At 41.3% G+C, this 57671-nt stretch carries 50 protein-coding genes and 2 pseudogenes (2 of these 52 running past the window's edge); 50 read left to right on the top strand and 2 right to left on the bottom strand.

The annotated features are described in order from the left end of the window. From JFU24_RS08020 to pyrE, 9 genes are all read left to right on the top strand, one after another. Positions 1-208, top strand: the 3' portion of a protein-coding gene (locus JFU24_RS08020; RefSeq protein WP_201181507.1) for a solute carrier family 23 protein. 1082 nt of this gene lie to the left of the window's left edge; 208 of the gene's 1290 nt are visible here — the last part of the coding sequence; the start codon falls outside the window, past its left edge; the stop codon is at positions 206-208. Between the two features lie 196 nt (positions 209-404). Then, positions 405-1340 carry an aspartate carbamoyltransferase catalytic subunit gene (locus tag JFU24_RS08015; protein WP_098175396.1) on the top strand — a complete coding sequence of 312 codons (936 nt, stop codon included), beginning with the start codon at positions 405-407 and terminating at the stop codon, positions 1338-1340. Next, complete coding sequence (locus JFU24_RS08010) at positions 1303-2589, top strand: dihydroorotase (RefSeq protein ID WP_201249830.1); 1287 nt, start codon at positions 1303-1305, stop codon at positions 2587-2589. The genes JFU24_RS08015 and JFU24_RS08010 overlap by 38 nt, the downstream gene beginning before the upstream one ends. Continuing rightward, complete coding sequence (locus JFU24_RS08005; RefSeq protein WP_098175394.1) at positions 2586-3692, top strand: carbamoyl phosphate synthase small subunit; 1107 nt, start codon at positions 2586-2588, stop codon at positions 3690-3692. The genes JFU24_RS08010 and JFU24_RS08005 overlap by 4 nt, the downstream gene beginning before the upstream one ends. Further along, on the top strand, positions 3671-6877 hold the full coding sequence (carB, locus tag JFU24_RS08000; RefSeq protein WP_201181504.1) for a carbamoyl-phosphate synthase large subunit: 3207 nt from the start codon (positions 3671-3673) through the stop codon (positions 6875-6877). The genes JFU24_RS08005 and carB overlap by 22 nt, the downstream gene beginning before the upstream one ends. Further along, a complete protein-coding gene (locus tag JFU24_RS07995; protein ID WP_053345264.1) occupies positions 6874-7653 on the top strand; it encodes a dihydroorotate dehydrogenase electron transfer subunit in 780 nt (259 codons plus the stop codon). The genes carB and JFU24_RS07995 overlap by 4 nt, the downstream gene beginning before the upstream one ends. After that, positions 7650-8591: a dihydroorotate dehydrogenase gene (locus JFU24_RS07990; RefSeq protein WP_053345265.1), complete on the top strand. Its 942-nt coding sequence runs from the start codon at positions 7650-7652 to the stop codon at positions 8589-8591. Before JFU24_RS07995 ends, JFU24_RS07990 begins: the two co-directional genes overlap by 4 nt. Next, a complete protein-coding gene (gene pyrF / locus JFU24_RS07985) occupies positions 8563-9279 on the top strand; it encodes an orotidine-5'-phosphate decarboxylase (RefSeq protein ID WP_201249829.1) in 717 nt (238 codons plus the stop codon). The genes JFU24_RS07990 and pyrF overlap by 29 nt, the downstream gene beginning before the upstream one ends. Beyond that, positions 9273-9908, top strand: a complete 636-nt coding sequence (gene pyrE / locus JFU24_RS07980) for an orotate phosphoribosyltransferase (RefSeq protein ID WP_056526619.1) — start codon at positions 9273-9275, stop codon at positions 9906-9908. The genes pyrF and pyrE overlap by 7 nt, the downstream gene beginning before the upstream one ends. 54 nt (positions 9909-9962) lie before the next feature. Here pyrE and JFU24_RS07975 read toward each other — a convergent pair whose 3' ends face one another. Then, on the bottom strand, positions 9963-11690 hold the full coding sequence (locus tag JFU24_RS07975; RefSeq protein ID WP_201249828.1) for an Rqc2 family fibronectin-binding protein: 1728 nt from the start codon (positions 11688-11690) through the stop codon (positions 9963-9965). A 450-nt stretch (positions 11691-12140) separates the two neighbouring features. Here JFU24_RS07975 and JFU24_RS07970 point away from each other — a divergent pair, with 450 nt between their 5' ends. The 17 genes and pseudogenes from JFU24_RS07970 (at position 12141) to spoVM (ending at position 30192) form a co-directional block, all read left to right on the top strand. Beyond that, a complete protein-coding gene (locus JFU24_RS07970) occupies positions 12141-14819 on the top strand; it encodes a calcium-translocating P-type ATPase, SERCA-type (RefSeq protein WP_201250894.1) in 2679 nt (892 codons plus the stop codon). Positions 14820-14973: 154 nt separating this feature from the next. After that, complete coding sequence (locus JFU24_RS07965; protein WP_053345269.1) at positions 14974-15849, top strand: YicC/YloC family endoribonuclease; 876 nt, start codon at positions 14974-14976, stop codon at positions 15847-15849. A gap of 54 nt (positions 15850-15903) precedes the next feature. Then, entirely contained in the window at positions 15904-16167 is a 264-nt protein-coding gene (gene remA, locus JFU24_RS07960) for an extracellular matrix/biofilm regulator RemA (RefSeq protein WP_034313813.1), read from the top strand. Between the two features lie 10 nt (positions 16168-16177). Further along, the gene (gene gmk / locus JFU24_RS07955) at positions 16178-16792 is read left to right on the top strand and encodes a guanylate kinase (protein WP_034313809.1); all 615 of its coding nucleotides are present in this window, start codon (positions 16178-16180) and stop codon (positions 16790-16792) included. Between the two features lie 3 nt (positions 16793-16795). Continuing rightward, the gene (gene rpoZ / locus JFU24_RS07950) at positions 16796-17002 is read left to right on the top strand and encodes a DNA-directed RNA polymerase subunit omega (protein WP_056526628.1); all 207 of its coding nucleotides are present in this window, start codon (positions 16796-16798) and stop codon (positions 17000-17002) included. Between the two features lie 273 nt (positions 17003-17275). Then, positions 17276-18480: pseudogene (coaBC, locus tag JFU24_RS07945) on the top strand (bifunctional phosphopantothenoylcysteine decarboxylase/phosphopantothenate--cysteine ligase CoaBC). A gap of 6 nt (positions 18481-18486) precedes the next feature. Beyond that, on the top strand, positions 18487-20898 hold the full coding sequence (priA, locus tag JFU24_RS07940; protein WP_201181489.1) for a primosomal protein N': 2412 nt from the start codon (positions 18487-18489) through the stop codon (positions 20896-20898). A gap of 96 nt (positions 20899-20994) precedes the next feature. Further along, the gene (gene def / locus JFU24_RS07935; protein WP_201221455.1) at positions 20995-21480 is read left to right on the top strand and encodes a peptide deformylase; all 486 of its coding nucleotides are present in this window, start codon (positions 20995-20997) and stop codon (positions 21478-21480) included. Next, positions 21477-22436, top strand: a complete 960-nt coding sequence (fmt, locus tag JFU24_RS07930; RefSeq protein WP_201221452.1) for a methionyl-tRNA formyltransferase — start codon at positions 21477-21479, stop codon at positions 22434-22436. Before def ends, fmt begins: the two co-directional genes overlap by 4 nt. Next, positions 22423-23775, top strand: coding sequence for a 16S rRNA (cytosine(967)-C(5))-methyltransferase RsmB (rsmB, locus tag JFU24_RS07925; RefSeq protein ID WP_201221450.1), 1353 nt, complete (start codon positions 22423-22425; stop codon positions 23773-23775). The genes fmt and rsmB overlap by 14 nt, the downstream gene beginning before the upstream one ends. Then, a complete protein-coding gene (rlmN, locus tag JFU24_RS07920; protein ID WP_201181486.1) occupies positions 23776-24870 on the top strand; it encodes a 23S rRNA (adenine(2503)-C(2))-methyltransferase RlmN in 1095 nt (364 codons plus the stop codon). It begins immediately after the preceding gene. Between the two features lie 4 nt (positions 24871-24874). Continuing rightward, complete coding sequence (locus JFU24_RS07915; protein WP_201181485.1) at positions 24875-25624, top strand: Stp1/IreP family PP2C-type Ser/Thr phosphatase; 750 nt, start codon at positions 24875-24877, stop codon at positions 25622-25624. 5 nt (positions 25625-25629) lie between these two features. Beyond that, on the top strand, positions 25630-27645 hold the full coding sequence (gene pknB / locus JFU24_RS07910; protein ID WP_201249827.1) for a Stk1 family PASTA domain-containing Ser/Thr kinase: 2016 nt from the start codon (positions 25630-25632) through the stop codon (positions 27643-27645). A gap of 24 nt (positions 27646-27669) precedes the next feature. After that, entirely contained in the window at positions 27670-28551 is an 882-nt protein-coding gene (rsgA, locus tag JFU24_RS07905; RefSeq protein WP_201221448.1) for a ribosome small subunit-dependent GTPase A, read from the top strand. Between the two features lies 1 nt (position 28552). Further along, a complete protein-coding gene (gene rpe / locus JFU24_RS07900) occupies positions 28553-29200 on the top strand; it encodes a ribulose-phosphate 3-epimerase (RefSeq protein WP_201181483.1) in 648 nt (215 codons plus the stop codon). A 137-nt stretch (positions 29201-29337) separates the two neighbouring features. Further along, entirely contained in the window at positions 29338-29991 is a 654-nt protein-coding gene (locus JFU24_RS07895; protein ID WP_201181481.1) for a thiamine diphosphokinase, read from the top strand. Positions 29992-30111: 120 nt separating this feature from the next. Beyond that, a complete protein-coding gene (spoVM, locus tag JFU24_RS07890; RefSeq protein ID WP_034313769.1) occupies positions 30112-30192 on the top strand; it encodes a stage V sporulation protein SpoVM in 81 nt (26 codons plus the stop codon). 196 nt (positions 30193-30388) lie between these two features. Here the strand turns inward: spoVM and rpmB are convergent, their stop codons facing one another. Beyond that, the gene (rpmB, locus tag JFU24_RS07885) at positions 30389-30577 is read right to left on the bottom strand and encodes a 50S ribosomal protein L28 (RefSeq protein WP_034313767.1); all 189 of its coding nucleotides are present in this window, start codon (positions 30575-30577) and stop codon (positions 30389-30391) included. A 252-nt stretch (positions 30578-30829) separates the two neighbouring features. Between rpmB and JFU24_RS07880 the strand changes: the two genes are divergently transcribed. The 24 genes and pseudogenes from JFU24_RS07880 to ffh all read left to right on the top strand — a co-directional run. Then, positions 30830-31192 carry an Asp23/Gls24 family envelope stress response protein gene (locus JFU24_RS07880; protein WP_053345282.1) on the top strand — a complete coding sequence of 121 codons (363 nt, stop codon included), beginning with the start codon at positions 30830-30832 and terminating at the stop codon, positions 31190-31192. 19 nt (positions 31193-31211) lie between these two features. Next, positions 31212-32882: a DAK2 domain-containing protein gene (locus JFU24_RS07875; protein ID WP_201249826.1), complete on the top strand. Its 1671-nt coding sequence runs from the start codon at positions 31212-31214 to the stop codon at positions 32880-32882. A gap of 216 nt (positions 32883-33098) precedes the next feature. Beyond that, on the top strand, positions 33099-33761 hold the full coding sequence (sdaAB, locus tag JFU24_RS07870) for an L-serine ammonia-lyase, iron-sulfur-dependent subunit beta (RefSeq protein WP_201181477.1): 663 nt from the start codon (positions 33099-33101) through the stop codon (positions 33759-33761). Between the two features lie 37 nt (positions 33762-33798). Beyond that, positions 33799-34683, top strand: coding sequence for an L-serine ammonia-lyase, iron-sulfur-dependent, subunit alpha (sdaAA, locus tag JFU24_RS07865; protein ID WP_053345285.1), 885 nt, complete (start codon positions 33799-33801; stop codon positions 34681-34683). Further along, positions 34680-36731 carry an ATP-dependent DNA helicase RecG gene (recG, locus tag JFU24_RS07860; protein WP_201181475.1) on the top strand — a complete coding sequence of 684 codons (2052 nt, stop codon included), beginning with the start codon at positions 34680-34682 and terminating at the stop codon, positions 36729-36731. The genes sdaAA and recG overlap by 4 nt, the downstream gene beginning before the upstream one ends. 121 nt (positions 36732-36852) lie before the next feature. Continuing rightward, positions 36853-37410, top strand: a complete 558-nt coding sequence (fapR, locus tag JFU24_RS07855; RefSeq protein ID WP_056526665.1) for a transcription factor FapR — start codon at positions 36853-36855, stop codon at positions 37408-37410. 24 nt (positions 37411-37434) lie between these two features. After that, entirely contained in the window at positions 37435-38424 is a 990-nt protein-coding gene (gene plsX / locus JFU24_RS07850; protein ID WP_056526668.1) for a phosphate acyltransferase PlsX, read from the top strand. 24 nt (positions 38425-38448) lie between these two features. Continuing rightward, positions 38449-39390 carry an ACP S-malonyltransferase gene (gene fabD / locus JFU24_RS07845; protein WP_201181473.1) on the top strand — a complete coding sequence of 314 codons (942 nt, stop codon included), beginning with the start codon at positions 38449-38451 and terminating at the stop codon, positions 39388-39390. Positions 39391-39392: 2 nt separating this feature from the next. Then, on the top strand, positions 39393-40136 hold the full coding sequence (gene fabG, locus JFU24_RS07840) for a 3-oxoacyl-[acyl-carrier-protein] reductase (protein ID WP_098175375.1): 744 nt from the start codon (positions 39393-39395) through the stop codon (positions 40134-40136). A gap of 56 nt (positions 40137-40192) precedes the next feature. Further along, positions 40193-40426, top strand: coding sequence for an acyl carrier protein (locus JFU24_RS07835; RefSeq protein WP_053345291.1), 234 nt, complete (start codon positions 40193-40195; stop codon positions 40424-40426). Between the two features lie 269 nt (positions 40427-40695). Further along, positions 40696-41436: a ribonuclease III gene (rnc, locus tag JFU24_RS07830; protein WP_053348012.1), complete on the top strand. Its 741-nt coding sequence runs from the start codon at positions 40696-40698 to the stop codon at positions 41434-41436. 24 nt (positions 41437-41460) lie between these two features. After that, positions 41461-45024 carry a chromosome segregation protein SMC gene (smc, locus tag JFU24_RS07825; protein ID WP_201249825.1) on the top strand — a complete coding sequence of 1188 codons (3564 nt, stop codon included), beginning with the start codon at positions 41461-41463 and terminating at the stop codon, positions 45022-45024. A gap of 26 nt (positions 45025-45050) precedes the next feature. Then, positions 45051-46055, top strand: coding sequence for a signal recognition particle-docking protein FtsY (ftsY, locus tag JFU24_RS07820; RefSeq protein ID WP_056526680.1), 1005 nt, complete (start codon positions 45051-45053; stop codon positions 46053-46055). Between the two features lie 163 nt (positions 46056-46218). Further along, entirely contained in the window at positions 46219-48597 is a 2379-nt protein-coding gene (locus JFU24_RS07815; protein ID WP_201249824.1) for a hypothetical protein, read from the top strand. Continuing rightward, positions 48594-49529: an ABC transporter ATP-binding protein gene (locus JFU24_RS07810; protein WP_056526687.1), complete on the top strand. Its 936-nt coding sequence runs from the start codon at positions 48594-48596 to the stop codon at positions 49527-49529. The genes JFU24_RS07815 and JFU24_RS07810 overlap by 4 nt, the downstream gene beginning before the upstream one ends. Beyond that, entirely contained in the window at positions 49526-50377 is an 852-nt protein-coding gene (locus JFU24_RS07805) for an ABC transporter permease (protein ID WP_201181466.1), read from the top strand. Before JFU24_RS07810 ends, JFU24_RS07805 begins: the two co-directional genes overlap by 4 nt. Continuing rightward, a complete protein-coding gene (locus tag JFU24_RS07800; RefSeq protein WP_201249823.1) occupies positions 50374-51153 on the top strand; it encodes a hypothetical protein in 780 nt (259 codons plus the stop codon). The genes JFU24_RS07805 and JFU24_RS07800 overlap by 4 nt, the downstream gene beginning before the upstream one ends. Next, a pseudogene (locus tag JFU24_RS07795) lies at positions 51099-51743 on the top strand (AAA family ATPase); the annotation flags it as partial. The gene JFU24_RS07800 and the pseudogene JFU24_RS07795, both read left to right, overlap by 55 nt. A 68-nt stretch (positions 51744-51811) precedes the next feature. Further along, complete coding sequence (locus JFU24_RS07790; RefSeq protein WP_242485303.1) at positions 51812-52606, top strand: DUF58 domain-containing protein; 795 nt, start codon at positions 51812-51814, stop codon at positions 52604-52606. A gap of 12 nt (positions 52607-52618) precedes the next feature. Beyond that, positions 52619-52999, top strand: coding sequence for a vWA domain-containing protein (locus JFU24_RS30205; RefSeq protein ID WP_242485302.1), 381 nt, complete (start codon positions 52619-52621; stop codon positions 52997-52999). Between the two features lie 3 nt (positions 53000-53002). Continuing rightward, complete coding sequence (locus tag JFU24_RS07785) at positions 53003-54382, top strand: hypothetical protein (RefSeq protein ID WP_242485301.1); 1380 nt, start codon at positions 53003-53005, stop codon at positions 54380-54382. Then, entirely contained in the window at positions 54372-57158 is a 2787-nt protein-coding gene (locus JFU24_RS07780) for a VWA domain-containing protein (protein ID WP_201249821.1), read from the top strand. The genes JFU24_RS07785 and JFU24_RS07780 overlap by 11 nt, the downstream gene beginning before the upstream one ends. 107 nt (positions 57159-57265) lie before the next feature. Then, positions 57266-57598 (top strand): putative DNA-binding protein, encoded by a 333-nt coding sequence (locus JFU24_RS07775; RefSeq protein ID WP_056526708.1) that lies wholly within the window; start codon positions 57266-57268, stop codon positions 57596-57598. Between the two features lie 11 nt (positions 57599-57609). Beyond that, positions 57610-57671: the start of a signal recognition particle protein gene (gene ffh / locus JFU24_RS07770; RefSeq protein WP_053345298.1), read on the top strand. Its footprint extends 1279 nt past the window's final position; only the first 62 of its 1341 coding nucleotides appear in the window; the start codon lies at positions 57610-57612; its stop codon lies off the right edge, out of view.

Here is a 57671-nt window from a genome sequence, read left to right as displayed (position 1 = left end):
GCTGATTGATAATAAAGTTGATTTTGATAAAAAACGCAACATGATGATAGCTTCAGTCATCCTGGTACTTGGAATCGGCGGAGCGTTTGTACAATTATCGGATAAGGTATCGCTATCTGGAATGGCCCTTTCAGCGATTGTTGGAATCTTGCTTAATTTGATATTACCGGACAGAGAAAAAATTTCCGGAGACATCTTTGAAAAATAAGTCAAACTGTATCACACAATATATCACCTTTTAAAAGAAGTCCAGAGAGGCTTGAAAGGGTGTTGCTGTAAAGACAAATGAGAACGGGAAATAAACAGCCCTAGTTCTTGCAAGTCTTTATTACCTACACCCTGTCCTTAATGGCGGGGTGTTTTTTTACCCCGCATCACAACAAATTGTGAAAGGAGCAGGATCAATGAAAAAATTATTGACGATGAATGAATTGACCATAACTGAAATTGAAAAAATTCTACAAGAAGCAGAGGGGTTTGCTAATGGAACGAGCTGGAACCCTAAACAGCAGACCATGGTTGCCAATCTATTCTTTGAACCAAGTACACGTACGAAATCAAGCTTTGAAATGGCTGAAAGAAAATTAGGTCTTGAGGTCATTCCTTTTGATGCCGGGACATCATCCGTTTTAAAAGGAGAAACCTTATATGACACAGCAAAAACGTTTGAATCAATCGGTGTCAATGCCTTAATTATCCGCCATGAACAGGATAATTACTTTGATGAACTAAAAGAAAAACTCAACATTCCAATAATCAATGCAGGTGATGGTTGCGGAAATCATCCAACGCAGTCATTGCTGGACTTATTGACGATAAAACAAGAGTTTAATAGTTTTACCGGTCTGAAGATTGCAATAATTGGGGACGTAATGCATAGCCGGGTGGCAAAATCGAATGCAGAAGCCTTAACTCGTCTAGGAGCGAATGTCGTATTTTCAGGTCCGCCTGAATGGTTTGATAGAAATAACAGCTTAGGGAGATATGAAGACATCGATCAAGCGATAGCGACATCAGATGTGGTTATGCTACTTCGGATTCAGCACGAAAGACATAATGAAAAATACAATCAGGCAAATGGGGATTATTTGGAAAGATTCGGTTTAACCAAACAACGTGAAAAAAATATGAAACCGGGTGCGATCATCATGCATCCTGCACCAATAAATCGCGGCGTTGAAATTGACAGTGATTTAGTCGAATGTAGCCGTTCAAGAATTTTTAAACAAATGCAAAATGGTGTGTTTATTAGAATGGCCGTATTAAAAAATGTGCTAGAACAATTTGAGGGAGGAATTATCCATGAAAACTGTCATCAAAAATGGAGTATTGCTAGATAATCAAAATTCATTCAAGAAAGCAGATATTGAAATAGAAGGAAAAATCATCACGAAAATCGGAGAGAACCTGGCAACAGAAAATTGTGAGGTAATAGATGCCAAAGGGTTACTTATTACACCAGGATTTATTGACCTGCATATCCATTTACGTGAGCCAGGCGGCGAGCATAAAGAAACAATAGCAACTGGAACGCTTGCAGCAGCAAGAGGCGGTTTTACCACTGTAGCGGCGATGCCTAATACAAGACCTGTTCCTGATACAATTGAAAATCTTGAAGCACTTAACCGGAAAATTGAAGAAACAGCACATGTTCGTGTACTGCCTTATGCATCCATCACGATTAGAGAGGCTGGCAAAGAATTGACTGACTTTTCTTCTTTAAAACAAACTGGGGCTTTCGCCTTTACAGACGACGGCGTTGGTATCCAAGAAGCCGGAATGATGCTGGCTGCGATGAAACAGGCTGCCGCTCAAGATATGGCTATTGTTGCTCATTGTGAAGATAATAGCTTAATCAATAAAGGCTCTGTACATGAAGGAAGATACTCCAAAGAACAAGGAATCAATGGAATCCCATCTGTATGCGAAGCTGTACATATAGCCAGGGATATCCTGCTTGCGGAAGCAGCGGACTGCCATTATCATGTTTGCCACATTTCTACGAAAGAATCGGTGAGAACTGTAAGAGATGCCAAACGCGCCGGTATCCGGGTCACCGCGGAAGTTACACCTCATCACTTATTGCTGTGTGAAGATGATATCCCAGGACTTGATCCGAATTATAAAATGAACCCGCCTTTAAGAGGACGAGAAGATCGTGACGCATTGATCGAAGGCCTGCTGGACGGAACAATCGACTTTATTGCTACAGATCATGCTCCGCATACAGCTGAGGAAAAAGCTCAAGGGATGAAGCTAGCTCCTTTTGGAATTGTGGGACTAGAAACGGCCTTCCCGCTGCTTTACACAGAATTAGTCAAAAAGGATGTAATCACATTAAAGCAATTGGTCGACTTCATGACAATCAAACCATCTGAGAGTTTCTCACTTCCTTATGGACAGCTAAAGGAAGGTGCTACGGCTGATATCGTATTAATCGATTTGGATACGGAAAAAGAAATTAATAAAGAAGAGTTTGCTTCAAAAGGTAAGAATACACCTTTTAATGAAAAGAAATGCTATGGCTGGCCAGTTATGACGATTGCAGAAGGAAAAACAGCTTGGGAAAAAGGACGTGTTCAAGGATGAAAAGACAGCTTATTTTAGAAGATGGAACGGTATTCCTCGGCGAAGCATTCGGAGGGGACGTAGAAAAAATAGGTGAAGTTGTTTTTAACACAGGGATGACAGGGTATCAGGAGATTTTATCTGATCCATCTTATTGCGGCCAAATAGTTACGCTAACTTACCCGCTAATCGGAAACTACGGAATAAACCGAGATGACTTTGAATCTATCAATCCAGCGATATCAGGGTTCGTCGTTAAGGAAACAGCTGATCTTCCTTCCAACTGGCGCAACCAATTATCTCTTGATGAATATTTGAAAATGAAGAACATACCTGGCATAAGTGGAATTGATACGAGAAAGCTGACAAGAATCATCAGGAAATCAGGTGCACTTAAAGGAGCGCTCTGCAATATCAATAAAGATGCTGAAGAGATTGTTTCCCAGCTAAAAGCAACGGTGATTCCTTCTAATCAAGTGAAGCAGGTTTCAACAAAAGCTGCCTACTCAAGTCCTGGAAGAGGCCCACGAGTCGTTCTTGTTGATTATGGCATGAAGCATGGTATTTTACGCGAATTGACGAAGCGTGGTTGTGATGTTGTGGTTGTACCTTATAACGTTACGGCAGAGGAAGTGCTGCAATATCATCCAGATGGAGTGATGCTTTCAAACGGTCCTGGAGATCCGAAAAGTGTTCAGGAAACGCTTGAAATGATTCGTATAGTGCAGAAAGAAGTACCGCTATTTGGAATTTGCCTGGGTCATCAGTTATTCGCGCTGGCTAACGGTGCAGATACAGCAAAATTGAAATTTGGTCATCGAGGATCAAACCATCCGGTTAAAGACCTTCGTACTGGAAAAGTATCCATCACTTCTCAAAATCATGGATATACAGTCGAGGAGCTTTCTATTGAAAACACTGACCTTGTTGTGACACATACAGCATTAAATGACGATACAATTGAAGGCTTACGCCATAAAAAATATCCGGCTTTCACAGTTCAATATCACCCGGAGGCTTCACCTGGTCCGGAAGACGCCAACTACTTATTCAATGAATTTTTACAAATGATTGAAGCTGCACCTACGAAGGGGGAAAAAACATGCCAAAACGCACAGATATAAAAAGCATCCTAGTAATTGGTTCTGGTCCAATCGTAATCGGCCAGGCTGCTGAGTTCGATTATGCAGGAACTCAAGCATGTATTGCCTTAAAGGAAGAGGGGTACCGAGTAATCCTAATTAACTCAAACCCTGCCACAATCATGACAGATAGCGAAATGGCGGATGCGGTATATATCGAGCCGATCACTCTGGAATTTGTTAGCAAAATCATCCGTAAAGAGCGCCCTGATGCTCTGCTTCCGACTCTAGGAGGACAAACGGGTTTGAATATGGCTGTTGAACTAGCCGATGCAGGGATTTTGGAAGAATGCAATGTGCAGATTCTTGGTACGAAGCTTTCCGCTATCCAACAAGCAGAAGACCGTGATTTGTTCCGAACCCTGATGAACGACCTTGGGGAACCTGTTCCTGACAGCGATATTATTCATAATTTGGATGAGGCTTATACGTTCGTGGAACGAGTCGGCTATCCAGTTATCGTACGCCCAGCCTTTACACTAGGTGGAACAGGCGGCGGGATTTGTGATAACGAAGAGCAGTTAATCGAGATTGTTGAAGGTGGCCTAAAAAGCAGCCCGGTTCATCAATGTCTGCTTGAGAAGAGTATTGCCGGTTTTAAAGAAGTGGAATATGAAGTAATGCGTGACTCCAATGACAATGCGATTGTCGTTTGTAATATGGAAAACTTTGATCCTGTAGGAGTTCATACAGGAGACTCTATTGTTGCGGCACCAAGCCAAACGTTAAGTGACAGAGAGTATCAAATGCTTCGAAATACGTCATTGAAGATTATCCGCGCCTTGAAAATTGAAGGCGGATGTAATGTTCAGCTTGCGTTAGATCCAAACAGCTATCAGTATTATGTCATCGAAGTTAACCCAAGGGTTAGCCGTTCGTCAGCACTTGCTTCAAAAGCGACGGGATATCCGATTGCAAAGCTTGCGGCCAAGATAGCGGTTGGTTTGACACTTGATGAAATGATGAACCCGGTTACAGGTAAAACATATGCCAGCTTTGAACCTGCGCTTGACTATGTAGTCACGAAAATTCCACGCTGGCCTTTTGATAAGTTCGAAAGCGCCAACCGTAGACTCGGTACACAAATGAAAGCCACTGGAGAAGTCATGGCAATCGGTCGTACATTTGAAGAATCAATTTTAAAAGCTGTGCGCTCCCTTGAAGCAGGACTTTATCATCTCGAGTTGAACGACGAGTTCGAGGATGAAAAAATAGAAAAAAGGATTCGGAAAGCAGGAGATGAGCGGTTATTTTATATCGGTGAGGCACTAAGAAGAGGCAAAACAATCGAAACCATTCACGAATGGAGCCAGATCGATTTATTCTTCCTGCATAAGCTGAAAAAGATTATCGACTTTGAAAAAGAGCTTCGTGAACATTCATTCGATTGTGAAGTCCTGAAGAAGGCTAAGGAACTTGGCTTTTCTGATAAAACGATTGCAGATATATGGGAAGTTACTGAAAAGAAAATTTATGAGTATCGGAAACAACAAGGAATCGTGCCGGTTTATAAAATGGTCGATACATGCGCAGCGGAATTTGAATCGGAAACACCATATTTTTACGGAACATACGAAGATGAAAATGAATCAATTGTTACAGATAAGAAAAGTGTCATTGTGCTAGGATCGGGTCCAATACGGATTGGACAGGGGGTAGAGTTTGACTACGCGACCGTCCATTCAGTCTGGGCCATCAAAGAGGCAGGCTATGAAGCGATCATCATCAACAACAATCCGGAAACGGTTTCGACGGATTTCAGTATATCTGACAAGCTTTATTTCGAACCATTAACACTTGAAGATGTGATGCATGTTATCGATTTGGAAAAACCAGAAGGTGTTATCGTCCAATTTGGTGGTCAGACTGCCATTAATCTTGCAGATGGTCTTGTTGAAAGAGGAGTGAAGATCCTAGGTACTTCTCTAGAAGACTTGGATCGTGCGGAGAATCGTAATAAATTCGAAAGTGCTCTTAAGGATTTAGGAATTCCGCAACCAAAAGGTAAAACGGCCACATCTGTAAATGAAGCTATCGTCATAGCTGAAGATATCGGCTATCCAGTTTTAGTAAGACCTTCGTATGTTCTCGGAGGAAGAGCAATGGAAATCGTCTATAAACAAGAAGAATTGCTGCATTACATGAAAAATGCGGTGAAAATCAATCCGGATCATCCTGTCCTGATTGACCGTTACTTAACGGGGAAAGAGGTCGAAGTCGACGGGATTTCTGATGGCGAAACGGTCGTTATTCCTGGAATCATGGAGCACATCGAGCGCGCAGGCGTCCACTCCGGTGATTCGATTGCCGTCTACCCTCCGCAAAGCCTAACGGAAAAACAAAAAGAAGTGATCATCGATTACACGACTAGATTGGCAAAAGGCTTGAATATTATCGGTCTCTTGAACATTCAATATGTCATCAGTGATGACGAAGTGTATGTCATTGAAGTAAATCCGCGTTCTAGCCGCACGGTTCCATTCTTAAGTAAGATCACGAATGTGCCGATGGCGAACTTGGCTACGAAGGTCATTTTAGGACACTCTCTTGAAAGCCAGGGCTACCAATCCGGTATAGTTCCGGAACAAAGCGGAGTCTTTGTAAAAGTGCCGGTCTTCTCCTTTGCAAAATTAAGAGGTGTGGACATTTCACTCGGACCTGAAATGAAATCGACTGGTGAAGTAATGGGGAAAGACAGTACACTTGAAAAGGCTTTATACAAAGGGCTTGTTGCTTCCGGCTTCAAAATTCAAGGTCACGGTTCAGTCTTGTTAACGATATCGGATAAAGATAAGCAAGAAGCACTATTGCTGGCAAGACGTTTTCATAATATTGGCTTCAAGTTGATTGCCACAAGCGGAACCGCCGCCCTGTTGGAGCAATCTGGTATCCCAACTGCGGTTGTTGGTAAGATTGGTGAAGAGGGAAGAAACCTTTTGGATGTTATCCGAAATGGGGACGCACAATTCGTGATCAACACTTTGACGAAAGGGAAACAGCCGGAACGAGATGGTTTTAGAATACGTCGCGAATCTGTTGAAAATGGAGTGACATGTCTGACATCCCTGGATACAGCAGAAGCTATTTTAAGAGTGATTGAATCAATGACCTTTTCGGCAGAAGCCATGGGGAAAACGGAAAAAAGTCGTGAGGTGAGCTATACATGATCAAGAAGGAAACGATGAAGGTGTTGACTCATAAAGAACTGGCTCCATCCATATTTGAACTTACCCTACAAGGTGAATTAGTTTCAGAAATGAAGCAACCGGGCCAGTTTGTACACGTAAAGACAACTGAAGGCAACGAGCCTTTGTTAAGACGCCCGATTTCGATTTCTTCTTATAACAGTAGTGAAAAACAGTTCACGATGATATACCGGGCTGAAGGGAAAGGAACGACACTGCTGTCACAGTGTAAGCAGGCAGAAGGTGTAGATATCCTCGGTCCGCTTGGCAACGGCTTTCCGGTTCATGAAGCAAATAAGGGAGAAACAGCTCTATTGGTTGGTGGTGGGATTGGTGTCCCACCTCTGTATCAGTTATCGCAGATGTTGGTTGCTAAAGGAGTTAGAGTAATACATGTACTAGGCTTCCAAACGAAGTCTGCCATTTTTTACGAAAAAGAGTTTAGTAAATTAGGTGATACCTATATTGCCACAGTAGATGGATCGTATGGAACAAAAGGATTTGTTACGACAGTAATTGACAAGTTGGATACGGAGTTTGAAACAATCTTTTCCTGCGGGCCGACACCAATGCTAAAAGCATTGGAAGCGGGATATCGTGAAAAAAAGCTTTACCTGTCTCTTGAAGAAAGGATGGGCTGCGGAATTGGTGCGTGTTTTGCCTGCGTGTGTCATACAGGAGATGATCCGAATGGTTTCAGTTACAAAAAAGTATGCAGTGACGGACCCGTATTCCGGGCAGGAGAGGTGGTATTATGAGCAGACTTTCAGTTGAGTTACCAGGATTACACCTGAAAAATCCGGTCATGCCAGCATCTGGTTGCTTTGGATTTGGTCGTGAATACAGCCAGTTTTTCAACTTGGATGTACTGGGAGCAATTATGATTAAAGCGACAACTCCTGAGCCGCGGTTCGGTAATCCAACCCCGCGTGTTGCGGAAACTTCTTCGGGAATGCTGAACGCGATTGGTTTACAAAATCCAGGTTTGGCTAAAGTCATCAATGAAGAACTGGACTGGCTAAGTGGGTATGATGTTCCTATTATCGCTAACGTTGCGGGATCTCAAATAGCTGATTATGTAAAGGTAGCTAGTAACATCAGTAAGGTGGGAAATGTGAAGGCTCTTGAGTTGAATATTTCTTGTCCAAATGTAAAAGAAGGTGGCATCGCTTTTGGTACGGTCCCGGAAGTTGCCAAAGAGGTAACCAAGGCAGTCAAGGAAGTCTCCTCTGTGCCTGTTTATGTGAAGCTTTCTCCAAATGTCAGCAATATTGTGGAAATGGCCAAAGCGGTTGAAGATGGCGGTGCCGACGGGCTGACAATGATTAATACATTAGTCGGTATGCGTTTGGATTTAAAAACAGGTCGACCGATTCTATCGAACAAAACTGGTGGGTTATCGGGTCCTGCGATTAAACCAGTCGCTCTCCGGATGATTTATGAGGTAAGCCAGCAAGTTTCGATTCCAATCATTGGAATGGGAGGAATCGCTTCAGCGGAAGATGTCATTGAGTTTTTCTACGCAGGTGCGAGCGCTGTTGCAGTGGGAACCGCTAACTTCGTGGATCCGTTTGTATGCCCAACAATCATTGAAGAATTACCCAATCTGCTGGATGAGCTAGGATTTGATCATATTTCACAATGTACCGGAAGGAGCTGGAAGCAGAATGAAGCAGTCGCTAATTATCGCGCTTGATTTTCCCAACCTTATACAAACAGAACAATTTTTAAAACAGTTTTCATCTGAAAAACTAGCTGTAAAAGTGGGGATGGAATTATTTTATCAGAATGGACCGTCAATCATTTCTTACGTAAAAGAACAAGGCCACGATGTGTTTTTAGACTTAAAGCTTCATGATATTCCGAACACAGTCAAAAAGGCAATGACAGGTCTGGCAGCTTTAGGCGCTGACATGGTAAATGTCCATGCGGCAGGTGGCCGAAATATGATGGAAGCAGCTCTGGAAGGTCTAGATAGTGGAACAGCTGCAGGAAAAAAACGTCCGTTATGTATAGGGGTTACACAGCTGACAAGCACGTCACAGGAACAAATGAATCTTGACCAAAACATTGCCGGCTCTCTAGAGGATTCGGTGCTTCATTATGCAAAGCTTACTCAGCAGGCCGGATTAGACGGCGTTGTTTGTTCGTCGCATGAAGTAAAGACAATTCATGAACGTATTAGCCCGGAATTTTTAACGGTCACACCTGGTATCCGTAATGCAGGTGGCCAAACACACGATCAAGAAAGAATTGCCACGCCTGAACAGGCAAGAAATTTTGGAGCTGATGCCATCGTTGTAGGTAGAGCGATAACTGGGGCGAAAGATCCATTAACAGCATACTTAGATATGAAAGCAGCCTGGGAGGGAATATCATGTTAAACCAAACTATAGCCGAACACCTATTAGAAATTAAAGCAGTGTACCTACAGCCGAATGAACCATTCACATGGGCATCTGGAATTAAATCCCCTATATACTGCGATAACCGCTTAACCCTTTCTTACCCTGAGGTTCGCAAGGAAATAGCAGAAGGATTGAAAGTATTAATTGAACAGCATTTCCCTGAGGCTGAATTGATTGCCGGTACTGCAACGGCTGGCATTCCGCATGCGGCTTGGGTGAGTGAAAAATTAGATGCACCAATGTGCTATGTTCGCTCCAAAGCGAAGGAGCACGGTAAGGGCAATCAAATCGAAGGTCGCGCTGTTCCGGGACAAAAAGTTGTGGTTGTGGAAGATTTGATTTCAACCGGTGGAAGTGTAATTACGGCTGTTAACGCGCTTAAAGAAGCTGGCTGTGATGTCCTTGGGGTCGTTTCTATCTTTTCTTACGAACTGGAAAAGGGAAAAGAAAAGTTCCTTGCTGAAGGCATTACGAACTATTCATTAAGTGACTATTCTACCTTAATCAAAGTCGCTAACGAAAAAGGCTACATCACAGAAGGCGAACTGGAAAAGTTGAAAAAATGGCGGGAAAACCCAGAAGATACAGCGTGGATTTTAGCATAAAAAAGTGTGTCCCAATCTTGTAGATTGGGACACACTTATATTTTTGTATTTAAATCAATCCTTTACAGCTTCTGCTTCTTTTAAGCGAATGACTGTATCTGCATCTGGTGTAATATATACGGTTTGCTGCTGTTCATAGATGACAAAGCCGGGCTTCGAGCCATTCGGCTTCTTTACATGGCGAACTTGTGTAAAGTCTACGGGCACCGAACTCGATTGCTTTGCTTTACTGAAGAAGGCTGCTAAAACTGCTGCTTCTTTTATGGTTTCTTCACTCGGTGATTCATTCCGAATCACAACATGTGACCCAGGGATGTCTTTTGTATGAAGCCAAATTTCATCGCGACGTGCAAATTTATTCGTTAAATAATCATTTTGTTTATTGTTTTTCCCGACAAAAATGAGATCTCCATCTGTGGAATAATATGTTTCAAGTTGTGGTTTTGCATTGGAAGGCTTTTTCATGCCTTTTTTCTTTTTTTGACGAATATATCCTTCTTCCTGAAGTTCCTCGCGTATTTCCTCAATATCTTTAGGTGAAGCCGATTGGAGTTGCTGATGTAACGCTTCAAAGTAGGCTAATTCCAATTTTGCTTTCTCGATTTGCTCTTGTACGACACCGACTGCATTTTTGGACTTTTGGTATCTAGAGAAGTACTTTTGCGCATTATCAGATGGGTTTTTTAATGGGTCAAGAGGGATTATGACCATACTTTGTTCATCATCATAATAATTGACCACTTCAATTTCCTTCATGCCTTTTTTCATTTGATATAAGTTAGCTGTCAGCAGTTCACCGAACAATTGGTATTGTTCTCCGCGTTCCGTTTCCTTTAATGTTCGTTCGAGTTTGCCGATTTTTTTAGAGTTCTTTTCAATTTCATTCGCAATGAAACGGTCTACATCCTGACTCTTTTGCTTTACCCGATCTCGCTCTGCCTTTCCAAAGTAATACCGATCAAGCATCTCGCTTAAGGAAGAAAATGTTCGGTATTTTCCAGTCAGGTGCTCTAGCGAAAGCATATAAAACACTTCTTTGTTGCCGTCTTGTTTTATAGTTGCGGAATATTTTTGTTCCGATATTTCCTTGATAAGACTTGAAAAGGCCGATGGAAGAGTGGTACTGTTGGCCAACCCTGCCCGATAAACGGCCTCCTTTGCAACTAACGGAGAAACTCCAGAAAATTGGGCAACAAGTTGACGATCGAGTTTTCCCGCATTAAAGTCGATATTTTTCCTTATATCATCCTCAGTAGCATCAAAGGGGTTATGCTTTTCTTGTGCGGGGGGCACTTTGTATTCCTGCCCAGGTAATATCGCCCGATAGCTGTTCACAGCGTAGGAGACATGCTTAATGCTGTCTAATATCATATTCCGTTCTTTATCAACTAAAACAATATTACTGTGACGACCCATGATTTCCACGATTAACTGCTTTTGCGAGACATCACCAAGCTCGTTACGACCCTTCACCTCAAAAATAATCATCCGATCTAGTTCATATTGATAAATATCTTCAATCGTATAGCCTTCGAGATGCTTTCGAAGCAGCATACAGAACATTGGCGGCTCTTTTGGATTTTCATAGCTTTCTTCTGTCAACTGTACTCTTGAATAGCTTGGATGGGCTGATAATAAGAGTTTATGGTTCTTACCTCCAGCGCGAACAACCAGGATAACTTCATTTTTATAAGGCTGATGAACTTTATTGATGCGTCCACCTTTTAGTATAGAAGCGATTTCTTCCGTCATCGCTTTCGTAAATAATCCATCAAATGACATTCTATTTTTACTTCCTTTACATAAGATTTTCTATGACTTCATTGATTTTAATTGATGTTAGTTACAGAGAGTTTTTCGTCCTATAATTAACTCGCAAAAGTGGCATTTGCAAGTTTAGAAAAACTCGATGAAGCGAGCTTTAAAATGTTCAGGTAAATTGAATTGATCAATTCTTATATGTACCTAGTTTAAACTAGCCAAAGTTTACCTTTTAAGGTGGCCCATTTTTATACGCAGTTGTTCGTCCAATTTTGGATAAGGTTCGTTCATCTTTCGCATTTCTGTTTAATTATAGCATTTTTTTGGACGAGTCTGAATAATCATGGAAGAAGAGCAGGTTGTTTTATGTATTTAGTATGCGGACAGGTGTTGGATAAGCAGAGCTAGAGCGCCTGTTTGGTTGTATACAGGGGCCTATTTCATTCTATTCAAAGGGATGTGTGATACTTGATGGAGTTCAAGGAAATGAATAAGCAAGAAATGGAGAGAGCGCTTCAAACAAACGTTACACACGGTTTGGACGATGATGAAGTAAAGGACAGGCTGCATAAGCATGGTTTTAACGAATTAAAAGAAGGAGAAAAACAGTCAGCCATCCTTTTATTTTTCGCACAATTTAAAGATTTTATGGTCATTGTTTTACTTGCGGCGACCTTGGTCTCCGGTATTTTGGGTGAATATATCGATGCGATTGCCATCATGGCGATTGTTTTTTTGAATGGAGTGCTAGGCTTTTTTCAAGAACGAAAGGCCGAAAAATCCTTGGATGCCCTGAAGGAAATGTCAGCGCCACAAGTCCATGTTCTTAGGAATGGGCACTGGCTGAAGATTCCATCTAGAGAAGTCGTGGTGGGGGATATCTTGAAATTTTCGAGCGGGGATAGAATTGGCGCCGATTTACGGATTGTTGATAATTCAAGCCTTGAGATTGAAGAGTCGGCACTTACCGGTGAGTCGCTCCCGGCTGTTAAATGTTCTGATCCGATAATTAATGAGTTAGAAGGTATCGGTGATCAGGAAAATATGGCTTTTATGGGAACCATGGTTACAAGAGGGAATGGAGTCGGTATTGTTGTCGCTACAGGCATGAATACTGCGATGGGGAAGATTGCCGACTTGCTTCAGACAGCTGAAACAAAAGAAACACCTTTACAGCGCCGTTTAGAGCAGCTAGGTAAAATTTTAATCGTCACGGCGTTGATATTAACGGTGATCGTCGTGCTGACTGGAGTCATTCAAGGACATGATCTCTATACAATGTTTTTAGCAGGCGTTTCTTTAGCAGTTGCGGCGATTCCGGAAGGATTGCCAGCAATTGTGACTGTAGCCTTGTCGTTAGGCGTTCAGCGTATGATCAAACAAAAAGCGATCGTACGTAAGCTTCCAGCAGTCGAAACGCTTGGTTGCGCAACAGTGATTTGCTCAGATAAAACAGGTACACTGACGCAAAACAAAATGACGGTGACTAAAATTTGGAGTGGAGGTAAAACCTGGGATGTCAGCGGGACTGGATATAATCCTATTGGGGAGTTTTCATTAGGTGGAGTTTCCGTTGCTCCGAAAAACCACAAAGCTTTGCTTCAAATGATGACATTTGGACTGCTCTGTAACAAAGCTGAACTAAACGAGAAAGGAAAACAATATGTCCTTGACGGAGATCCGACAGAAGGGGCGATGTTGGTTGCCGCAATGAAGGCAGGTTTGACAAGGGAATACTTATCTACTCGGTTCACGATAGTGAAGGAGTTTCCATTTGACTCGGGCCGGAAAATGATGAGCGTTATAGTGAAGGATGATAAAGAGAATCATTTCGTCATCGTAAAAGGGGCCCCTGATGTATTGCTCGCCCAGTGCGACACGATTCTATGGGAAGGGAAGTCGGGCCCGCTGAATCGGGAAAGTAAGGAAAGAGTTCAACAAGACATGAGTGAGTTAGCTTCACAGGCACTGAGGATGATTGCCGTTGGTTATAAGCCCCTTTCAAAAGGAACAATTCTGCTCCATGAAACAGAAGCTGAGCGCAATTTGACCTTCATGGGACTTCAGGGCATGATTGACCCTCCGCGTCCAGAGGTGAAGCAGGCGGTTAAAGAGTGCCGTGATGCGGGAATCAAAACCGTCATGATCACTGGTGACCATGTAATAACCGCAAAGGCGATAGCTAAAGAACTTGGTATTTTAAAAGGGAAAGACCGCGTACTAGAAGGCAGACAATTATCAGATATGGAAGTCGGAGAGCTTGAGGAAATAGTAGAAAGTGTTTCGGTGTTTGCTCGTGTTTCCCCGGAACATAAGCTAAAAATCGTAAAGGCATTGCAAAATAAAGGACATGTAGTAGCGATGACAGGAGATGGAGTCAATGATGCACCAGCAATAAAATCAGCGGATATTGGTATATCTATGGGAATCACCGGGACAGATGTTGCCAAAGAGGCTTCCTCCTTGATATTGGTTGATGATAATTTTGCAACAATAAAATCAGCCATTAAAGAAGGCAGAAATATCTATGAAAATATCCGAAAGTTCATTCGTTATTTGCTCGCATCCAATGTTGGAGAGATTTTGGTTATGTTTTTTGCGATGCTATGCGGCTTGCCTTTACCATTAATCCCGATCCAAATTCTATTCGTGAACCTCGTTACGGACGGTCTTCCTGCGATGGCTTTGGGGCTTGATGCGCCAGAAGACGATGTGATGAAGAGAAATCCTAGAAATGCAAATGAAGGTGTATTCGGCAGAGGACTTGGATGGAAAATTATCTCTCGTGGTTTTCTAATTGGAATTTCAACACTGATAGCGTTTTACGTGGTATATCGAGCGAACCCTGATAATCTGACTTATGCACAAACGATCGCATTTGCTACCCTTGTTCTTGCTCAACTAATCCACGTTTTCGATTGTAGAAGTGAACGATCAATCTTTTCGAGAAATCCATTTGGTAATCTATATTTAGTGGGAGCTGTGCTGTCTTCCCTTTTGTTAATGCTCGCCGTCATGTATGTTCAGCCCTTGCAAGCGATATTCCATACCGTTCCGATTTCGGGGAGGGATTGGCTTTTAGTATTAGGAATGTCGTCCATCCCAACTTTTTTACTAGCAGGAACTTTTTTAGCAAGAAAAGCACAATGAAATATGATATAATCTTTAAGGTGGTAGAGTCTTGCTCTATTACCTTTTTATTTTTATAGCCTTTTATTTATAAGCTCAAGCGTTTGTGCTGAAGCTGATATATAATTAATGTAAACGCCAAGTTACTACATTATGCTTGATAGGAAGTGAAGCCATGGTTACCAGTATGACGGGCTATGGAAGAGAAGAAGCAGCAAACGAACAGGTCAAGATTTTTGCCGAAATCAAGACGGTGAACCATCGTTTTTGTGAATATACGATTCGAATGCCGCGCCAACTTTTGGTTTTGGAAGAAAAAGTGAAGAAAAAGGCGAATCAATACATAAGAAGGGGACGGGTGGAAATCTTCATTACAGTAGAAGGTGATAGCCTAGTTTCCAAAAAGGTCAAGATCGATTGGGATCTTGCTGATCAGTATGTGAGTTTGATGGATAAGGTTAAAGGGAAGTACAACCTGGAAAGTTCCGTTACATTACAGGATATGCTACAACTTGAATCAATTTTCGTGACGGAAGAAGTACCGATTGTTCCCACCGATTTGGAAGCCTTACTCATGGAGGCTGTTTCGGGGGCATTGGAAAACTTGAAAAAAATGCGGACTCAGGAAGGTCAGGAGCTGGCCCAGGATCTGCAACATCAGCTGAAAAAGTTTGGTGAGATTGTAGTGGGGGTTAAAAACTATGCGCCTTCAGTTGTCGAGAAATATAAAGCACGGTTGGCAATCAAGCTAGCTGAGTTGACAGAAGGATTGATTGAGGATAGCCGTATTGTGACAGAAGCGGCCATTTTTGCTGATAAATGTGATATAAATGAAGAGCTGACGAGACTTGAAAGTCATGTACAGCAATTTTCAGAAACGCTTACACATGGTGAACCAATTGGTAGAAAACTTGACTTCCTTGTTCAGGAGATGAATCGAGAAGTCAATACAATTGGATCAAAGGCAAATGATTCGACCATTACTAAAGAAGTGGTTGAAATGAAAAGTCTGCTTGAAAAATTAAAGGAACAGGTTCAAAATATCGAGTAGTCGGTTTATGATGAACCTATCAAGGTGACAATAGAATATGAATGGGGGACAAAAATGTCAATAAAGCTCATTAATATTGGATTTGGGAATATCGTTTCCGCAAACCGGATCGTATCCATCGTGAGTCCTGAATCAGCTCCGATTAAAAGGATTATCCAGGATGCTCGAGATCGCGGATCCTTAATAGATGCTACATACGGTAGAAGAACAAGGGCCGTTATTATTACAGACAGCGACCATGTTATCTTATCAGCGGTTCAACCAGAAACGGTTGCAGCAAGACTTCAAGATAGAGATGACAGCGTAGAAGAGGGGTAACTAAAAGAATATGAGAGAAAAAGGTTTATTAATCGTTTTGTCCGGTCCATCCGGTGTTGGTAAAGGAACAGTAAGGAAGGCGATCTTTTCTCAGCCTGGTACGGCATTTGAATATTCAATTTCGATGACGACACGACTGCCACGCCATGGTGAAGTGGACGGAGTAGACTATTTCTTTAAAAAACGTGAGGAATTCGAAGCGTTAATTGAAGAAGGTAAACTGCTTGAATATGCTGAGTTCGTCGGCAATTATTATGGAACACCTGTGGATTATGTTCGTGAAACAATCGACTCTGGAAAAGATGTTTTTCTGGAGATCGAAGTTCAAGGAGCCAAACAGGTAAGGGAGAAATTTCCTGAAGGGCTTTTCATTTTTCTTGCACCCCCAAGCTTGACTGAACTCGAAAGCCGAATTGTAACACGCGGTACAGAGACAGAGGAAGCGATTAAAGGGCGGATGAAAGTAGCTAAAGAAGAAATAGAACTTATGGATCTGTATGATTATGTCGTTGAAAATGATCATGTGGATGCTGCTTGTGCTAGAATTAATGCAATTGTAATTGCCGAGCATTGCCGTCGGGAAAGAGTTGCTGTTTTATATAAAAAAATGTTGGAGGCGGAATAAACTATGTTATATCCATCAATTGATTCCCTATTACTAAAAATCGATTCAAAATACTCACTTGTATCAGTGGCAGCTAAACGTGCCAGAGAAATGCAAATTAAAGATAATTGCCTCATTAATAAACCAGTTTCTCATAAATCTGTTGGTCGTGCCCTTGAAGAAATTCATTCTGGTAAATTGACTTACGATAATTCTTACGAGGAAAACTAAGCGAACACATAAGCTTGACCTATCGGGCCTGACACCCTAAAGCAAACAGGATGCGTTACATTTGAAAGTTGCTTCCTTCCTGCGGCCAAGGTGTCAGGCCTGTTTGTTTTGATTTTTATAAATGCTCCTTAAGCAGACGGAAAGCATTGAAAAAGCAGGCATAGACATCACGATAACGCAAAAAACCATATGTTACTGCGCATATCAAATGAAATTTCTTCTGTAATCCTTCATAATTAAGAAAAATAGAATATATAGTTAGGGGAAATTTGCATGCTTAACGATAAAAAAGTTCTTCTTTGTGTCACCGGCGGAATTGCTGTATATAAAGGTCTGCTGCCCTGACCAGTAAACTCACACAGGCAGGTGCCCAAGTTAAAGTAATCATGAGTGATTCGGCACGTCAATTTGTGACGCCGCTTACCTTTCAAGCACTTTCGAGACATGATGTTTATACTGATACATTTGATGAAAAAGATTCTTCAGTTATTGCCCACATTGACCTGGCTGATTGGGCAGATATCATCCTTGTGGCTCCAGCTACGGCAAATGTTATTGGCAAGATAGCCAATGGAATCGCAGATGATATGGTCACGACGACAATTTTAGCAACTGAGGCACCTGTTTGGGTGGCACCCGCAATGAATGTCCATATGTACGCACACCCAGCGGTCCAAAAAAATATAGAGACACTACGTACGTTCGGGTATCAATTCATTGAACCAGGTGAAGGTTATTTGGCTTGCGGATATGTTGGTAAGGGTAGATTGGAGGAACCGGAAACGATTGTAAAACACCTCAATCTATATTTCGGTGAAAGAAAAGTACAACCTCTTAAAGGAAAGAAATATTTGATAACTGCTGGACCGACTCGTGAAGCAATCGATCCGGTTCGTTATGTGACGAATCATTCCAGCGGGAAAATGGGCTATGCCCTTGCTGAGCAGGCAGCTGAGCAGGGGGCTGAGGTGACATTGATTACCGGCCCCGTAAGCTTGACACCTCCTTCAAAGGTCAAGGTCATCCATGTGGAATCAGCAGCAGATATGTATGATGCGGTTTTTGAACAATATGATACTAGTGATGTCGTGATCATGACGGCCGCAGTGGCAGACTATAAACCGAAATTATATCATGCTCAGAAAATGAAAAAGCAGCCGGGTGAAAATGTGATTGAATTTGAACGGACTAAGGATATCCTTAAGGAACTAGGTGAGAATAAAACCCATCAGATATTGGTAGGATTTGCAGCGGAAACGAATAATGTTGAAGAGTATGCAAGAGGGAAATTAGCGAAAAAGAAAGCAGATATGATCGTTGCCAATAATGTCACCGTTGCCGGGGCAGGCTTTGGCACGGACACAAATATCGTGACGATTTTCAATAAAGATGGACGTGCTACCGACCTTCCTAAAATGAGTAAAGTGGATATAGCCAAAAGCATTCTGTCAGAAGTATCTCGCATGCAAAAGGAATGATGTCTTATGGATATTGCATCCGTTATTGTGGATGTACCTGCAAAACAAACAGATCGAGAATTTGACTATCGCATCCCTGAAAAATGGAAACAAGTCATCAAGCCTGGAATGCGCGTCATTGTCCCATTTGGCCCGAGAATGGTACAGGGCTTCGTGACCGGATTAAAATCCAAAAGTGATTTTGCGAAATTACGCAATATCAAAGAACCAATGGATTTGGAGCCAATTCTAAATGATGAATTGCTTAAGCTGGGTGACTGGTTGACCAAAGAGGCCATGTGTTTTAAAATTTCAGCGCTTCAGGCAATGCTTCCTGCTGCAATGAAAGCAAAATATGAAAAAGTGATCAATATCATTGAAGATAAAAAGGAGCAACTTCCACCTCTCATTCAAAAGCTTTTCGGAAAACATGATTCATTATCCTGGAAAGATGTGATTGAAGGTGAGCATGCCTCCCTTTTTCAAAAAGAAGTACAAAACGGCAATTTAGAGCTAATGTATTATGTGAAAAACCGCCTCAATAAGAAGACGGTCCGTATCATTAAACCGTTACTTTCCCCAGAGGAATTGAAAGAAATGGCTTCTACACTTTCCGGTAATGCAAAAAAACAACAAGAACTTCTTCAATACTTTATTGAACATCCAGAACCAGTCTCGCTTAAGGAACTGCTTGAAATGGTTAATGCCTCAAGCGGCACGGTAAAGTCCCTTGTATCAAAAGGGGCTTTAGTGGAACTGGATCAGGAAATATACCGCGACCCCTATGAAAATCGTGTGTTTGAAAAATCCAATCCCTTTACTTTAACGGATGAACAAGCAGCTGCCTTGAAGCCCATTCAGGAGAAAATAAAACATGACGAACATGAAGTTTTCCTTTTATATGGTGTAACAGGAAGCGGGAAGACTGAAGTGTATTTGCAGGCGATTGCCTCTGTCATGGATAAAGGTAAGGAAGCCATTATGCTGGTTCCCGAAATCTCCTTGACGCCACAAACGGTGAAAAGGTTTAAGGAACGCTTTGGTGAGCAGGTAGCGGTCATGCATAGTGGTTTGTCTGTGGGCGAAAAATATGATGAATGGCGGAAAATCCACCGAAAAGAAGTAAAAGTAGTGGTAGGGGCCCGTTCAGCCGTATTTGCGCCTTTTGAAAACCTGGGCCTAGTCATCATTGATGAGGAGCATGAATCCAGTTATAAGCAAGAAGAAACGCCCCGCTATCATGCGAGGGACGTTGCAATTCAAAGAGCGAAATCATATTCATGTCCGGTCATTCTCGGTAGTGCCACTCCGACTCTTGAATCCTTTGCACGTGCCAAGAAAAACGTCTATCAGTTATTGACTCTTAGTCAGCGGATGAATAAAAATGCGTTGCCGGCAGTGGATATTGTTGATATGAGGGAAGAATTAAGGACGGGAAATCGATCGATGTTTTCAGAACTGCTCTTTACGAAGTTGAAAGACCGGCTTGAAAAGGGGCAACAGGCGGTGTTGATGCTAAATAAACGAGGACATTCCTCCTTCGTGATGTGTCGAAGCTGTGGATTAGTCATCAACTGTCCAAATTGTGACATTTCACTCACCTATCATCGCTTTAATGATATAATGAAATGCCATTATTGTGGATTTGAGGAAGGAATGCCTTCTGATTGTCCTGAATGTGCTAGTGAACATATCCGATTCTTCGGTACAGGTACGCAAAAAGTGGAGGAAGAACTTGCAAAAATTCTCCCAGATGCACGAGTAATACGAATGGATGTCGATACAACAAGTAAAAAAGGTTCACATGAGCGGTTGCTGAATGCCTTTGGTGAGGGAAAGGCTGATATATTACTCGGCACCCAAATGATTGCCAAGGGACTTGATTTTCCCAATATCACTTTAGTTGGAGTCCTTTCAGCTGACACAATGCTCCATTTGCCCGATTTCCGTTCATCGGAAAAAACGTTCCAACTGCTGACACAAGTAAGTGGAAGAGCAGGACGTCACCAACTCCCAGGAGAGGTAGTCATTCAAACCTATACGCCTGAGCATTACAGCATCGAGCTTTCAGCTATGCAGGATTATGATTTCTTTTTTGAGCGAGAGATGTATCTCCGCAGGCAAAGTCATTACCCTCCCTATTATTATGTTGTGCTTATAACTGTTTCACATGAAGACTTAATGAAAACAGTGAGTGTCACGGATAAAATCACAAATTATTTAAGTTCACGATTGAATCGGGATTCTATCGTACTCGGTCCTGTTGCTTCGCCCATTAGTCGAATCAACAATAGATATCGATACCAATGTCTGATAAAATACAAACGAGAGCCGGATCTTAATCAGCATTTACGAACACTTTTAGAGCATTATCAAAAAGAAACGGCCCAAAATCATCTGCAGATTTCAATAGATTTAAATCCGCAGATTATGATGTAATTGTTTTAACATTGGATGATTACCGCGAGCTGTTCAGAGCTTGCGTTTTTATATAGTGAAGTTTTGGTTTTTATATTTAGGAGGGTACCTTTAATTTTGGCTATTTTACCGATTGTCTTGTTTCCTGAAAAAATTTTACAACAAAAATGCGATAAAATAACAAGTTTTGATAAAAAATTGGCTAAGCTGTTAAATAACATGTACGAAACGATGGTTGAAGCTGATGGCGTTGGCCTTGCTGCACCTCAGGTTGGCGTGAAAAAGCAAGTCGCGGTCGTTGAAATAGATGAAGGATCTGGTGTAATCGAACTGATTAATCCAGAAGTGCTAGAAGTGGAAGGCGAACAGACAGCCGTTGAAGGCTGTTTGAGTTTTCCAAGTATATACGGGGAAGTATCGCGCCCATACCGCGTCAAGGTGCGGGCACAGGACCGAAAAGGATCCTTTTTCGAAATAGAAGCGGAGGATTTCCTGGCTAGAGCGCTCCAGCACGAAATAGATCATTTGCAGGGAGTGTTATTTACAAGTAAGGTTTTACGCTATATTACGGAAGAAGAGTTAGAAAGGTTTGAAGAAGAATGACAAAAATTATTTTTATGGGAACACCGGACTTTTCAGTACCGGTACTTAAAAGAATCCTTGACGAAGGCTATGACGTGATTGCGGTTGTTACACAGCCTGACCGTCCAGTGGGTCGCAAAAAGGTGCTAACACCTCCGCCTGTTAAGGTTGAGGCTGAAAAACAGGGAATTCCCGTTTATCAACCCGAAAAAATCCGTGAAAAAGAAGATTTAGAAAAAATCATTGCATTGAAACCTGACTTAGTGGTGACGGCTGCTTTCGGACAAATTCTCCCGAATGAATTGTTGGAAGCTCCAAAATACGGATGTATTAATGTACATGCCTCCCTGCTTCCTGAACTACGTGGAGGAGCACCTATCCATTATTCCATATTACAGGGGAAAGAAAAGACAGGAATAACTATCATGTATATGGCCGAGAAACTTGATGCTGGGGATATATTAACGCAGGCAGAAGTTACCATAGAAGAAGAAGACAATGTCGGCACTCTACATGATAAATTAAGCAAGGTCGGTTCGGATTTACTTGCAGAAACATTGCCAAAGCTTATAAATGATGAGTTAAATGCGATTAAGCAAGATGAAGATAAAGCAACTTTCGCACCTAACATTAGGCGGACGGAGGAAAAAATCGACTGGTCGAAAACAGGGGAAGACATCTATAACCATGTACGTGGCCTGAATCCATGGCCTGTTGCCTATACACTCTTAAATGAATCCATTTTAAAAATTTGGCAGGCAAACAAGCTTGAACATAACAATCAGGCAGTGCCGGGGACGATTATTGATGTACGTAACGATGGTTTCGTCGTTTCGACAGGCAATGAGACGGCTATACTAGTTACGGAACTGCAGCCTTCAGGAAAGAAAAAAATGCCGGCGAAAGATTACTTGCGCGGAGCCGGGTCGTTCATTAAAGCAGGCATGAAGTTAGGAGAACAGAATGAAGCAAACTAAAAAGGGAGTACGTGAAATTGCTCTCGATATTTTGGAATCTGTAGAAAAAAACCAATCCTACAGCAACCTTTTACTTAACAACTTGATTAAAAAGCACCAGTTATCCGGTGTGGATAGTGGGTTGCTAACAGAAATAAGCTACGGTACGATTCAGCGGAAAATGACTTTGGATTACTATTTGAAGCCATTTATTAAGCAACCGAAAAAAACGCTAAGCTGGGTCATCAACCTACTTAGGCTCTCCGTTTATCAAATGATTTATTTAGATAAAGTACCAGATCACGCGATTATTTTTGAAGCTGTCGAAATCTCGAAAAAGCGTGGCCATAAGGGAACGTCTTCAATGGTCAATGGTGTGCTTCGTAATATTCAAAGAAATGGTGTAGCTCCTCTTGATGATATCAAAGATGAGCTTGAGCGCCTCTCAATCGAGGTAAGCCATCCTGCTTGGCTAGTCAAGCGTTGGGTAGAGCAATTTGGCTATGATAAAACCAAGGAAATGTGTGAAATTAACTTAACAGCTCCACTGCAGACGGGAAGGGTTAATTTAAAGCAGATTTCTCGCAGTGAACTAATCAGCATTTTGACAGAAGAAGGCTATGATGTTGAAGCAAGTGATGTTGTTCCAGAAGCAATTGTTAGCTATAAGGGAAATCTTGCTCATTCAGAAAGCTATAAATTGGGGTATCTATCGATTCAAGACGAAAGTTCGATGCTAGTCGCTCATGCGTTAGGAGCCAATGACAATGATGCTGTTCTCGATTGCTGTGCTGCACCTGGAGGTAAGACAACTCATATCGCAGAAGGCTTAACCACAGGACAAGTATATGCCCTTGATCTTCATGAGCATAAGGTTAAACTCATTAAAGAGCAGGCAGAGCGGCTAAAGCTAAGAAACAACATTAAGACAATGGCCCTTGATAGCAGAAACGTCCAAGAACACTTTAATAAAGAAGGGTTTGACCGGATTCTTATAGATGCACCATGTTCAGGATTAGGTGTTATGCGCCGGAAGCCGGATGTAAAGTACACAAAAACAAAAGATGATATAATGAAACTCTCAAGTATACAAAAACAGTTATTGGAATCAGCTGCCCCGCTAGTAAAACAAGGCGGACGGTTAGTATATAGTACATGTACGGTGGATAAAGAAGAAAATGATAAAGTTGCTGCAGCATTTTTGGAAAACCATCCGGATTTTGAAAGTGATACGACATTGGCCACAAGAATGCCTGAAAGTGTTCAGCCATTTATTGAAGGCCATACGTTGCAAGTGTTCCCGCAATATTTTAGCAGTGATGGATTCTTTATTGCGAGTTTTAGAAAGAAGGTGCTGTAAATGGCAGAGATTACTAAATCATCAAGAGTAAAAAAAGACACAACACCAGAAAAACCATCGATTTATTCATTAGAGCTTCACCAAATTAAAGAATGGCTGGTTGAAAACGGCGAGAAAGCATTCCGTGCAGATCAAATTTATGACTGGCTTTACAAAAAGCGTATTTCTAGTTTTGAAGATATGTCCAACCTTTCGAAATCTTTACGCGATAAACTGGAAGAAAAGTTCACATTCACTACATTAAAAACATTGATTCAGCAAACGTCAAATGACGGGACCATGAAGTTTTTATTTGAACTGCATGATGGATATTCGATTGAAACGGTATTAATGCGCCATGAATATGGAAACTCTATCTGTGTTACAACACAGGTGGGTTGTAGGATTGGTTGTACATTCTGTGCATCAACTCTTGGCGGCTTAAAACGAAACCTTGAATCAGGAGAAATCGTTGCCCAGGTCGTTAAGGTACAACAGGCACTTGATGAAGTGGAAGAACGCGTTAGCTCAGTCGTAATCATGGGAATCGGTGAACCGTTTGATAACTATGATAATATGATGTCTTTCTTGAAGAATATAAATCATGAAAAAGGCTTAAACATTGGAGCACGTCATATTACCGTTTCAACAAGTGGTATCATTCCAAAAATTTATAAGTTTGCTGAAGAGAGCATGCAAATCAATTTTGCGGTTTCCCTTCATGCCCCTAATACAGAATTGAGAAGTAAATTGATGCCAATCAACAAGGCCTATAAACTGCCAGACTTGATTGAAGCCATCAAATACTATACAGAAAAAACAGGGCGCCGGGTCAGTTTTGAATATGGTCTATTCGGAGGCGAAAATGATTCAGTGAAACACGCCGAAGAATTAGCCGATTTAATAAAAGACATTAAATGCCATGTCAACTTAATTCCGGTTAACTATGTACCGGAACGCGACTATGTACGTACACCTCGGGACCAAATTTTTGAGTTTGAAAAAACATTGAAAAAGCGTGGTATTAATGTAACGATCCGAAGGGAACAAGGCAGTGATATTGATGCAGCCTGCGGCCAGCTTCGGGCCAAGGAGCGCAAAGAAGAGACGAGGTGACCCTATGAGGGCAATATTTAAAACTGACCGTGGAAAAGTCCGCCAGCATAATGAAGATAATGGCGGAATCTTTAAGAATTCGGAAGGCGTTCGCCTTGCCATCGTTGCAGATGGCATGGGCGGCCACCGAGCCGGAGATGTAGCAAGTGCAATGACGATCGATCTTTTGAAAAAGGGCTGGGAGGAATCCAACGGGATTGATACAGCAAATGATGCAGAGGATTGGCTGAGAAAGAAAATTTTCTTGGTTAATCAATTGCTTTTTGAACATGCCGAGGCGAATACAGAATGCAAAGGCATGGGGACAACCATTGTTGCAGCCATTTGTACTGATAAATTTTCAACTATTGCCAACATCGGGGACAGCCGATGTTATTTGTATAATGAAAGTGGTTTTAAGCAGGTCACTGAAGATCATTCGCTTGTTAACGAATTAGTCCGTTCAGGCCAGATTTCTAAGGAAGACGCCGAGAATCATCCACGGAAAAATGTTTTATTACGAGCCTTAGGTACAGAAATGCAAGTGGAAATGGACATTACGACAGTCATTTTTGAAGAAAGTGATTTACTTTTGCTTTGCTCGGACGGTTTAACGAATAAAGTGAGTGAACAGGAACTTGAAGAAACAGTTACCAATGAGCAATCACTTGAAGAAAAGGCGAATTCGTTAATAGATAAGGCCAATCACTATGGTGGAGAAGATAATATCACCCTTGTGCTTGTTCAATTTGTCGATGAAAGCGAAAGCAGGTGAACTCAATGTTGATTGGTAGAAGAATCAACGGCCGTTATAAACTGATCGAGATGGTCGGTGGCGGCGGTATGGCGAATGTTTACCTTGCAAGGGATATGATTTTGGACCGTGATGTAGCGTTGAAAATCCTTCGCATGGATTTTAATAATGACGAGGAGTTCATCAAGCGTTTTAATCGTGAAGCACAATCAGCAACAAGTCTAGCTCATCCGAATATTGTAAGTATTTATGATGTTGGTGAAGAAGATGCTATCTATTATATTGTCATGGAATATGTGGACGGTTTTACACTAAAGCAATACATACAAAAATATTATCCGATTCCGGTTGAAAAAGCCTTGGATATCATGAAGCAAATTACGGCAGCGATTTCCCATGCCCATCATAACGGGATTATCCATCGGGACATCAAGCCACAGAATATTTTGATTGATAAAGAAGGAACCGTCAAAATTACGGACTTTGGTATTGCATTGGCCCTAAGTGCAACGAATATAACTCAGACGAACGCAGTCTTAGGCTCTGTTCATTATTTATCTCCAGAACAGGCTAGAGGCGGAATGGCCAATAAGAAATCTGATATTTATTCACTTGGTATCGTCATGTTTGAATTGCTAACGGGGAGATTACCCTTTTCAGGTGAATCTGCCGTTTCGATAGCTCTTAAACATTTACAATCAGAAACTCCTTCGCCAAAACGCTGGAACTCTGAAATACCACAAAGTGTGGAAAATATTATCTTAAAAGCGACAGCAAAAGATTCATATTACCGCTATGAAAGTGTAGATTCAATGGAAGATGATATTCGAACGTCGCTTAATCCAGAGCGTTTAAATGAATCTCCTTTTGCTATTCCTGAAGATCATGATGCAACAAAGGCCATACCAATCATCACGGATGATCAACTTTCAAGTATTGATGAGACAATAGTAAGGGGCCCGGAAAAAAACACTCTAGTCTATGCGGATGATGAGGATAGTGAGTCAGAAGCGGACACTAAAACAAAAAAGAAACAGAAAAAACAAAAAACAAAGTCAAAACAAAAAGATAAAAAACGAAAAAAATTGTCTACCATTTTAGTTACCATCTTTTTAGTTCTTGCCCTGCTTGCTGTTTTATTTATAACTCTTGCACCGACGATGCTTGATTCGAAGGAAGTTACCATCCCTGATCTTAAAGGGAAAGAGTTGGATGATGCTATTACTGAATTGGTTAATTTGAAACTGGTTGTTGGAAATACGATTGAGATTGAAGATGAAGAGGTCGAAAAAGACCTAGTGATTAAAACGAACCCTAAGCAAGGCAAGACGGTCAAGGTAGGTGCGAAAATTGATATTTACCAGAGTGTTGGTAAAGAAACGATTTCGTTGTCTAGCTATGAAGGCAGAAAGTATTCAGATGTCGAATCCTTCCTTGAAAAAATGGGGTTCAAGGACATTGTCGTGACCGAAGAGTATGATGACAGTGCAGCAGGTACGATAATAAAACAAACTCCTTCGGGAGGTACCGAAATCGTACCATCCGAAACGGAACTAGAGTTTACTATAAGTAAAGGTGCAGATCGATTAAGCTTAAAGAACCTAACCGGTTTCAATGAAGCTGGCCTAAATGATTACTCTAATGACAGTGGAATAAAGATTGAGGTGGAAGATAAAGTCTATAATGATTCCATTGCAGAGGGGCTTGTCATATCTCAGTCACCTGAACCGGCTACTAGAGTCGAACAAGGTAGTACGGTGAAAGTAGTCCTTTCAAAAGGGAAAGAAGAAATCCCTCCAAAAAAGGTAACAGAGGAAATTACGATTGAGTATGATCCAGTAGAGCCAGGCAAAGCGCAAGAGGTCCAAATTTTCATTGAAGATATCAACAATAGCATGACGGAGCCTCAAGAATCATTTTTAATCGTAGAAACGGAAAAACGAAAGATTGATCTAATGGTATCTCCAGATAAGAAAGCCGGATATAAAGTCATGCGGGACAATCAGGTCATTATCGACGAAGCCGTCTCTTATCCAAATTAAATATATTAAATTAGGAGTGTGGCTATGCCCGAAGGAAAAATTATTAAAGCATTAAGTGGATTTTATTATGTTCTTGATGGAGAAGAGGTTTTTCAATGCCGAGGCCGTGGAGTATTCCGAAAAAATAAGGTAACACCTCTTGTTGGTGATTATGTGGTTTATCAGGCGGATAATAAAACAGATGGGACTGTAACCGAAATAAAGCCACGTAAGAATGAATTGATTCGTCCTCAGATATCAAATGTAGATCAAGCCATTCTTGTGTTTTCGGCCGTTGAACCTGATTTCAGCCCAGCCTTGCTTGATAGATTTCTCGTTCTTATTGAAGATAACGAAATCGAACCCATTATCGTTGTAACGAAGATGGACTTAGTGACTGCTGAGAGCAAAGAGAAATTGTCTCAGTATATCAAAGACTATCAGAAGTTGGGCTATACAGTGCTGGAGACTTCTTCAGTTTCCACTGGTGGTATTGAAGAGCTTGTTCCTTATATAGAAGGAAAAACAAGTGTATTTGCCGGTCAGTCAGGGGTTGGGAAATCTTCATTGCTGAATGCAATCAATCCTGAATTGGCTTTAAAGACAGATGATATATCGTCCCACTTAGGACGTGGAAAGCACACCACGCGTCATGTAGAATTGATTCATATTGGTTCTGGACTTGTTGCGGATACACCTGGATTTAGTTCACTTGAATTTATGGAAATGGAAGCTGAACGCTTATCCTATTGCTTCCCAGAAATGCATAAGCATGGAGAAGACTGTAAATTTCGGGCTTGCTTGCATGACAAAGAGCCGAAGTGTGCTGTGAAGGAAGCGGTTGATACAGGAGAGATTCCACGGTATCGTTATGAGCACTATATGCAGTTTTTAGAGGAAATTAGAGATAGAAAGCCGAGGTATTAGAATGGTTAAAATTGCACCATCTATTTTATCAGCTGATTTTGCAAAACTTGGAGAAGAGATTCTGGATGTGGAAAGGGGCGGGGCGGACTTTATCCATGTGGATGTCATGGATGGTCATTTCGTGCCCAATATTACGATAGGCTCATTAATTGTCGATGCTATCCGACCGGTGACAAGGCTTCCGCTTGACGTCCATTTGATGATTGAACACCCTGATCGTTATATCGAAGCATTCGCGAAAGCGGGAGCTGATTATATAACTGTACATGTTGAGGCATGCACGCATTTGCATCGCACGATTCAGTTAATAAAATCTTTTGGTGTGAATGCAGGCGTTGTGCTTAATCCGGCTACTCCGGCTTCCTTAATTCAGCCTATAATCGAAGATATTGACATGGTGTTGTTAATGACTGTTAACCCAGGGTTTGGCGGGCAAAAGTTCATCGCATCCGTACTACCGAAAATTGCTGAAGTGAAGGCGATGGCAGACAAATATAATCCAAAGCTTGAAATTGAGATTGATGGCGGAGTAAATGAAGAAACGGCTAAACTTTGTATCGAGCAAGGGGCAACCGTGCTTGTGGCCGGATCTGCCATATATAATCAAGAAGATCGCCATGCAGCTATTCAAAGGATTCGTGGAAACTAAAAGAAAAAAGCCGACATTATCATATTCGTATGATAGTGATCGGCTTTTTTTACACAGAAAGTATGTGCTAATAAATAAAAACGATGTTTCTGTAACGATATGAGCGATAAGAATATTTTATGAAGAAGGATGATTTCATGATTATTAGTATAATGGCTGGAGGCCCTGAGAATTTGTGGCCGGATTTAACAGTATATAAAGAGATGACAGATTTATGGGTTGGAGTCGATAGGGGAGTGTGGGCGCTGCTTGAAAATGATATAGAGCCTAGGTACGTATTCGGCGATTTTGATTCAGTTTCAGAAGATGAATATATGAGTATTAATCAAAGACTGGAACATATCAATCTATATCCTTCTGAGAAGGATGAAACAGATCTAGAAATTGCTTTTAAATGGGCTGTAGAACAAAAACCAAGTGAAATTCATATATTGGGTGCTACAGGAGGGAGATTGGATCATTTTCTTGGTAATATCCAGTTACTTCAGAAAGAAAGCATCCTTCCTGTTCATAAGGAAATAGATATGTACATAGTTGATAAACAAAATATATTTTCAGTAAAGACACCGGGCTCTTATAAGGTCACTGCATTGAAAGACAAGAAGTATGTGTCTCTACTCCCTGTTACAGCAGAAATCACCGGCATTACACTCTCAGGCTTCAAATATCCGCTAATTGACGCAAGGCTAGAGATAGGGTCGACACTCTGCATTAGCAATGAACTAATTTCTGATTGTGGGAATGTTTCATTTGAGGAAGGCATATTAATGGTGATAAGAAGCAGTGATTAAAATTCATGCTTAGAGCAGATTCGGATATATACGATCATCCTATATCCGCTTAAAAGCTTATGTTGTAATAGAAAAAATTCCACTTCATCTTATTTGTGGGATGCAAAGAGGAGGGGCATGATGAAATTTTATACGATTAAATTGCCAAAAGTTCTGGGCAGTTTGGTAAGGGCTATGCTCGGAGCGTTTAAAAAAGGCTGATACTTATCTCCATAACACCTCTCTATTTAGGGGGGTGTTATTTTTTCGGAATGATTGGAGGACAATGAAAAGAATAGGCAAGCCATTAATGGGTGATGACTTTATTGAATGAGGACTAGGCCAAATCAAATAAAGCATACCCATTAAAAATGCAGCCATTTCAAATAAAAAGGCATCCTGAGAGGATGCCGTAACATTATACGCGTTCTACTTTGCCCGATTTAAGAGCTCTTGCAGAAACGTATACACGTTTAGGTTTACCGTCAACTAAAATACGTACTTTTTGAAGGTTAGCGCCCCATGTACGCTTGCTAGCGTTCATTGCGTGAGAGCGGCTGTTACCAGAACGAGTTCTTCTTCCAGTGATTACACATTTACGTGCCATGTTAAATTCCCTCCTAACTACAACAAGCTTAAGTTTTTCAAAGTCGTCTTAAGTCTTTGTAAAATACTTTAATAATTTATCATACCTACCGTGAGAATGCAATACTTCAGTTAATTACTTTCAAGAAAAAAACCTTGACATACATACTTTAAAATTGAATTATAATAAGAACCGTAAGACATTTACTTTTAAAACAATAGACATTATAGTAAAATGTCTTTAGTTGATTTGATTTTTGGGAGGGAAAAGAAAATGTCTATCGAATTACAAACAAAATATGGACAAATTGATATCTCTAATGATGTGATCGCTACTGTAGCCGGCGGCGCAGCTGTGGATTGCTACGGAATTATAGGAATGGCTTCCAAAAAACAATTTAAAGACGGCATTGCCGAAATTTTAAGAAAAGAAAACTTTACAAAGGGTGTAATAGTGCGTCAAGTAGAGGAAGAAGTTCATATCGATATGTATATTATCGTGAGTTATGGAACTAAAATCTCGGAGGTTGCACATAATGTGCAATCAAAGGTAAAATACACTCTGGACAAAACTGTCGGATTAGCTGTTGAATCCGTTAACATTTTTGTACAGGGAGTTCGTGTGACGAACCCTTAAGCAATAGGAGGAAAGTTTTGTGTCAATTACAAGTTTAAACGGAATGCGCTTTGCAGAAATGATCATTCAAGGAGCCAATCATTTAGCAGCTAATGCCCAAATGGTTGATGCATTGAATGTTTTCCCTGTTCCGGATGGTGATACTGGAACAAATATGAATTTATCAATGACTTCCGGAGCGAAGGAAGTACAAAATAATGTGCAGGAACATATCGGGAAAGTGGGTACTTCTCTTTCAAGAGGCCTATTAATGGGTGCACGCGGTAATTCTGGGGTTATCCTTTCACAACTTTTCCGAGGTTTTGCTAAAGCGATTGAACATAAATCGGAAATTAATAGTGAAGAATTTGCCCAAGCTTTTGATGCAGGTGTTCAGACAGCGTATAAAGCCGTTATGAAGCCTGTTGAAGGTACCATTTTAACGGTTGCGAAAGATGCTGCCAAGCAAGCGGTTTCATCGGCAGCTAAGCACCAGGACCTTATTCAGGTAATGGAAGAAATCGTAGCTGAGGCAAATGCTTCACTAAAACGCACACCTGATCTTCTTCCTGTATTAAAAGAAGTGGGAGTTGTTGACAGTGGCGGACAAGGGTTGGTTTTCGTGTATGAAGGCTTCCTTGCTGTATTGAAGGGTGAAGCTCTTCCTGTCCGATCAGCAAACGGTCCAAGCATGGATGATTTGGTCAGTGCCGAGCATCACATGAACGTGCAAGGACATATGAACACTGAAGATATCGTGTTTGGCTATTGCACAGAATTCATGGTCCGATTGGAAAGTGACAAGCTGGCTAACAATTCGTTTGATGAAGAAAAGTTCCGCAACGATTTAAGTGAATACGGAGATTCATTATTAGTCATCTCTGATGATGAAGTTGTAAAAGTACATATTCACTCAGAACAGCCTGGTAACTGTCTTAATTATGGACAGCAATATGGTAGTTTAATCAAGATGAAAATCGATAATATGCGCGAACAGCATACAGCGATTGTTGGTGAAACGAATGCGTCGCTTCAAACGAAGCCAAAGTCGAAAGAAAAATACGGTGTTGTGTCGGTAGCTATGGGCACAGGTATCAGCGAGCTATTCAAAAGCATCGGTGCTAAATCGGTTATTGAAGGCGGACAAACGATGAACCCTAGCACAGAAGACATTGTTAAAGCAGTCGAAGAGGCGAATGCCGAACATGTCATCATCTTACCTAATAATAAAAATATTATTATGGTCGCCAATCAAGTCGCAGATGTTCTGGGAGATTATGTGACTGTTATTCCTACGAAGACAGTGCCACAGGGCATGGTCGCATTGTTGGCTTTTAATCCATCACAAGATGCTTCTGAGAATAAAAAGGCGATGATTGAAGCCCTTTCACATGTGAAAACGGGTCAGATTACTTATGCTGTCCGGGATACGAACATTGATGGCCTTACAATCAAGACCGGAGACTTCATGGGAATCGATGAAGGAACCATCAAAGTGAAAGATAAAGACAAATCTCAGGCAGCAAAGGACCTTCTTTCTGAGATGATCAATGAAGATTCCGAAATCCTGACCATTTTATATGGAGAGGATGCAACTAAAGAAGAAGTAGAGGACCTTGTTGCATTTTGTAATGATAATTTTGAAGACGTTGAAGTTGAAGTCCATAACGGAAAACAACCGTTATATTCTTTCATTTTTTCAATTGAATAATTAAGGCATCATTAAAATAAGGGACTGAACCGTCGCTTTGTTATGATACTGTAAGAATAAAAGGCAATAAACTGCATATGTCATTAGGCTATGCAGTTTATTTTTGCGATATAGGATAATAAACAGCTTTGATGGAGCGACTGTAAATCTGGGTACTATATAAATAACTCCCAGCGTGTTCCTTTGAGTTCAGTTCTAAAGAAGGAGGAGTAGATCATGAAATTTAGAAGTGTATTTGATATCATTGGCCCAGTAATGATTGGTCCTTCTAGCTCTCATACAGCAGGAGCTGCAAGAATCGGTAGGGTAGCCAGGAATTTATTCAACAGGGAACCAAAATGGGCCCGTATTTCCTTTTATGGTTCATTTGCCCAAACCTATAAAGGCCACGGAACAGATGTAGCCATTGTAGGAGGCCTGCTTGATTTTGATACATTTGACGAGAGAATCAAAGAATCTCTTGAAATAGCTCGTAAAAAGAAAATGAAAATTACTTTTCGGGAAGAAGAAGCCGTCCCGGAACATCCTAATACTGCGAAAATAACGGTGGGAGATGATGATGGTGAGCTTGAGCTTGTCGGAATATCGATTGGAGGGGGTAAGATCGAGATTATCGAATTGAATGGGTTTAAATTGAGGCTTTCTGGCCATAACCCTGCAATACTGGTTGTTCATGATGACCGCTATGGTGCAATTGCCAATGTTTCAAACATTTTAGCTAAGCATCAAATTAATATTGGCCAGATGGAAGTGTCCCGCAAAGAGAAAGGGAAGATGGCTTTGATGACCATAGAAGTGGATCATAATCTAGAAGACCTTGTCATCGATGAAATTGCAGCACTCCCTAACATTACTCAAGTGGCAAGGATTGTTGATTAATAGGGCAATCGTTTCCACTTAGGAAGGAGAGGATAATATGTTTCGAAATGTAGCGGAATTAGTAGAATTAGCAGAATCAAAGCAGAAAAAAATATCAACTCTCATGATTGAACAGGAAATGGAAGTAACGGGTAAAAGCCGTGATCAAATTATCGATCAAATGGGAGTTAACTTGGATGTGATGGAACAGGCTGTTGAAAAGGGACTGCAAGGTGTACGTTCTGTTTCAGGCCTTACAGGTGGAGATGCAGTTCTTCTTCAGAATTACATTAAATCTGGAAATGCTTTATCAGGTGAACTGTTGTTGGATGCGGTCAGCAAAGCTGTGGCAACAAACGAAGTGAACGCAGCTATGGGGACTATCTGTGCAACACCCACTGCAGGTTCTGCTGGTGTGGTACCTGGCACCCTTTTTGCTTTGCAAAATAAATTAAAACCGAATCGGGAACAGAAAATTGAGTTTTTATTTACAGCAGGTGCGTTTGGTTTTGTTGTAGCGAATAACGCATCCATCTCTGGAGCGGCAGGAGGCTGCCAGGCGGAAGTCGGCTCGGCTTCGGGTATGGCGGCTGCAGCAATCGTTGAATTGGCGGGAGGGACGCCAGCACAAAGTGCAGAAGCGATGGCAATTACTCTAAAGAATATGCTTGGTCTTGTGTGCGACCCGGTTGCTGGGCTCGTGGAAGTACCGTGTGTGAAGCGAAATGCAATGGGTGCAGCAAATGCAATGGTTGCCGCTGATATGGCGTTAGCAGGGATTACAAGCCGGATACCGTGTGATGAAGTCATCGATGCGATGTACAAAATCGGACAAACGATGCCGTCAGCTCTGAGAGAAACAGCACAAGGAGGTTTAGCGGCTACACCGACTGGACGGGAGTTGGAAGCAAAGATCTTTGGCTTGCCGCTAAATAAAAAGTGAACGTTGCTTTACAGGAACCCATAACAGCAGTTAAAGGCATTGGGGGTGAAACGGCTGCGGCCTTGCAGGAAATGGAGATCCATACCGTCGTAGATCTCCTTGAACATCTTCCTTATCGCTATGAAGATTATCGATTGAGAGATTTAGAAACGGTTGAACATGATGAGAGGGTTACTGTAGAAGGGAAGATTCATACGGTTCCGACTTTAGGTTACTTTGGGAAGAAAAAATCCAGGCTGACGATCAAATTACTTACAGGCAGATATTTGATAAATGTCATTTTTTTTAATCAGCCTTATCTGAAACCGAAGCTTGCGATTGGCGAAACCGTCACGGTGACTGGAAAGTGGGACCGACATCGCCAAACCATTACTGGCTCCGAATGTCATGTCGGGGACCATAGTCGGGAAAAAGAGTTCGAACCCGTGTATTCAGTAAAGGGAAATATTACTGTAAAAGGGATGCGTCGCTTTATCGCCAATGCTTTTTCTCAATATGGGGCCATGATTGAAGAAAATTTGCCACCACAGCTGTTGGCCACATACAAACTGATGCCGCGTAAAGAAGCTCTTCGCATGATGCATTTTCCTATATCGGCTAATGATGTCAAACAGGCCAGACGCCGTTTTGTGTATGAAGAATTTTTATTCTTTCAATTGAAAATGCAGGCGCTTCGTAAAATACAGCGTGAGCAGTCAAAAGGAACTGGACAGGACATTGAGGGAGAGCAAGTGAATGCATTCATAAAAACCCTACCTTTTCCTTTAACAAACGCTCAAAATAGGGTCGTCGAAGAAATTTTAAATGACATGAAATCTCCTTACCGGATGAACCGTTTGCTTCAAGGGGATGTTGGGTCAGGAAAAACCGTGGTTGCCGCTGTTTGCTTAAATGCAACGATTTCAGCTGGTTTCCAAGGCGCACTTATGGTCCCAACTGAAATTTTGGCTGAGCAGCACACTCAATCATTGAAGGCAATGCTAGAACCCATCGGAGTAAAGGTAGCCTTGTTGACGAGTTCAGTGAAAGGCAAGAAGCGCAGAGAACTATTACAGAATCTTGAATCAGGGGAACTAGACCTTTTGATAGGAACTCATGCATTAATCCAGGATGAAGTGAATTTTAGGAACCTCGGTCTTGTCATAACCGATGAACAACATCGTTTCGGGGTGGAGCAGCGTCGTATCCTTCGTGAAAAAGGCGAAAATCCAGATGTTCTATTTATGACGGCAACACCAATTCCGCGTACGCTTGCGATTACTGTGTTTGGAGAGATGGACGCTTCGACCATTGATGAAATGCCGGCTGGACGCAAAGCTATTGAAACGTATTGGGCGAAGCACCAAATGCTTGATCGGATTTTAACTTTTGTGGAAAAGGAACTTAAGCAGGGTAGACAGGCATACGTCATTTGTCCTTTAATTGAGGAGTCGGAAAAGCTTGATTCTTTACAAAATGTTCTTGATGTTCATGCAATGATGACACAGTACTTTGCGAACCGTTATAAAGTAGGGCTTATGCATGGGCGTTTGCCAGCGGATGAAAAAGACGAAGTAATGCAGCAATTTAGTTCCAATGAAGTGCAAATTCTTGTCTCGACAACGGTTGTCGAAGTTGGCGTAAATGTCCCTAATGCAACGGTGATGGTCATTTATGATGCTGAACGCTTTGGTCTATCCCAGCTACATCAGTTGCGAGGGCGTGTAGGACGGGGAAGTGATCAGTCTTTTTGTATTCTTCTGGCTGATCCGAAGACAGAAGTCGGCAAAGAACGAATGAAAATCATGACCGAGACAAATGATGGCTTTGTCCTATCCGAGAAAGATTTAGAACTTCGAGGCCCCGGGGACTTTTTCGGCAAAAAACAAAGCGGGCTTCCTGAGTTCAAAGTAGCCGACATGGTCCACGATTACCGGACCCTAGAAGTTGCTAGGACAGATGCCGCAAAATTGATTGCCTCACAAAGCTTTTGGCATTCACCAGAATATGCACCTCTAAGGGCTTATTTAGAGAGAACAGGCGTATTAACTGGAGAAAAGCTGGATTAATGAATAATAAAGAAAGCCATTAACAGATTGCGAGAATTTCTACAATATCTTGCAATCTGTTTTTAAAATATATATACTACTATTAGTACCTAGTCATAATACTACGGATGGTGACCTTCAAATGCGAAGAAACAAGAAGGAACGCCAGCAATTATTAATCGAAACGATTAAACAGAATCCTTTTGTAACGGATGAGGAGCTGGCTGAAAAGTATTCGGTGAGCGTCCAAACAATTAGGCTCGACCGTCTTGAATTATCGATACCGGAGCTTCGAGAACGTATTAAAAGCGTGGCCGAGAAAAAATTCAGTGACGAAATTAGAGCTTTGCCTTTGGATGAAATCATCGGGGAAGTAATTGATCTTAATTTAGATGAAAATGCAATTTCTATTTTAGATATAAAAAAAGAGCATGTCTTTAAGCGGAATGGAATTGCAAGGGGACATCACCTTTTTGCCCAAGCAAATTCTTTAGCTGTCGCGGTTATCAATGATGAACTGGCATTAACAGCGAAAGCATCCATTTTATTTACTCGTTCTGTTAAAGAAAATGAAAGAGTGGTAGCTAAAGCGAAAGTTAAAAACGTGGACCACACTACAGATCGTTCCGTGGTGGAAGTCAGAAGCTACGTGGGAAATGAACTGGTTTTTAAAGGCGAGTTCGATATGTATCGCTCTTAACTTTCTAGAAAAGGATGAAAGAACATGAAAATAACGATAGATGCAATGGGTGGCGATAATGCTCCCAAGGCACAGGTGTTAGGGGCAATGAAAGCTGTCGAGGCCTTTTCCGATGTAGAAATAACCTTGGTAGGCAATAAAGCTGAAATTAGTCCATACTTAACGGAACATGACCGGATAAGTGTTATACATACAGAAGAAAAGATTTTAAGTACCGATGAACCAGTTCGTGCAGTTCGCCGCAAGAAAAGTGCTTCGATGGTATTGGCAGCTCAACAGGTGGCTGACGGAGAGGCAGATGCATGCATTTCTTCCGGTAATACAGGTGCATTAATGGCTGCAGGCTTGTTTGTTGTAGGTAGAATAGAAGGAATTGAACGTCCTGCATTGGCTCCGACCTTACCGACAATCGATGGAAAAGGTTTTGTTCTTCTTGATGTAGGTGCGAATTCCGATGCGAAACCGGAGCATCTGCTTCAATTTGCCATAATGGGTTCTGTATATGCAAAAAAAGTACGAGGTATTGAAAAGCCCCGCGTCGGACTTTTGAATATCGGGACTGAAGAAAAAAAAGGAAATGAACTGACGAAGCATGCTTTTACATTGCTGCAGCAATCATCAGAAATTTCCTTTATCGGTAATGTAGAAGCAAGGGATCTCCTTAACGGACCTGCAGATGTAGTCGTAACGGACGGCTTCACTGGCAATATGGTATTGAAGACCCTTGAAGGTACGGCTATGAGTGTCTTTAAAATGGTAAAAACAGCGTTGATGAGCAATCTGAAGAGTAAGATTGCTGCAGCGCTAGTGAAACCGGAACTAAAAGGCATTAAAAATAAAATGGATTACTCGGAGTATGGTGGTGCCGGCTTATTCGGTTTGAAGGCACCTGTCATTAAGGCGCATGGATCTTCCGATGCGAACGCTGTCTATAATGCAATTCGCCAGACACGTGATATGGTTAGCCATGACGTCATTCCAACCATTGCGAAGACGATAGAAAAAGATCAATAATTTATAGAGGTAGGGGATTAACTGATGGGTAAAATTGCTTTTGTCTTTCCAGGACAAGGTTCACAGTCAATAGGAATGGGTCAGAACTTATTTCAGGAAAACGAGCGAGCTCAGCAAATTTTCCGAACAGCGGATGAAAAACTTGATTTTCCACTTTCTGAGCTTATCTTTAATGGAACACAACAAGAATTAACGGTAACCTACAATGCGCAACCCGCATTATTGACTACAAGTTATGCCTTTGTTAGGGCATTAGAAGAAGAAGGCATCAAACCCGATTTTACGGCAGGACATAGTTTAGGAGAATATACTGCATTAGTAGCGTCAGGTGCTATTTCTTTTGAAGATGCCGTTTATACTGTCCGTAAGCGTGGCGAATTCATGGAAGCTGCGGTACCGAATGGTCAAGGCTCAATGGCTGCGATTCTAGGAATGGACCGTGAAGCACTTACTGAAATAACTGCTGAAATTACTGTAACAGGGGAATCTGTTCAATTAGCTAATATAAATTGTCCGGGGCAAATTGTCATTTCAGGGACTACAGAAGGCGTAAAGCTGGCTAGTGCAAAAGCAAAGGAAAATGGAGCAAAGCGGGCACTTCCACTTGAAGTAAGCGGGCCGTTTCATTCAGAATTGATGAAACCAGCGGCTGAGAAATTACAGAATGTACTTGATGAAGTGAGCTTTCAACAAGCGGAAATACCAGTGATTTCAAATGTAACGGCAAACCCTATTACCGCTCCGGCAGAAATTAAAGAAAAATTAATTGAACAGCTGTACTCACCTGTACTTTGGGAAGATTGCGTAAAAAAACTACTTGAATTAGGTGTTGATACGTTCATCGAAGTAGGTCCTGGAAAAGTATTAGGCGGATTAATAAAGAAAATTGATCGTTCTGTTAACATTTACTCAGTTTCCGATCTAGATACTCTAACTAAAACAGTTGAAGCATTGAAGGGGGTATAAGCATGATCTTAGAAGGTAAAAAAGCACTTGTAACTGGAGCATCCCGTGGTATTGGAAGGGAAGTTGCTTTAGAACTTGCTCGACAGGGAGCAGATGTTGCTATCAATTATGCTGGCAGCGAATCGAAAGCCAATGAAGTGGTAAGTGAAATCAAGGCATTGGGCCGTAAAGCATTCGCGATTCAATGTGATGTTGCAAATAGTGAATCGGTAACAAGCATGATCAAAGAGGTCATCGAACAGTTTGGCCGAGTAGATATTCTAGTTAATAATGCTGGTATCACACGTGATAACCTACTGATGCGGATGAAAGAAGAAGAATGGGATTCAGTCATTAATACGAATTTAAAAGGTGTGTTCCTTTGCACAAAAGCAGTCACTAGACAAATGATGAAGCAACGTAGCGGAAGGATCATCAATATGGCATCAATCGTCGGCGTTAGCGGAAATGCAGGGCAGGCTAATTATGTAGCGGCCAAAGCTGGTGTGATCGGCTTGACTAAAACTACAGCCAAGGAACTTGCATCAAGAGGGATTACGGTCAATGCGATTGCTCCAGGCTTTATCTCGACGGATATGACAGGGGAATTGCCTGAAGATGTCCAAAAAGCGATGCTGGATCAAATTCCACTGGCACGTTTTGGTGACCCTAAAGACATAGCTGCAGTGACGTCTTTCCTGGCTTCAGATGCAAGCAAATATATGACTGGACAAACACTTCATGTTGATGGCGGCATGGTTATGTAGATTTTCTTGATTTTTTTCAAAATTAATTTATAATGTTTTGAGGGGAGGTGAACACATTGGCAGATGTATTAGAAAGAGTAACTAAAATCGTTGTAGATCGTTTGAACGTTGAAGAATCAGAAGTGAAACTTGAAGCTTCTTTCAAAGAAGATCTTGGTGCCGATTCCCTAGATGTAGTCGAACTAGTTATGGAATTTGAAGACGAGTTTGATATGGAAATTTCGGACGATGATGCTGAAAAAATCGCCACAGTAGGTGATGCTGTGAATTACATAAAAAGCACTATGTAATGAAATGTCCTTTGACTAAAAGCTCCGTTTTTTAACGGAGCTTTCTCTTATACTTAAAGAAGCCTGAAGCAGCGGCCGATTTTAAGGGAATAAGTATACATCCAACTGAGCCTCCGTCTGCCTAGCTGTAAGCCGGCCGGCTAGTTTTCATTAAGCGGATTATACTGTATGATGGTACATAGGAAGGCTTGACAGGAATTCCTGCCAAGTTTCTTTTTATATATTGGAAAAATATGTTTTTTTTGAACCGTTGTGGAGGGTTTTGTGTGATACGTAGGAACGGAAATAATCGTAAACCATCAATCAAAGATAATAAATTTAAACAGTTACAAGAAAGTTTAGGTTTCTATTTTCAAGATGAAAATTTATTGAAACAAGCTTTTACACATTCATCTTATGTGAATGAGCATCGCCGTAAGCCTTATGAAGATAACGAAAGGCTTGAATTCTTAGGAGACGCTGTACTTGAACTGACTATATCTAAATACTTGTATCAAAAATATCCGATGATGAGTGAAGGGGAGCTTACAAAATTAAGGGCAGCCATTGTCTGTGAGCCATCACTTGTTGCCTTTGCCAATAGTCTTTCTTACGGGGAATATGTATTACTCGGAAAAGGGGAAGAAATGACAGGCGGAAGAGAACGTCCTGCCATGCTTGCGGATGTATTTGAAGCTTATATAGGGGCTTTGTACCTCGATCAAGGATTAGAGCCAGTTGTGCAGTTTTTGAAAAATGTTGTATTTCCGAAGATAGACGAGGGTGCTTTTTCTCATGTGATGGATTATAAGAGCCAGCTTCAAGAGCTCATACAGAGAGATGCTATCGGTGTCCTGCAATATAAAATTTTGCATGAAAAAGGGCCGGCCCATAATCGTGAATTTGTTTCGACTGTCTCTTTGAATGGAGAAGATTTGGGTTCTGGAGTAGGAAAATCGAAAAAAGAAGCGGAGCAGCATGCTGCCGAGCACGCATTGATCGTTTTAAAAGAAAAAAGCTCAACAAGATAGTTGAACAGTAGAGGAGGAAAGGTCATGTTCCTCAAACGCTTGGACGTTGTAGGATTTAAATCTTTCGCAGATAAAATTTCGATTGATTTTGTACCTGGTGTCACGGCAGTGGTTGGACCAAACGGAAGCGGTAAAAGTAATGTGACCGACGCAGTCCGATGGGTACTTGGAGAGCAGTCTGCAAAATCGCTGCGTGGTGCAAAAATGGAAGATATCATCTTTTCAGGAAGTGACACGAGAAAAGCGTTAAATTTTGCAGAGGTGTCCTTGACCCTTGATAACGAGACCAATACCCTGCCGATTGACTTTCATGAAGTCAGTGTGACAAGACGGGTGTATCGATCGGGTGAAAGTGAATTTTTCATTAATAATCAAGGTTGCCGACTGAAAGATATCATTGAATTGTTTATGGATTCTGGTCTTGGTCGCGAAGCATTTTCTATCATTAGCCAAGGGAAAGTAGAAGAAATCCTAAGCAGTAAGGCAGAAGAAAGACGTGTTATCTTTGAAGAAGCAGCCGGCGTCTTAAAATATAAAACAAGAAAACGTAAAGCTGAATCGAAGCTAACGGAAACACAGGATAACTTAAACCGGGTCCATGATATTCTCCATGAATTAGAGGGCCAAGTGGAACCGTTAAAAATTCAATCTTCCCTCGCCAAGGAATATTTGGAGAAGAAAGAGGAGCTTGAACAAATAGAAGTAGCTTTAACCGTTTTTGAAATAGAAGAACTTTATGCAAAATGGGAAAGCTTGTCCCAAGAGCTTGAAAAACATAATGAGATGGAGCAACAAATGGGTGGCCAGCTTCATGAGCGGGAAGAGCATCTCAAAAATGTCCGGGGCGATCTAGCCACACTTGAGACATCAATTAATGGACTTCAGGAAATACTGTTGAATGCGAGTGAAGAGCTTGAAAAGCTTGAAGGCCGTAAAGAAGTATTGAAAGAACGAAAAAAAAATGCTGCCCAAAATAAGTCACAGCTTGAAAAAGCGATCGTAGAAGGCGAAGCAGCGGTTGAGCGTTTGTCTTCACAAAAGGAAAGAGAAACGGAAATTCTAAATGCACTCAACTCCGAAGTAAAGGGCATACAAGAAATTTTACATGAAAAGCAAAAAAGCCTAGGCCTATTCAATAGCGATATCGAAGCCATGATCGAAGTGAAAAAGAGTGACTACATCGAGTGGTTGAACAAGCAAGCATCGGCAAAAAATGAAAAGCAATACCTGCTTCAGCAGCTTACACAGCAGGAACATAAAAATGCCAAGCTTGATCAGGAAAACGAAAAGTTTTTAAAGGAAAGAACAGATATCACCGCAAAAAAAAAGGAATATACACAGCTGATGGAAAAGGTGACCAAGCAGCTTGAAGACCATGTTTCTTTTTTCCGAAATCAGCAGAATAAACTAAATGCAGCAAAAGATACGTATCAAAAACAAGAAACGACACTATATAAGGCCTATCAATTCCTTCAACAAGCAAAATCACGCAAAGAGCTGCTTGAAGAAATGGAAGAGGATTATGCAGGCTTTTTTCAAGGTGTTAAAGAAGTTTTAAAAGCGAAAGAAACCCTTCGAGGCATTGAAGGGGCAGTTGCAGAATTAATTAAGGTTCCAAAGGAATATGAAACGGCCATTGAAACGGCACTGGGTGGAGCGATGCAGCATGTGGTTGTAGAGCGCGAAGAGCATGCACGTGAAGCCATCTCCTTCCTGAAGAAAAATCGGTACGGCCGAGCGACTTTCTTGCCTTTATCAGTCATAAAAGGAAGAGAGATTTCACCGAACCAATTATCGATGCTGAAAAACCATGCTGCTTTTGTCGGGACTGGTTCATCATTAATCCAATATGATGAAAGACATGCAGCAATCGCGGCAAACCTACTTGGCACCGTCATTATCACGACAGATTTAAAGGGTGCTAATGACCTGGCAAAAATGGTGCAGCACCGTTTCCGCTTTGTAACGCTTGAAGGGGATGTCGTCAATCCAGGTGGTTCAATGACAGGTGGAGCGCTTAAGCAAAAAACAACCTCTCTGCTTTCAAGGAAAACTGAATTGGAAGAACTGCACCAAAAACTTGCCGCCATGGAATCGAAAACGAACCAGCTTGAAAAGCAGGTCAAACAGTTTAAAGTGGATGTTGGTGTTCAAGAGCAAACGCTTGAACAAACCAGAAAAGCAGGTGAAACCCTTCGTTTACAAGAACAATCTCTAAAGGGTGAACTTCGTGAAGTGGAGCTGCAGGAAAGAAATGTGAATGATCGTCTGCATCTTTATGATTTGGATAAAAATTCATATTTAGAAGAGCAACAGCAAAAAACAGCTAGACTGGAAGAATTGGAAGAGCTCTTGGATTCATGTAAAACTGAAATTGAAGAGCTTGACCGATTAATTGCTGATATGACGAAACAAAAACAATCTCAACAAACCTCAAAAGAGAGCCTTTCTGAAGAAACAAATGAGTTAAGAGTTACATTGGCCTCTAAACGTGGACAGCTACAAAACCAAAAAGAAAAGATGGAGCGCCTTGAATCTGATCTTGAAAAAGAAACAAGCAGACTTGCTGAAAATAAGGATGATTTGGGACTCTTGACTAATGAAATGACTGACAGTTCGAGTGGAGAAGAAACACTTGAGGATATGGCACAGCAGAAATTGCTTGATAAAAATAGAGCAATTGAAGAAATTTTTGTGAAAAAACAAGAAAAAGCCGAAATGCAATCGCAGGTTGAAGCGTTTGAAATATCCTTAAAAGAGGAAAGCCGTCTTTATAAGGGTATCGTTGAAGTGATTAAGGATGAAGAGGTTAAACTAACCCGACTTGATGTGGAATTAGAAAATCGGCTAGACCATTTACGCGAGGAATATACGCTATCCTTTGAAGGGGCTAAAGAACAGTATCCATTGGTGATGCCTGTAGAAGAAGCTCAAAAGAAGGTGAAGCTCATCAAACTTGCCATCGAGGAATTAGGGACGGTTAATTTAGGGGCTATTGAGGAATACGCGCGTGTGGCCGAACGCTATGAGTTCCTTCTTAGCCAAAAGGAAGATCTTCAGCAGGCGAAAGATACATTATTCCAAGTTATCGATGAGATGGATGATGAAATGAAACGCCGCTTTGCGGATACCTTCTATGCGATTCGTGAAGAGTTTGAGCAAGTCTTTAAAGCGTTGTTTGGCGGGGGTAGAGCTGAGTTGAAGCTGACAAATCAAGATGATTTACTTAATACGGGAGTAGATATCATTGCTCAGCCACCGGGGAAAAAATTGCAGAATTTAAGTCTCTTATCCGGTGGAGAACGAGCGTTGACCGCGATTGCACTTTTATTCTCCATTTTAAAAGTTCGACCAGTGCCTTTCTGTATCCTTGATGAAGTCGAGGCAGCTCTTGATGAGGCGAACGTAGTACGTTTCAGCCAATTTTTAAAGAAATTCAGTAGGGAAACACAGTTTATCGTGATTACTCATCGTAAAGGTACGATGGAGGAGGCAGATGTCCTCTATGGCATTACGATGCAGGAGTCAGGTGTCTCCAAACTCGTTTCCGTCCGCATGGAAGAATCAGAGAACTTTGTAGAAGTATAAATTCATGAATTAGAGGAAGTGGGACAATGAGTTTTTTCAAGAAGCTAAAAGAAAAATTTACGACCCAGGAAGAAAAAGAAGTAGAAGTATCCATTGGCGAAAAATTTAAGCAAGGTTTAACTAAGACGAGGAATTCCTTTACTGGACGGGTTAATGAACTCGTTGCCCGTTACCGGAAAGTGGATGAAGACTTTTTTGAAGAACTTGAGGAAATCCTTATCCAGGCTGACGTAGGCTTCGATACGGTAATGGAATTAATCGATCAATTAAAAATGGAAGTGAAACTCCGCAATATCTCTGATACGAGAGAAGTGCAATCTGTTATTTCCGAAAAACTTGTTGAAATCTATCAAGGTGATGAGGAAGAGACATCAAGCCTGAACATACAAGAAGATGGTTTAACTGTCATTCTGTTTGTCGGAGTGAATGGGGTAGGTAAAACAACGACAATTGGTAAACTTGCTCATAAGTTTAAGGCAGAAGGTAAATCGGTTGTATTAGCAGCTGGTGATACATTCCGTGCCGGAGCGATTGAACAGCTCGAGGTATGGGGAGAACGTGTTGGTGTCAGTGTAATCAAGCAAGGAGAAGGTTCTGATCCTGCCGCGGTTATGTTCGATGCCATTCAGGCTGCTAAGGCACGTAAGGCGGATATCCTGATTTGTGATACAGCTGGACGTTTGCAAAATAAAGTGAATTTAATGAAGGAATTGGAAAAGGTGAAACGTGTAATTGAACGTGAAATACCTGGTGCACCACATGAAGTGTTACTTGCTCTTGATGCAACAACAGGACAAAATGCGCTTATTCAAGCGAAGACGTTCAAGGAAGCGACCAATGTTTCTGGAATAGTCTTAACGAAGCTTGATGGCACAGCGAAAGGTGGAATTGTCTTGGCAATCCGCAACGAGCTATCTATTCCCGTTAAATTTGTCGGGCTTGGTGAAAAAATGGACGATCTTCAGGAATTCGATGCTGAGAAATATGTATACGGCCTCTTTGCTGATATCATTGATAAAGAAGAAACTTAATATTTTTTGGTAGTCCGGAAGGGATTTTCTCTTCCGGATTTTTTTGTCAATTTTTTTTGCGCATCTCCATTACTTTTTGAAATTCGCTTTACTTTTTTCCTAAATACTGTATACTTTTTCGGTATTTGGTCGTCTATTTAATTAAAGAAAAGGGGGAGTCAGGTTGTTCAGAAAAATACAGGGAATAGCTGCTTGTTTATTACTTTTCAGCATATTTTTACATATGTTGGCGCCACAGGCAGAAGCAGCTGACCCGAAGATTAAAATATCGATTGAACAAGGTTTTGATGGATACATAAAGCGTTCAATGGCAATGCCAATGAAAGTGCAAATTGAAAATAAAGGAGAGGCCTTTAGCGGTACGCTTATGTTTCAATTTCAATCCACTTATGAGTACGGTGGGGCACAGGCCCTAAAAGTAGAGTTGCCAAAGGGAAGTTCGAAAACCTATTCGATTTCACTTCCGGGCTACACAGATGATAATTACAATGGAAACGTATTGAATAAGTCGATTTATCTCTATGAGGGAGATTGGCAGAATGGTAAAGAAGTAGACTATTCAGGTCCAAAGATATTAACACCGAAATATTATGATGAAAGTCAGGACATAATTGGTGTATTAAGTCAAAAGTACGACCGGTTGACTGAATTAAGGGTTTTGCCATCAACAGACTCCACGATGATTGAACTGACAAAGGAAGAACTACCAAGTCGTTCTATGGGCCTTGAAATGTTAAGTTATTTGATTATTGACGAATATGGAATAGCTGCTTTGGATGCAGCGCAGCAAGAAGCGTTAAAAGGCTGGATCAAATCCGGGGGTATTTTAATTGCTGGAGCATCACCAAATGGAGCACAGCAATATGGATCCATTTATGATCTTCTACCGATGAAAATGGATAAAGAGGTTAAGCTTGAAACTGCCCTTTTTGCCAAAAAGGAAAAGGATAGGCCTTCCTTTAGCTATATACCTGGCTTTATAGGTGATGTAGAGAAGGGAGCGGAAATTCTCACAAAAAGCGGTGAATTTCCGGCAGTTGTGAAAAAACAGTACGGCAACGGGGTAATTGTTCAAACAGGCTTTTCACTTGGAGACCAGCCGCTAGCTTCATGGAAAGGGTATGGTACCTGGCTTGAAAAGATTTTAAATCAGGCAGACATAAACTCATTTTCTTCAACGGAAAATTTCTTGGAGCAGGCGCAATGGGAATTGAATGAGCCCAATAGCTATTTTGATGATACTACCTTATCGATCGGACAATTATTATTTCTACTGTGTGCTTATATCGTAATTATTGTACCTATTTTATATGTAGTTTTGAAAAAAATCGACAAAAGAGAGCATGCATGGTGGATTATTCCTTTGATTGCCTGCATCACGTCAGTCTTGACTTTTACTGTCGGGGCGAAAGACCGTCTTGCTCAGCCGCAACTGAATCAACTCGGAATCTATCATTCTAAGGATGGTCAACTTGTCGGGCTTCAATCTGATGTCCTCCTCTCCAATAAAGGTGGGGATTATGCACTGTCTTTCCCAAAAAATGAGATGACAGCTTTGCCAATGACGCAGGAAAGCTTAGGAGGAAACATTAAACGGTCACCAATCCTTGAGGAAAAAGCGGTAGATACAGAACTTATCTTTCCAAACGTTGAATATTGGTCAACTCGGTCATTACTTGGAAAAGTTTATAAAGGGAATGTTGGTCAATTCAAGACTGATTTGACAGTTGAAAATAAAACCTTGACCGGAACGATTCATAATGAAACACCATATGACTTTAAAGAATTGCTAATCATGTCAGGCCAAGAAAGAATTAATCTTGGTAAGTTAAAAAAAGGGGAAACGTTAACGGTTAAAGAAAAGTTGAAGGGAGACTTCTTGATTGAGCCTTATGCTGTGACATCAGGACCGATGAATAACTGGAACGCAGGACAAAAAATAGACCTCGATAAAATCCGAAGAGATCAATTGCTTTATGTAACGGAAACTTTTTTCTTTAGCGGGGTAAATGCCGGTACCGACCCTGTCATTGCTGGGGTGACCAGTGATTCAATAGTCGATATTAAAGTATCGAAAAAGCCAAAAAAGAATATAGATAATCTTATTTTTCAAACTTTCGAACCAGAAACAATTTTTTCTGGTGATGTAACCCTGTCGAAAGAAATGTTCAAAAGCTGGGTGGATGTCATCCGCGGTTCTTATGATGAAGAAGCAGGAATCGGAGAACATTGGTTTGAAATAGGTGAATATGAATATATCAGTCAAGTTCCTTTAATCATGAAAGATCATTCGTTTAAAGCGAAGCAATTGTCGATTAAGTTCAGTAAACAAAAAATTCAATATGAACTCTATAACTTTTCAACTGAAAAATATGAACCTATACCTGCTGAAGAACGGTCTATTTCGATTGAAGGACAAGAAGAGATCTCTTCTTATATTTCAAAAGAAGGAGATATTCAAATTAAGATAATTAAAGAAAGGGAAGACGATTCAAGTTTAAGGGTGCCGGAAATCAATGTAAAGGGAGAAGTGACGAAATGATAGAGATTTTACAGTTAACGAAGAAGTATGGCAATTTCACCGCATTGGATCACCTGGACCTGCAAATTGACAAAGGAACCGTGTTTGGATTCGTCGGACAAAATGGTGCCGGAAAGTCAACGACCTTTTCCATCTTGGCTACCCTTCTTGCTCCAACGTCAGGTACCGCCTATATTAATGGCTACAATATTTCGAAGGAGCCAAAACAAGTGCGCAGCCAAATCGGTTATATGCCTGATTTCTTTGGGGTGTACGATCAATTGAAAGCTGAGGAGTATTTGGACTTTTATGGTGCTAGCTATGGAATTCCCCTGTCGGAACGGAGTAAACTGATTCCTCAGTTACTTGAACTAGTTAATTTATCCGATAAACGTGAGTCTTATGTTGACTTGCTTTCGCGTGGAATGAAGCAGCGACTATGTTTGGCACGGAGCCTGATCCATGACCCGGAGGTGCTTATTCTTGATGAACCGGCGTCGGGCCTTGATCCACGTGCTCGGGTGGAAATGCGTGAGATATTAAAAGAGTTAAAGAATATGGGGAAAACGATTTTGATTTCATCACATATTTTACCGGAGCTTGCTGAGATGTGTGATGTACTTGGCATTATCGATCAAGGGAAATTGAAAGCGCAAGGAACTGTTGCAGAAATTCAGCATAAACTTCAAGGCGAAAAGAGTCTTATCGTAAAAGTACATCAGGATGTTGAGCGTTCCATTGCTTTTTTTGAAGACAATCCTGACATTAGCCAAATCAGCGTCCATCTTGATGGGGAAACGATTCAGTTTTTATTCAAAGGAGATGCATTTGCCCAACAAAAACTGTTGAAGTCTTGCATGTTACAGGATTTGCCCATTGTCTCATTTGCTGAAATTGAGACGGATCTTGAGGACGTATTTATGGAAATTACGAAAGGGGTCGAACTGTCATGAAAAGCTGGCTGATGAATCCTGTCTTAAATAAAGAATTTAAACTGCGGTTTCGCTCTTTCAAAAGTTTTTTAGGTGTTTTATTTTATGTTCTTGCTATTGGAGCTATCGTCATTGGCATGATCTTTATCCAATCGCTATCCAATATAGGGGGGCATATTGATCCTGATTCAAGCCGGTCGATGTTCATATTTTTAGCGGTAGTTCAGTTAGCTTTGATTCTTTTCATTACACCAGGGCTGACAGCTGGGGTCATTTCCAGTGAGCGAGAGCGACAGACCTTGAATATTCTATTGACGACGTCGCAAAGCTCCGCGGGTATTATTTTTGGAAAGTTAATTTCATCCATTTCCTATTTGTTATTGTTAGTGGTTGCTAGTTTGCCGCTATATAGCATCGTGTTTTTATTTGGCGGAATTTCACCCGCACAACTTTTAATGGTATTAGGGTTCAATGTTTTTACTGTCATCGTGTATGGCAGCATAGGCGTACTTTTCTCTACACTCGTACGTAAAACAATAGCCGCGATGGTAACCACTTATGGGGTCACATTGTTTTTAGTCGGGGGAACAGCCCTATTGACTTTGCTTTTCTCCAGCATGGCTTTAGGATTGCAGGGGAATTCTGTTACACCTACAACAAACCCTCTGCCTTATATAGCGGCTATGCTTAATACACCAATTGTCATGATCGGTTTCATCGAACCTACATACTCCGAGGAAATCCAGAAGTTAGCGGGCATTGATTTCCCCCTATGGGCTGCACATTTGATCTGCTATACCTTACTGTTAATCGGCGCGGTTTTACTTAGCGTAAAGAAACTTCGGGTCGGTATGAAGGCTAGACGATGAAAAAGGAAAAAATAAGTGATGAAAGTCAGTTTCTCAAACTTCTAAAGCCAATTCAACAGCAACTTTTAATACAGTTGTTGCTGAAAGAGGGGCAGCTTCTGCTCCTTGCTGTGGCTGTATGGTCATTTTTGCTGTTGTTTATAGCTCGCATAATGGTAATTCCGTTTATTTTACGTTACTTTTTCATAGGTTTAATATGTCTGTTAGCATTTTTTCTATATAGAGTCGTAAAACGGAAACCAGACAAAAAGATGGCAGCTTTGTTGTTTAATAAATTTGTTCCGGATGACAGAGTCGTAACAGGGTTTGCTTTTTTAGGAAACGCTGGTGAACTTGAAACGCTGCAACTTCGAGATGCAATCCGTCATATGAAAATCCATCAAGAGAAAGTACTAAGCCGGAAGAAAAGGTGGTTCTATCCTAAATGGTTGACGTCAGCATTGTGCTTAGCGGTATGTGTGCTTCTGTTCATTTTTTATCCAAACAAGGAAATGAAAGAAGCACAGAAGTTGGAAAAAGAAGTGAAGATTGTTGAAGAAGTGAAAAAAGAGCTTGAAAAAAAAGCGAACGATTCTAAAGAACCGGCAGTTGAAAAGGCATTGAAAGAGGTAAAGAAAAAAATGGCCCTTGAGAAAGATGGCGAAAAGGCGCTTGAGGCCCTCGCTAAACAATCAAGTGAGCTGCAATTAAAAGAGGTGAAGCAAAAAGAAAAGCAAAAACTGCGACACCAAAGACCCAAAGCTCGCTACTTGAGGCAATGGGTGAGAAAACTGTGACCGTGATGGGAGAAACGAAACAGCTTGAACAGCCGTTCTTTGTGCTTGCGACCCAGAATCCGATTGATATGGAGGGGACATATCCACTTCCTGAAGCACAGATGGACCGGTTTATCTGCAAAATTCATGTCAGTTACCCATCAAAGGAGGAATTGAAGCAGATTGTTCTTAGAACGACTGGCAAAGAAACCATAAGGATTGAAAAAGCAGCTTCAATTGAGGATGTCATATTTTTGCAGAAACTCGTAAAAGAGGTACTTGTCTCAGATGAAATGCTAGATTATGCGGTTTCCATTATTGCCAGTACTCATCCAAATACAGAGGAATCTCCGGAAGTAGTCCAAAAGTATGTGCAATTTGGAAGTGGCCCCCGTGGACTGCAAAGCTTAATAAAAATGGCAAAGGCAAGAGCTCTGTTTGCAGGACGCTATCATGTTTCTGCTGGAGACTTAAAGCAAACGGCTTATCCTGTATTAAGGCATCGACTTTTACTCAACTTTGAAGCGGAAGCAAGCGGGGTGCTGGCCGATTCCATCATTGCTGAAGTCGTTGAATCGGCTTACAAATTAGGGAAAGGACTTTCAGTGTGATGGGTTCTTATGCTTTTTTAGAAAGATTGCAGAAAAAAAGATTACTTGTGAAAACACGGAGACGTGGGATGCATAAAGGTTCAAGGAAATCGAGTGCGTTTGGCACCTCCCTTGAATTTTCCGATTTCCGGGCCTATCAACCAGGAGATGACGTTAGGCAAATTGATTGGAATGTCTATGGACGAACACAAAAGCATTATATTAAACGGTTCCTCGATGAACAAGAGTTGTCGGTAGCTATATATTTGGATGTGACCTCGTCGATGCGTGCTCTCCCGGATAAATGGGAGCTGGCACGCCAGCTTGCAGCTTCGTTAAGTTTTGTCGTCCTTGCTGGTGAGGACCGGCTGGCCTTTATTCCAGTTGCGTCCAAGACTGCCCATCCGATTCGCCGAAAGGGAGCGGTTCACCGAAAAGGCGTTTTTCGGGAGATTGCTGGTTTAGAAGATACCGAGAAAAGTGGTCATTTTTATGATCAGTTGGGCAAGGTAATGTTGAAGAATCATCAGCTGTCAATCATTATTTCCGACGGTCTTGAGCCCCTTGATAAAGTGGAGGCGACCTTGAGGAAAATGCGTTCTGCAAAACAAGAAATCTGGTTCATTCAATTGTTGGGAAAAGAGGAACTAAATCCTGCTTTTAACGGAGACTTAAAACTGGTCGACAGTGAAATGGATACAGCAGTCAACGTAAGCATCCATCCTTCGCTCATTGGAAACTATCAGACTCGTCTTAATAAACATAACCAAAAGCTTGAAGGGGTATGCCGAAGTTTTGGCTGCCATTACATTCTTATCAGTGCTAAAACTGATATACAGACGATTTTATTTCAAGACTTTCCACGCCATGGGCTAATGAATTGAGGTGAAGATATTATGCATATTTCTAATCCGCTCTTTTTTCTATTAATAATCTTTATCGCTGCCGTGATTTTGTTCTATTTTTTCCGGAAGCAATATGAAACGACAACGATTTCATCCAATTTATTATGGGAGCAGGTCCTGAATGAATGGCAAGCTTCCCCATGGCTTCATAAATTGCAGCATAACCTTTTATTCTGGCTACAGATTCTTGTGCTTCTTCTCCTCATGTTTTCGTTAGTCCGTCCCTTTTGGTTTCAAAAAGGAATTCCGGGCGATCACCTTATCCTTATAATCGACACATCCGCTACAATGAGTGCAAAAGATGGGGAACTTACCCGTTTTGAAAAGGCTAAACAAGAATTGATGGAGATGCTTAAAGAAGTAGATAATTAAGAAGTGACTATCATAGAAGCTGGTCAAAAGCCCATCATCCGTGCTAATCATGAGACTAACCACGCTGTACTGAAAAAACAAACAGCAGCATTAGAGTTAACGTATGATCATGAAAATATTGATAAAGCACTGAAATTAGCGGACTCACTTTCCAACGGAAAAGAAACGGTCATCCATCTTTTTTCTGATAGGGTTGTGAAAGATGACCTTAGCGGGCTATCTGAAAATATACCGATTGATGTACATAATTTTAGTAGTCAAAATGACAATCTGTCATTACTTTCATTTGGTACGGCCAACCGCAAAGAAGGCATTACCGGAGTGGCTGTCGTTGAAAATCAAACCAAGAAGGATAAAACCCTAGAATTCCAAGTTACGAATGGAAAAGAAGTTCTTTTTATCAAAAAACTGTCTGTTAAAGCCAATAGTGAGAAAACGGTCGATATTCCAGTACTCAAAGAAAAGCCTTATTACACGGCTTCCATCAATGCGAATGATAATTATTCCGCTGACAACGAAATGACGGCTATTCAATCGGCGATTTATGAAAAGGTTTATGCAGTCGGAAATGTGAATGCTTTTCTCATTAATGCTCTTGAAACAATAGGGCTTGACGTCATCCAACTTGAAGATAAAGAAAAAGTTAGAAAGGATGGGGTTGTGATTGCTCAAGGGATGGAACTAGAAGAACTTGGTTCATATCCGCTGCTATTTGTGAACGAGGCTAAAAAAGGAAAACAAAAATTAACAGAAAAGCTGTTAGGAACGGATGATCCCTTGATGGAGTATGTTCAAACAGAGAAAATTTATATTGAATCAACATCCCCTCCTATCAATAAACAATGGACAAATGTACTCGTAAGCGGCGACCTTCCACTCATTCAAAAAGGAACATATCAAGGCCAACCAATCATTGCCTTGAACTTTTCTGTTGCTGATAGTGATTGGCCGTTGCAGCCGGGTTTTCCAATCTTTTTATATAACTCATTTCAATGGCTGACACAGCAAACGAATTTTCTGGGGTACTACCAGCCTGGTGAAGAAAAGTGGTTGAACCTTGGGAAGGATACACAAAAACTAGCTATTTTCTCTGAGTCTGGAAATAATCTCTATTCCGTAGACTTACAGAAAGAAGGTTTTAAGGCTCCAAGTATGCCTGGTACATACGAAGCAGTATCAGGAGATCAGGTGTTTTATTTTTCCGTGTTGCTTGACGAACGTGAAAAAGAAATCATCTCTGCTCCTTCATTCAGTATAAATTCAAAATCGACCGAAATGAAAGTGGTATCCGATAATAAACAGAATTTTTTATGGTATTGGCTAGCATGTGTGGCCCTTCTACTGTTGATGTTCGAATGGGAGGTGTATCGTCGTGGGCGTTGAGTTTACCTATCCTCTGATTTTTCTATTACTCATTCCCTGTGCAGGACTTATTTATTTTTATCTCCTTAAATCCCGACATCAGGCTAAGCAAAAGGAAACGACGGTGGTTGCGGTACTGCGGTCCTTGATCTTTTTACTCATCATCTTAGCTCTTACAGTTCCGCAAATATTACTGCCTCTCAAGGGATCTACGGTCGTTTTTTTAGTCGATCGTTCTGCAAGTGTCAAAGATTCGGAAGCTAAAACGCTTGCCTGGATTGAGAAAAGCACGGAGGAAATGGATAAAGATGACTCGTTTGCGGTGGCTGCATTTGGTGACAGTGCTGTTGCCGAGCAGTCAATGACGACAAAACATTCATCCACTACTCAATATAGTGGCAAAGTTGATGAAGATGCAAGCCGTTTAGAGTCTGGAATTCAGTTTGCCTCATCGCTTATTCCGAGTCACTCAAGCGGCAGGATTGTGCTTTTTTCGGATGGCAATGAAACTTCCGGCAATGCCGTGGAAGGGGCAAAATTACTAAAGAACAAAAACATCGAACTCGATGTGATCCCTTTAATTGAGGAGGCTGGCGAGGACATTGCTCTCAGGAATTTAACGATACCTCCTTCCTTATATCAAGGAGAAAAAACGGAGCTCTCTTTAGAAGTGGATAGTAATTCAGCAAAAAAAGCGACCGTTCGTATTTCACTGAACGATCAGGAAATTATCAAAAAAAACGTGGATGTAAAGGAAGGGTCCAATTTATACACATTTAACCATACTGTAGATGATACAGGTTTACAGGTATACAAAGCTGAAATCATTGCCGAAAAGGACACCTTTACGGAAAATAATCAGCTACAGGCGATTACGAAAGTAAAAGGGACGCCAAAAATTCTGATTGTCGAGGCAGAAGGGACCGGTCGAATTGAAAAAATTCTGAAAGGAAGCGGACTGATTGTTGAGACGACCGTACCAGAAAAGTTGCCGACTACATTATCTGGCTTTTTACAGTATCAATCGATTGTGTTTAACAATGTTTCCGCAACCTCTGTCACGGAAAATCAGATGAAATTAATCGAACAATCCGTCAAGGAATTCGGCAATGGGTTCGTGATGACTGGAGGAGAAAATAGTTTCGGACTTGGAGGGTATTTCAAGACTCCAATTGAGCATCTGCTACCAGTGGACATGGATATCAAAGGAAAAAAAGAAATGCCTTCGCTCGGATTAATGATTGTTCTCGACAGGTCAGGCAGTATGGTTGGCAACAAGCTTTCATTAGCAAAAGAAGCCGCGGCCCGGTCCGTAGAGCTTTTACGTGAGAAAGATACCTTCGGGTTCATTGCCTTTGATGACCGCCCTTGGGAAATTATCGAAGCCGGTCCACTCACGGATAAGGAAGAAGCCATGGGGAAAATCCGTTCGCTTGCTCCAGGAGGTGGTACGGAAATCTACAGTTCTCTTGAGATGGCGTATAACAAGTTAATGGATGAAAAGTTACAGCGTAAGCATATTATTTTGTTGACGGACGGTCAGTCAAATACTTCTAGCGATTATGAAGCATTAATCGAAGACGGGAAGGAAAAGAACATAACACTTTCAACGGTGTCCATTGGCAGCGATGCCGATAAGAACTTGCTCGAGGACTTGGCCGATTTCGGAACGGGGCGTTTTTACGATGTCACGGATGCCTCCTTAATTCCGAGCATTTTATCACGTGAAACGGTGATGGCAAGCCGTACATATATCGAGGACAATCCGTTTTATCCATCCATACAGGATACTCCTGAATGGAATGGCTTGTTTAATGATGGAGTACCTAAGATGAATGCATACATCGCGACAACGACGAAACAGCGTGCTTTCCTGCCGTTGGTCAGTGAAAAAGAAGATCCAGTCCTCGCTCAATGGCAATATGGAATGGGGACAACGGTGGCCTTCACTTCGGATCTAAGTGGCAAATGGTCTGGCGATTGGCCTGCTTGGGGTAAGTGGGGCTCTTTCCTCAATCAATTGGTCACAATCACGCTTCCTAAATTCGAAAGTGAGCCATATACTCTTACACAGGAAAATAGTGGTGAAGAAACCGTGATTATGCTAGAATCAGCCTCACAAAACAACTTGCCTTTATCTGCAAATGTGGTTTCGGAAAATGGACAAATAGTTGATGCGAATACAAAACTCGTCGCTCCCGGGAAATATGAAATTATTATTCCGAAGCAGTCTGGTATGTATTATATCAGTGTAAAACAGGAAAACAATGAGGGTGGTACGAACCTGTATCAAACAGGTTTCACTGTGCCCTATTCAGAAGAGTACCTGCAGCAAGGTCTAAACAAGTCGCTTATCAAGGAATTGTTGGCTGTTTCGGGTGGCCAGGAGTTGAAAACGGAGGCTCAGGCATTCCGTGATTTACAGACCACATCCAGACAAAAGCAAAGCATTAGCCATTGGCTTCTATTAACGGCGTTCCTACTTTTATTTGTAGAAATTACAATACGGCGTTTTGGCTTGCATAGAGTTATGCACCTATTTGCAGGAATTCCTAAAAAGACAGGAAGTAGATCATTAAAATCGGCTGAAACAGTCAAGAAACTGAAAACTGTGCAAGAAGCGACACATAAAACACGTATAACAGGGAAGGCAAACCTGAAATCAGAGTCTAATAATCAATCTGTAAGACCAGTGACAGAACGCAGGAAACAGAACCAATCTGAAAAGAAATTAACCGAATCAGAACGAGAGAGCCAGATGAAACGCCTTCTGGAAGCGAGAAAACGAAAAAAATAATGCTTTCCAAACAAGTGGTAAGGAGTTTAGCTTGACATCAAATAGGCAACGCTATACAATATAAACTTGTAAAGGGTTTTCACTTAACAGCAGGGAGGCTTGCTAAGATGCTTGAAAAGACAACGCGGATTAACTATTTGTATGACTTTTACCAATCGTTGTTAACAGAGAAGCAGCAGAGCTATATGTCCCTCTACTATCTGGATGATTACTCTCTTGGGGAGATTGCCGATGAATACGAAGTGAGTAGACAGGCAGTCTATGATAATATAAAAAGAACAGAAGCAATGCTTGAGGAATACGAAGCAAAGCTATTGTTATTTCAAAAATTTCAAGAGCGTAACCAGTGGATTGCGAATATGAAGGAACTCATAGAAAAGGAATCCTTTTCAAAAGAGAAGCTGCTTGACGCAATCACAACGCTTGAGAAGTTGGATTAGGAGGCGGCAATATGGCATTTGAAGGATTGGCCGACCGACTGCAGAGCACGATGCAAAAGATCCGCGGAAAAGG

This window comes from Peribacillus sp. TH27, from assembly GCF_016650915.1.
Lineage (GTDB): Bacteria > Bacillota > Bacilli > Bacillales > DSM-1321 > Peribacillus > Peribacillus butanolivorans.
This window is presented reverse-complemented; position numbering and strand designations above follow the sequence as displayed.

Excerpts from the sequence above, each read along its gene's own strand:
- JFU24_RS08015 (WP_098175396.1), top strand. The coding sequence starts at position 405 with ATGAAAAAATTATTGACGATGAATGAATTGACCATAACTGAAATTGAA.
- JFU24_RS08010 (WP_201249830.1), top strand. The coding sequence starts at position 1,303 with ATGAAAACTGTCATCAAAAATGGAGTATTGCTAGATAATCAAAATTCA.
- JFU24_RS08005 (WP_098175394.1), top strand. The coding sequence starts at position 2,586 with ATGAAAAGACAGCTTATTTTAGAAGATGGAACGGTATTCCTCGGCGAA.
- carB (WP_201181504.1), top strand. The coding sequence starts at position 3,671 with ATGCCAAAACGCACAGATATAAAAAGCATCCTAGTAATTGGTTCTGGT.
- JFU24_RS07995 (WP_053345264.1), top strand. The coding sequence starts at position 6,874 with ATGATCAAGAAGGAAACGATGAAGGTGTTGACTCATAAAGAACTGGCT.
- JFU24_RS07990 (WP_053345265.1), top strand. The coding sequence starts at position 7,650 with ATGAGCAGACTTTCAGTTGAGTTACCAGGATTACACCTGAAAAATCCG.
- pyrF (WP_201249829.1), top strand. The coding sequence starts at position 8,563 with ATGAAGCAGTCGCTAATTATCGCGCTTGATTTTCCCAACCTTATACAA.
- pyrE (WP_056526619.1), top strand. The coding sequence starts at position 9,273 with ATGTTAAACCAAACTATAGCCGAACACCTATTAGAAATTAAAGCAGTG.
- JFU24_RS07975 (WP_201249828.1), bottom strand. The coding sequence starts at position 11,690 with ATGTCATTTGATGGATTATTTACGAAAGCGATGACGGAAGAAATCGCT.
- JFU24_RS07970 (WP_201250894.1), top strand. The coding sequence starts at position 12,141 with ATGGAGTTCAAGGAAATGAATAAGCAAGAAATGGAGAGAGCGCTTCAA.
- JFU24_RS07965 (WP_053345269.1), top strand. The coding sequence starts at position 14,974 with ATGGTTACCAGTATGACGGGCTATGGAAGAGAAGAAGCAGCAAACGAA.
- remA (WP_034313813.1), top strand. The coding sequence starts at position 15,904 with ATGTCAATAAAGCTCATTAATATTGGATTTGGGAATATCGTTTCCGCA.
- gmk (WP_034313809.1), top strand. The coding sequence starts at position 16,178 with ATGAGAGAAAAAGGTTTATTAATCGTTTTGTCCGGTCCATCCGGTGTT.
- rpoZ (WP_056526628.1), top strand. The coding sequence starts at position 16,796 with ATGTTATATCCATCAATTGATTCCCTATTACTAAAAATCGATTCAAAA.
- priA (WP_201181489.1), top strand. The coding sequence starts at position 18,487 with ATGGATATTGCATCCGTTATTGTGGATGTACCTGCAAAACAAACAGAT.
- fmt (WP_201221452.1), top strand. The coding sequence starts at position 21,477 with ATGACAAAAATTATTTTTATGGGAACACCGGACTTTTCAGTACCGGTA.
- rsmB (WP_201221450.1), top strand. The coding sequence starts at position 22,423 with ATGAAGCAAACTAAAAAGGGAGTACGTGAAATTGCTCTCGATATTTTG.
- rlmN (WP_201181486.1), top strand. The coding sequence starts at position 23,776 with ATGGCAGAGATTACTAAATCATCAAGAGTAAAAAAAGACACAACACCA.
- JFU24_RS07915 (WP_201181485.1), top strand. The coding sequence starts at position 24,875 with ATGAGGGCAATATTTAAAACTGACCGTGGAAAAGTCCGCCAGCATAAT.
- pknB (WP_201249827.1), top strand. The coding sequence starts at position 25,630 with ATGTTGATTGGTAGAAGAATCAACGGCCGTTATAAACTGATCGAGATG.
- rsgA (WP_201221448.1), top strand. The coding sequence starts at position 27,670 with ATGCCCGAAGGAAAAATTATTAAAGCATTAAGTGGATTTTATTATGTT.
- rpe (WP_201181483.1), top strand. The coding sequence starts at position 28,553 with ATGGTTAAAATTGCACCATCTATTTTATCAGCTGATTTTGCAAAACTT.
- JFU24_RS07895 (WP_201181481.1), top strand. The coding sequence starts at position 29,338 with ATGATTATTAGTATAATGGCTGGAGGCCCTGAGAATTTGTGGCCGGAT.
- spoVM (WP_034313769.1), top strand. The coding sequence starts at position 30,112 with ATGAAATTTTATACGATTAAATTGCCAAAAGTTCTGGGCAGTTTGGTA.
- rpmB (WP_034313767.1), bottom strand. The coding sequence starts at position 30,577 with ATGGCACGTAAATGTGTAATCACTGGAAGAAGAACTCGTTCTGGTAAC.
- JFU24_RS07880 (WP_053345282.1), top strand. The coding sequence starts at position 30,830 with ATGTCTATCGAATTACAAACAAAATATGGACAAATTGATATCTCTAAT.
- sdaAB (WP_201181477.1), top strand. The coding sequence starts at position 33,099 with ATGAAATTTAGAAGTGTATTTGATATCATTGGCCCAGTAATGATTGGT.
- sdaAA (WP_053345285.1), top strand. The coding sequence starts at position 33,799 with ATGTTTCGAAATGTAGCGGAATTAGTAGAATTAGCAGAATCAAAGCAG.
- fapR (WP_056526665.1), top strand. The coding sequence starts at position 36,853 with ATGCGAAGAAACAAGAAGGAACGCCAGCAATTATTAATCGAAACGATT.
- plsX (WP_056526668.1), top strand. The coding sequence starts at position 37,435 with ATGAAAATAACGATAGATGCAATGGGTGGCGATAATGCTCCCAAGGCA.
- fabD (WP_201181473.1), top strand. The coding sequence starts at position 38,449 with ATGGGTAAAATTGCTTTTGTCTTTCCAGGACAAGGTTCACAGTCAATA.
- fabG (WP_098175375.1), top strand. The coding sequence starts at position 39,393 with ATGATCTTAGAAGGTAAAAAAGCACTTGTAACTGGAGCATCCCGTGGT.
- smc (WP_201249825.1), top strand. The coding sequence starts at position 41,461 with ATGTTCCTCAAACGCTTGGACGTTGTAGGATTTAAATCTTTCGCAGAT.
- ftsY (WP_056526680.1), top strand. The coding sequence starts at position 45,051 with ATGAGTTTTTTCAAGAAGCTAAAAGAAAAATTTACGACCCAGGAAGAA.
- JFU24_RS07810 (WP_056526687.1), top strand. The coding sequence starts at position 48,594 with ATGATAGAGATTTTACAGTTAACGAAGAAGTATGGCAATTTCACCGCA.
- JFU24_RS07805 (WP_201181466.1), top strand. The coding sequence starts at position 49,526 with ATGAAAAGCTGGCTGATGAATCCTGTCTTAAATAAAGAATTTAAACTG.
- JFU24_RS07800 (WP_201249823.1), top strand. The coding sequence starts at position 50,374 with ATGAAAAAGGAAAAAATAAGTGATGAAAGTCAGTTTCTCAAACTTCTA.
- JFU24_RS07790 (WP_242485303.1), top strand. The coding sequence starts at position 51,812 with ATGCATAAAGGTTCAAGGAAATCGAGTGCGTTTGGCACCTCCCTTGAA.
- JFU24_RS30205 (WP_242485302.1), top strand. The coding sequence starts at position 52,619 with ATGCATATTTCTAATCCGCTCTTTTTTCTATTAATAATCTTTATCGCT.
- JFU24_RS07775 (WP_056526708.1), top strand. The coding sequence starts at position 57,266 with ATGCTTGAAAAGACAACGCGGATTAACTATTTGTATGACTTTTACCAA.